Genomic DNA, 57,671 nt, shown 5'->3' with positions numbered 1-57,671 from the left:
TATTGATTCGACCTGCAATCGGATTGGCGCGGTTAGCCGTATCCTCAAACAAAATGTAGGGATAGCCAGATTCAAATTGAATTTCGGCGATAGTCTGGAAAAACTCTCGCGCATTAATTTTGAATTTCTTGATGGCTTTGTTATTTACCATTTCATGATACTTTTCTGTCACGCTGATTTCAGACATCGGTACCCCATAGACTTTTTGGATGTCATAGGGAGAAAACAGGTACATGTCTTCATTATTTTTAGCGAGTTGGAAGGTGATATCGGGGATCACAACCCCAAGTGAAAGCGTTTTAATCCGAATTTTTTCATCCGCATTTTCTCGTTTGGTATCTAAAAATCGCAGGATGTCAGGGTGATGAGCATGAAGATACACAGCGCCTGCACCTTGCCTTGCTCCTAGCTGATTGGCATAGGAAAAGGCATCCTCCAGCATTTTCATCACAGGAACCACGCCTGACGATTGGTTTTCTATCTGTTTAATCGGTGCGCCTTGTTCGCGCAAATTACTCATCAAGAAAGCGACACCACCTCCGCGTTTGGACAGTTGCAGGGCTGAGTTCACGGAGCGCCCGATGGACTCCATATTGTCTTCTATGCGCAGTAAAAAACAGGAAATAAGCTCGCCTCGTTGTTTTTTACCACCGTTCAGGAATGTGGGAGTGGCAGGTTGAAAACGTCCGCTAATGATTTCGTCCACTAAGAGAGTCGCAAGGGATTTTGAGCCCTGCGCCAAAGCCAGTGCAACCATACAAACCCGGTCTTCATAACGCTCAAGATAACGCTCACCATCGAAGGTTTTTAGGGTGTAACTGGTGTAATACTTAAAGGTGCCCAAAAAGGTTTGGAAGCGAAATTTGTGGGCGTAGGCTTGTTTAAAAAGCTGTTTAATAAATGGGAAATCGTATTGAGCGAGCACCTCTTCTTCGTAGTAATTTTCATTAACTAAGAAATCGAGTTTTTCTTTTAAATCGTGAAAAAAGACCGTGTTTTGATTCACATGCTGGCGGAAATAGAGATGAGCAGCTTGTTTGTCTTTATCCAGCTGTAAGCGACCTTCACTATCATAAAGGTTAAGCATCGCATTGAGCGCGTGGTAGTCCGCATTGCGATTGTTATTTAGGTGACTGTGCTGTGGGTTATCCATTGATCTGCTCCTTTGTGTGAGCCCAGAATGTTTTTAATCCATGTTTTACAGATTGCACATCGCGCTCTGTGCCTAATAATTCAAATCGGTAGAGGAAGGGAATTGCGCATTTTTGAGCGACAATGTTGCCGGCAATGGCATAAGCCTCACCAAAGTTGGTATTACCCGCAGCGATGACACCGCGAATTAACGCACGGTTTGCCTCGATATTGAGAAAGTGCACCACTTCTTTAGGCACAGCGCCATGAGCGGTTCCACCGCCATAGGTCGGCAGCAACAGCACATAGGGTTGTGAGGCGAAAAGTACATTTTCAGGTAGATGGCCAATGGGAATACGAGTGGCTGGCAGCTGTAATTTTTCGACGAATCGATGGCAATTACCTGAGTGACTCGAGAAATAAATTAGCGGTTGAGTGGTCATTTCAACCTCTCTTACTCAATCAGTGCATTGATTTTATCGGGGCGGAAGCCTGACCAATGCTGCTCTCCTACAATGACGACAGGAAGCTGCTGATAGCCTAGTTTTCTTATGAAATCAATGGCTTGGTTATCTTCAGAAAGGTCGATAATGGTGTACGGTAATTGCTTGCGCTCGAACGCTTGGTAGGTTGCATTACACTGGACGCAGTTGGGTTTACTATAAATGGTAATCTCAGTCATTTTTTTCACCTTAACATTTTCAGAACGTGGTAGTTACGTAATGGTGGTGTGTTGAAGATGAGTTGATCCTATATATAGATGTAAAATGTTTCAACCATACAATATATAGTGATTTCTTTATTTGAATGATAATCATTCGAATTATTGTCTATGCTGTTATTAACATTGGAAATAAAAAAATTCAGGGGGAGATGATTCAGTTAGCTACACTGAGAAAAAATATCATTGCAAAGTAGAAATAATTTACCTTATAACTGTATATACAATCAGGTAAATGAATCCTTTTGAGGAGATGTTATGTACCATCAATATTTAGTAGCCCCAGAAAACTTTCCGAAACCGTGGATCCATATTACGGCTGATGATGAAGGTGTGACGAGTATCTATTTTGTTGATGAAAAAACGGAGAAAGAGTCGAAAAACGAATTCTCAAAGCAGTGTGCGAAAGAACTAAAAGAGTATTTTAATCATAAGCGGAAAGTGTTTTCGGTTGCATTGAATCCGCAAGGTACTGAATTTCAGAAAAAAGTCTGGAAGCATTTGTGCGAAATTCCTTATGGTGAGCGCTGGAGTTATAAAGATCTCGCCTTAAAACTGGGCTCGGTTAACTACTGTCGAGCCGTCGGTATGGCCAATTCTCGTAACCCGATATCTTTGATTGTGCCTTGCCATCGTGTCTTAGGGCATGACGGAAAGCTGGTGGGTTATACAGGAGGATTGGATATTAAAGATTGGTTACTTATTCATGAGAAGTAAACGCTAAAAAATTAACCATGAGTAATACTTACCTTTGTATTAATTACTATTATTAAGAATTATCCCCGTATTCTGGACGAAATAGGTGGATAAATAATATTTTTTTATCATTTAAATCAATTTTCGTGATCTAGGTTGTAGACAAGTCAGTTATATATTTGATGTACTGAGCTTGATACAGATGGTGTGTCTATTTTATTTTAAAGGTAATATTTGATGTCTAAAGTTAAAGGTAACGTTAAGTGGTTCAATGAGTCCAAAGGTTTTGGTTTTATCACTCCAGAAGATGGTAGCAAAGATGTTTTTGTTCACTTCTCTGCGATTTCTGGCGACGGTTTCAAAACCTTAGCAGAAGGCCAAAAAGTTGAATTTGAAATCACTGAAGGCGCGAAAGGTCCATCAGCTGCTAACGTTGTCTCTTTGTAATTAAATACTTAGAAACGAACAGCACTGAACTCGCACTAGCTTTGCTAGCGCGAGTTTTTTTATCGCTAAAATTGACCTAATGATCATTCTTATTGGTGATAAATTAAGTCACTAATAAAAAAACCCAATGTGTAGTAATTCACAATTGGGGTTTCTTTTAATTACTATTTAGACGAAAAGATTAATATTATTTAACTTCTTCGCCTTTTGCTTGTAGGTCGGCATGATAGGAAGAGCGCACAAACGGTCCACAGGCTGCGTGAGTGAAGCCCATATCCATCGCTGCCTCTTTCATTTCATCGAACTCAGCAGGGCTCACATAGCGTTTAACGGGTAAGTGGTGGCGGCTTGGCTGCAAGTATTGCCCCAACGTTAACATGGTAACGCCATGACGACGCAGATCACGCATCACTTCAATGATCTCTTCGTTGGTTTCCCCTAAGCCTACCATTAAGCCTGATTTTGTTGGAATTTCAGGGTGAGCTTCTTTGAATTTTTCCAGTAATTTCAGTGACCATTCGTAGTTAGCACCAGGGCGAACTTGGCGGTAAATACGCGGTACGTTTTCAAGGTTGTGGTTAAACACATCCGGTGGCGTAGCGGTGAGAATTTCTAATGCGCGATCCATACGTCCACGGAAGTCAGGCACGAGAGTTTCAATTTTAATGGTCGGGCTTTTTTCACGGATGGCACTGATACAATCAGCAAAGTGCTGGGCACCACCATCACGCAAATCATCACGGTCAACGGAAGTAATAACCACATAACGCAGAGCCATATCTTTGATAGTTTGCGCTAATTTTTCTGGTTCATTCGCATCAGGAGCATTTGGTCGACCATGGGCAACATCACAGAATGGACAACGGCGAGTACAGATAGCACCTAAGATCATAAAGGTGGCAGTTCCGTGGTTAAAACATTCAGAGAGGTTAGGGCAGGAAGCTTCTTCGCAGACTGAGTGCAGGCCATTTTTACGCATTGCGGCTTTAATGCCTTGAATTCGCGTAGAATCAGCTGGCAATCTGATTTTCATCCAGTCAGGTTTACGTAGAATTTCTTCACGTTCCGTCACCACGTTTTTAACAGGGATCAGTGCCATTTTATCGGCGTCACGGTATTTAATTCCACGCTCGATCTGAATTGGTTTACTCATAATGTGCCGGTTCCAGTTATCTGTTTGCCATTAAAATTTTTTTGAAAAATGTTAAAAAATTATAGCATTATTATTGAACAATATGAAATCCAAGTGTGTCACAGAACTGACTAATAAGCACTGGCTGAACATCGTTTAATGTAATGTTTGGCGACAGCGCTCTCACTTGTGTCATTTTCAATTCACTATAACCACAAGGGTTAATGCGATTAAAAGGCTCGAGATCCATATCCACATTCAGAGCCAATCCATGGAATGAACAGCCTTTTCGAATACGTAAGCCAAGGGAGCAAATTTTGTCTCCGTTGACATAAACGCCGGGCGCATCAGGGCGCGGATACGCACTGATATTAAAATGGGCGAGGGTATTGACCACGCAAGTTTCTAGGGCGCTAACAAGCTCACGGACACCAATGTGACTGCGTTTTAGATCTATCATCACATACATGACTTGCTGGCCGGGACCATGGTAAGTCACTTGTCCGCCACGATCACTTTGGATCACGGGGATATTTCCCGGCGCGAGAAGGTGTTCGGCTTTGCCAGCTTGCCCTTGGGTAAACACAGAAGGGTGTTGCACCAGCCAAATTTCATCGCAGGTATCAGGAGTACGGGATTCAGTAAATTGGTGCATTGCCTCAGATGTGCTCTCGTAGGGAGCCAGACCTAAGTCGCGGATGATGATGCTATTCTTCGACAAAATTCGGTGTCCACAGGCTGTAAAGATGAATGGCAGTATAACGCTGTGAACGCGTTACCACCAGTTTGTCTTGTTATTAACTTGTTATTTTTCAGCTGATATTGCGGATAATAAAAAAAACGAGCCGGAGGCTCGGCCAGACCATTGACAAAACCATCAGGTTTGGAAATGGCTCTTTTGGGTTGTAAAACGAACAAGGAAAATCAATTTATTGATTTTCGCCTGATAACACAAAGAGGGAAAAACCACGTTTTTATCCCTCTTTGTCATCAACTTACCGAGCCGGAGGCTCGGTTTTCTTGTTGCTAATTACAGCACAACTTTGACTAATTCTAATGCACCTAACTCAGTGTAGAGCGTTTCAACTTGCTCAATGTGAGTGGCGTTAATAGTAATAGATACAGAATGGTAGTTGCCTTTGCTGCTCGGTTTAACATCTGGTGCATAATCACCTGGAGCATGGCGTTGAACCACTTCAATGACTTGGTCAACTAATTCTGGCTGCGCTAGGCCCATCACTTTGTAGGTTAATGGACATGGGAACTCAAGCAGTTCACCTAATTTCGTTTTCATGGGCACTCCTAAAATATTGATTAGCGCCTGCATAAAAATTGGCTGGAAGAAAATAGATTTCGCCAGCCAACTCACTATCCCATCAGGGTTTGTATTTCACTACAGGCTTTCAGATACAAACTATATGGGGCTAACTGATTTCAATTTCAAGTATTAACCAAACCAACGATGGAATAATAATTTGATGTAGTCGATTAAACGGCTGAAGAATCCGCCTTCTTCAACATCTTTTAATACCGCTAAAGGACGCTGTTCGATGGTTTTACCGTCTAATTGGAAGCTAATCGTACCCACTTGTTGGCCTTTTTTCAGCGGCGCTTCGATTTCAGTGGTGGTTAATTCGTAGCTTGCTTTTAAGTCTTTTAAACGACCACGAGGGATTGTGAGGTACAGGTCTTCAACCACGCCTAACTTAATTTCGCTGTCATCGCCAAACCAAACTGGGGCAGTGGCAAACTCAACGCCAGCTTGCAGAGGTTTCACTGTTTCATAGAAACGGAAGCCGTATGTCAGCAATTTTTTGCTTTCTGCATCACGCCCCTTACTGCTTTTTCCACCCATAACGACGGAAATAAGACGCATATCGCCATCTTTTGCGGAGGCAACTAAGTTATAACCTGCTGCATCAGTGTGACCAGTTTTGATCCCATCAACTGCAAGGCTTTTATCCCATAACAGACCATTACGGTTAGTTTGGCGGATATTGTTAAACGTGAATTCTTTTTCTTTATAAATTTCGTATTCTTCCGGTACATCACGGATCAGCGCTTGACCAATCAATGCCATATCACGAGCAGAGCTGTACTGACCCGCAGCATCGAGACCATGTACTGTTTGGAAGTGCGTATTTTGCAGACCCAGTTTATTCACGTAGGTGTTCATCAAGTTAACAAAGTTAGCTTGATCACCTGCGACATAGTCTGCCATAGCAACACAGGCATCATTACCTGATTGTAAGTTAATACCACGGGTTAGCTGAGAAACACTCACGCGATCTCCGGGTTTTAAGAACATTAATGAAGAGCCTTTGAAAATTGGGTTACCTGTCGCCCATGCATCTTCACCCACGGTGACCATGTCATTCGCGCCAATTTTGCCTGATTTAATGGCTTGACCGATGACATAGCTCGTCATCATTTTGGTCAAGCTAGCAGGGTCGCGGCGCTGATCTGCATTACTTTCGGCAAGCACTTTACCTGAATTGTAATCAATCAAGATATACGCTTCAGCATCGATAGCTGGAGCAGCAGGAACTGAAGTATTTGGAAAAGCTTCATTCGCATTTGCAAAAGTGACAGTAGAAACGATCAGTGCAGAAGCCAGCGCAGTCTGACGCACGATTTGTGGCAGAAAGACATTGCGTGATGAGGAGACATTTTTCATGGTTGTATCATTACATCCAACATTCGGTTAACACAAGAAAGCGCAGTTTAGCAAAAGTTCGAAGGCAGATAAAAGAAGCTCTTGCGCTGTGCAGGTAAATTTACGTTAGTTTATACCCGTTGTACTTTAAGTTGCAGGGGGAGCTATCAATAATTTCCCCCAGCAACGTAAATTATTCGGTTATTGAGTGATTAAGGGGCAACAACCATGGATTGTTGATTGCGCTCAGACTGTAAACGAGATTGTATCTCTACCGCTTGCTGTCTCGTTGCAAAAGGTCCTAATTGAACACGGTAGATGCCATTGTAAGGCTGTAGGCGACCCGGTACGTTAAACTGACTTTTTAAGTTATCCAACATACTTTGTGCGTTTGCTTTGCTACTGATAGCGCCAGCTTGAACTAAGAAACCACGTTCAGGAACGGATTCTGTTTCAGTGGCTTTCGGTGCAACTTGTGGTTCTGGCTGCTTGATGTTCATATCTGGCATCGTTGGTTGCATAGGTTCCGCAGGCTGTTTTACTGGTAATACGTTGCTTGGCGCTGGGGATTCTTGCATCACCGGTGTACCTAATGGACCTGAACCTAATTGTGGACGATCCGGCAGGGCATAACTTTGTTTAACAAAGTTTGAACCAACAGTTCCTGGCCCTGATAAGCTTCCATCTGGTGCAACTTGGATTGCATCAATTTTAATTTTTGTGGTCGTCATCAGATTTAAGCGATCAGCGACTGCTCGGGATACGGCAATACTTTTGCCAGGAGTATAAGGGCCACGGTCATTGATACGAACCACCATCATGCGCCCGTTCATCATGTTGGTAATACGAGCATAACTTGGAATAGGTAATGTAGGGTGAGCTGCAGTTAACTCTACTGGGTTAGCGCGTTCACCAATGGCAGTCAATTGACCGGAAGCTTCTTGACCATAAATTGACGCATAGCCAACTTGGGAGAACTGTGCGGGTTCACGGACAATTTGGTATTGCTTGCCATTACGCTGGTAATCATTATTTGCCGTTGGATGATAAGGCTCATAATGTGGCTCAGCACCCAACACATCTTGTGTAGGGACATTAGTTGGAACTGTTGGCTGCTGCTTAACGTCTTCGTTAATACACCCACTGAGTAATGTGGTTGCCATGGCGAGCATAATCCATTGTAAACGCATACTAAGCCTCATTTTATAAACTCTTAGATAAAAATTTTCTGTGGGTATGGATAGACATGATAATACCGAATCCAGCCATTAAAACAATTAAGGCGGAGCCCCCATAACTCACTAAGGGGAGGGGAACCCCCACAACAGGTAGAATACCACTCACCATACCAATATTAACAAACACATACACAAATAGGATTAGGATTAATCCGCCGACCATCACTCGCCCGAAGGTGTTTTGCGCATTTGCAGCAATGTATAGCCCACGAATAATCAATAGGATATAAAGACCCAATAAGATCAAGACACCAATCAATCCAAGTTCTTCAGCTAATACAGCGAAAATAAAGTCGGTGTGACGTTCAGGTAAGAATTCTAGTTGAGACTGAGTGCCTTCCAACCAGCCTTTACCCATTAAACCGCCAGAACCAATCGCAATTTTAGATTGGATGATGTGATAGCCTTTACCTAGAGGATCACTTTCTGGGTCAAGTAGCATCATGACTCGGGCTCTCTGGTAGTCATGCATTAAGAAGAACCAGAGCATCGGAATAAAGGCGGCAAGCGCGACGGCGGCAACGGCAATTAAACGCCAGCTCATTCCTGCTAAAAATAGGACAAATAGCCCTGATGCGGCGACGAGGATCGAGGTCCCCAAGTCTGGCTGAGCTGCGACCAGCAATGTTGGGACAAAAATAAATACGAGGGCAATACAGGTATTTTTAAATGACGGCGGGCATGAGTCACGGTTCATGAAACGAGCGACCATGAGCGGTACCGCGATTTTCGCAATTTCGGATGGCTGGAACCGTACAAAGCCCAAATCTAGCCAGCGCTGAGCCCCTTTACTGATTTGCCCAAAAACATCAACGAAGACTAAGAGAATAACGCAGAAAATAAACAGGTGTGGCGCGAGGCTTTCATACATGCGAGGTGGAATTTGCGCCATCACGATCATCACGATAAAACCAGAAAAAATTTGTCCTAGTTTTCGTTCCATCATCTCGGGATCTAACCCGCTAGCGCTCCACATAATAAAGGCGCTATAAGCGAGTAAGGCGATGATGATTAATAACATAGGCACATCAATGTGCAGACGTGTTGATAGTGATAATTTTCTCTTATCGTCAGTCATGATTAACGATCTTCCTCTGCACTGGCACCCGTACTTTCGACTTGGGTTTTGTTATCACCTAACAGGACATGGTCAAAGATTTGGCGAACAATATCACCAACTGCAGGGCCTGCTCCCCCGTTTTCTAAAATAATAGCAACGGAAATAGTGGGGTTATCATAAGGTGCATAAGCAATCATTAGTTTATGGTCACGTAAATGCTCGGCTAATTTGCTGGCGTTATAGGTTTCATAACTAAATACCTGCGCCGTTCCTGATTTTGCAGCCACTTTATAAGGTGTTCCTACGAAACTACGCTTACCGGTACCATTTGGCGCATTGGCTACGCCGTACATACCGGTTTTGGCCAGTTCCCAATATCCAGAATGGATATCGCCAATTTGTCGGGTTTCTTTATCTTCATAAGGTACCATGGCATCGCCAAGTTTGGTTCCATACAGTAAATGAGGCGTTTTGACTTTTCCGTCATTAATCAACGTCATCAAAGCCTTAGACATTTGAATTGGTGTTGATGTCCAATAACCTTGACCAATCCCGACAGGGATGGTGTCCCCTTGGTACCAAGGTTTTTTATAGCGTTTTTGTTTCCATTCGCGGGTTGGCATGATCCCTTGGCGCTCTTCGGAAAGGTCAATACCTGTATATTCACCGTAACCAAATCGGGTCATCCATTCGGAAAGACGGTCAATCCCCATGTCATAAGCGACTTGGTAGAAGAAGGTATCCGCAGATTCAATGATAGACTTGACCACATTCAGCTTACCGTGTCCCCAGCGTTTCCAGTCACGATAGCGTTTTTCTGAGCCAGGGAGTTGCCACCAGCCTGGATCGTAGATTGTGGTGTTTGGCGTAATGACTTTTTCGCTTAATGCTGCGACAGAGATAAAAGGTTTCACCGTCGATGCGGGTGGATATAAGCCCTGAGTAGCGCGGTTGATCAACGGCCTGTTAGGGTTATTTAACAGCTCTTGGTAATCTTTGTTGGAAATTCCGTTCACAAACAAGTTTGAATCGTAACTTGGTGTGGAAACCAAGGCGAGGATCTCACCATTACGCGGGTCTGTAACGACGACAGCAGCACGACTTGTCGTGAGGATTTTCTCAATATAAGTTTGTAATTCAAGGTCGATAGTTAAATAGACATCGCGACCTGCTTGCGGTGGCTGCTCGTGTAATTGGCGGATCACTCGACCACGGCTATTCACTTCAACTTCTTCGTAGCCCGTTTTACCATGTAAGACATCTTCATAGTAACGTTCAATACCTAATTTACCGATATCATGGCTGGCGGCGTAGTTAGGTAATAAACCTTCTTTATCAAGGCGTTCGACGTCTTTATCATTAATTTTTGCGACGTAGCCGATGACATGGGTTAATGCGGAGCCATAAGGGTATGAGCGACGCTGATAACTTTTCACTTCTAAGCCAGGAAAGCGATATTGATTAACGGCAAAGCGGGCAACTTGAACTTCATTTAGCTGGGTTTTCAGCGCGATAGACGTAAAGCGGCGAGAGCGTTTACGCTCTTTTTCAAAGTTGGTGATATCTTCGTCAGTAAGGTCAACAACATCCCGTAGCTTATCGAGTGTTTCCTGTAAGTTATCTACTTTTTCAGGAACAATTTCTAGCTGATAAAACGTGCTATTGAGAGCTAACTGGGTGCCTTTTCGGTCATAAATAATGCCGCGGCTAGGCGCAATAGGCACCAATTTAATGCGGTTATCATTTGAGCGTGTTTGGTAATCGTCATGACGAACAACTTGTAGATGATACAAATTGGTCACGAGGATTGAAGTAAGTATGACAATGACGCCGAAAGCAATTAATGCTCGGCGAATAAACAAAACTGATTCTGCGGTATGGTCGCGAAAAGGGGTGCGTTGTTGTTTCATCCCATTGCCATTGTGTACAAATTAATTCCTAACTATTCCCGATGATATGGGTGATTAGTCGTAATACTCCATGCCCGATAAAGACTTTCGGCAACAAGGACTCGAACTAGCGGATGGGGTAGTGTTAGTGGCGATAGAGACCAACTTTGTTCTGCGGCATCTTTACACGCCGGAGCAAGTCCTTCTGGTCCACCAATTAACAGACTGACATTACGACCATCTTGTTTCCACTTGTCTAACTGCACGGCTAATTTGGGTGTATCCCAACGATCTCCTGGAATATCCAGCGTGACGATACGGTTGCCTTTGCCGACAGCGGCAAGCATCAATTCACCTTCTTTTTCGAGAATGCGTTTGATGTCTGCATTTTTTCCACGTTTTCCTGCGGGGATTTCGGTTAATTCGAAAGGCATATCTTTGGGAAAACGGTGAAGGTAATCCATAAAGCCGGTCTGTACCCAGTCCGGCATTTTAGTTCCGACAGCGATGAGTTGTAATTTCAAACTCAGCTCCAGAGCTTTTCTAGTTCGTACATGCGGCGGCTTTCATCTTGCATGATATGGACGATGGCATCACCAAGGTCGACAACAATCCAGTCTGAAATGCCTTGACCTTCAACACCGAGAGGCATTAAACCGTTTTTACGGCACGCATCAATTAAACGATCAGCCACAGACATCAGGTGACGAGTTGACGTCCCTGTGCAGATGATCATTTGGTCAGTAACACTTGATTTCCCATGGACATCGATCGAAATGATATCTTCCGCTTTCGCATCTTCAAGTTGATCGATAATAAATTGTTGGAGTTCAGTTCCTTGCAAAAGGTTCACCTTTCATTCAAATTGAGAGAATCTCTTGTTAAACACTATTCTTGTTAAAGACTATTCATCATTGTGCTTTCTAGGGGATCCCCCTAGCAAAGTGCCGCCATTTTACCCCAGATTTTCACAAAAATCGGCTAAATTATTTTTTATTGGCGTAAGTGGGCAATTTATAGGGATATCTTATCCATTGGGCAAGATAATTATCGTAACTTTACAAATAAAATATCCCTATCTCTTACGTATCAATATTCTAGAATAAGCGCTGAGTTGTGCAATTAATTAAATCGAATTAAATCGAAATTAAGTGAATAAAAGAGAATAAATTATTTGCTGACATTCCTATTTGGTTAATAGAAATAAAATTGCTTATTTTTGATACAAATGTTGTTGTTGAATATAGTGATAAACTGCGCGAGGGAGTAAATCTTCACAAGCCTGACCTTCGCTGAGTTGTTCACGTATTTCAGTCGCTGAAATATTAACCAGTGGTGTATTGCCAATAAAAATCGAACCACAGGGCGTTTGGCTCAATACTTGCGGATCTTGTACTTGATGCCGTTGCAGCCACTGTTGCATATCAGGATCGGTAAAATGTGTGGCGTAACCGGGTCTCGCGCAGACTAGCAGATGGCATTTATCTAATAGCTGAGTCCAGCCATGCCATGTATTAATGGATAACAGGGAATCTTGACCAATAATGAACGCAAGAGGTTGTTCATGACCAAGTTCTTGGCGCAATTCACTGAGCGTTTCAATTGTAAAAGAGGGCGTATTTCGCTGGAGTTCTCGGGTATCAACAGTAAACAGTGGGTTATTTTGAATGGCCAATTTTACCATTTCTAATCGCTGGGTAGGGCTAGCTTCCGGCTGAGGTCGATGAGGTGGAACGTGGTTCGGCAGCAAAATCACTTTTTGCAGCCCCACCTGATTAGCTAATGCTTCAACAGGGCGTAGATGCCCATAATGAATAGGGTCAAAAGTCCCCCCAAATAGCGCTTGTAGACCTTGTGGTTTAGCGTTCATCATTCATTACCATTGATATTAGGTGATTAGCTATCAGTTATTATCGTGGCAGAATAAAATGTTCTGCATCGGTTTTACCACATAACACCATGGAAAGAGACTGCAAATCCGGCCATGAAGAGTGGGAAAAATCCTGCTTAGTGTGAATTTCAGCTTGGGTGAGTAGCATCAACGCCGATTGTAATTGATGTAAGCTCAAACGTTGTAGCGCCTCGCCTAGCAATCCTCGACGGTTTTGCCAAACTTTATGTTGGTCAAATAGCGTTTTTAATGAGGTGGTCGCAGATTGACGCTTTAACGTGATCAGCAACATTAATTCTCGTTGGATAGCCCGTAGTAAAATCACAGGTTCAACATCTTCTTGCTTGAGCTGCTCAAGGATATGCCATGAACGGCGAGGCTTACCCGCTAGGATCGCATCAACCCAATGGTAGGGAGTAAAATGGGCTGAATCATTCACCGCACTTTCGACACGAGGGTAAGTGAGCTTTCCATCCGGATAGAGCAAGGAAAGCCTTTCCAGCGCTTGCGCTAATCCCAATAAATTACCTTCATAGCAATAGCAAAGTAATTGGTTTGCTTCAGTTTCTAATGAAAGCCGCATTTGGCTAGCACGCTTAGAGACCCACTGGGGCAAACGTTGATATTCAGGCGTTAGGCAACTGACATAGATACCATCTTGGCTGATGGCTTTGAACCAAGCACTGTTTTCTTGCGCTTTAGTGAGTTTATGCCCGCGTAGAACTAATAGCAGGTCGGGGTGAAGTAAACCGGCTAGCTGTGTGAGCTTGTCTGCCATCGCGGCATTAGGGCCATTTTCAGGCAAAAATAAGGTGAGCATTTGGCGACTGGCAAATAGACTCAGCGCTTGGCAGAGACTAAAAATTTCATCCCAATCCGTATTTTGCTCTAAAGCGAAAGTAAAATGCTCTTCAAAACCTTGCTGACGTGCAACTTGGCGAATAGCATCTTGGCTTTCTTGAATAAGAAGGGGCTCGGAGCCCCAAATGAGATAGCGGCCTCTTAGAGACTCTTGTAACGAAGAGGCCAGCTGTTCAGGATAAATGCGTATCATTATTCGGCAACAGGTTTCTCAGCCGCTTGAGCTTTCGCCTTTTCTAACTCAGCACTGTGAACCAGAAGCAGTTTGCGCACGATGTTACGTGCCGCTTGTTGTTGCATCTCTTGCTTCACAATCTCGTTCTCAGCATCTTTTGCGAGCGCTTCTAACGGGTTATCAAAGAAAGTCCGCACAACTTTTGTTTCCAGCGGATAAATAGCGCCATCCGGCATTAACACTTGCGCCTTCATGACCAGTGTCAGTTGTTTCTCTGCAGCTTTACCATCTTGATAAATCGAAACGGTATCGGTGCTTTCTGTTGAACCTACAATTTTCAAAATAGGCACATCAGCGCGACCAGAATCTAGCAGAGTCACGTTATTGAGTCGCAGCTGTTCCCTGACCGCACGAGTTTGGTAACTGTACGGGTCGCCAGAACTTAACTGTAATGTTTTCAATTCTTCAGGAAGTTGCGTGGTTCCTTGAAGGCGAAAACCGCAACCTGCGGTGACGAGCACCGACAGGCTGAGAAATAGAGTTATCAGATAGCGCACTTGGGCTCCTTATCAGCCAACAACTAAGTTCAGTAATTTACCTGGTACGTAAATGACTTTACGGATGCTAACGCCTTCGAGGTATTTCGCGACGCTGCCTTCTTGTGATGCCATTTCCAGAACGAATTCTTGGTTAGCATCAGCAGGGACCGTAATACGACCGCGGACTTTACCGTTAACTTGAACAACAACCAATTTAGTATCATCGATCATGGCTTGTTCATCAGCCACCGGCCAGCTTGCAAAATCGATATCGTCATTGTGACCTAATGCTTTCCACATTTCGAAACAAGCGTGTGGAATGATTGGTGATAACATCAGCGTGATAGCATCTAAAGATTCTTGAACTAAAGCGCGGTCTTGCTCAGTTTCTTGCGGAGCGCGAACTAACTTGTTCATAAATTCCATGACTGCTGCGATAGCGGTGTTGAATGCGTAACGACGACCCACATCGTCAGTCACTTTCGCGATGGTTTTATGTAAGTCGCGACGTAAATCTTTTTGTTCTGCAGTTAATGCGCTGATATCTAATGGCTGAGTTGCGCCTTTTTGTGCGTGTTCGTGAACTAAACGCCATACACGGCGAACGAAACGGTTAGCTCCTTCAACGCTAGACTCTTGCCACTCCAGAGTTAATTCTGGTGGCGCAGCGAACATCATGAACAGACGGACGGTATCAGCACCGTATTTTTCGACCATTAATTGTGGGTCAATACCGTTGTTCTTAGATTTAGACATCTTGCTCATACCAGTATAAACCAGTTCATGACCTTCGCTGTCTACCGCTTTAGTAATACGGTTTTTGTCATCACGTTCAACAATTGCATCCGCAGGAGAAACCCATACACGCTGACCATCGCTACCGGTGTAGTAGAAGGCATCGGCCAGAACCATACCTTGGCACAGTAAACGTTTTGCTGGCTCATCAGAGTTCACCAGACCGGCATCACGCATTAATTTGTGGAAGAAACGGAAATACATTAAATGCATGATGGCGTGCTCAATACCACCGATGTATTGATCCACTGGCAGCCAGTAGTTTGCTGCTTCAGGGTTCAACATGCCATCGTCGTATTGTGGGCAAGTGTAACGAGCGTAGTACCAAGATGATTCCATAAAGGTATCGAAGGTATCGGTTTCACGCAGCGCTGGTTGACCATTAATGGTGGTTTTTGCCCACTCAGGATCCGCTTTAATTGGGCTTGTGATGCCATTCATGGTGACATCTTCCGGTAAAATAACCGGTAACTGGTCTTCAGGAACAGGAACCACGGTGCCATCTTCTAAGGTTGCCATTGGAATTGGCGCACCCCAGTAACGTTGACGGGAAACACCCCAGTCACGTAAGCGATAATTGACTTTGCGTTGACCTGCACCAAGGGAAACCAGTTTGTCAGCGATAGCGTTGAAGCCAGCCTCGTTGCTTAAACCAGTAAATTCACCTGAGTTGATCAGGGTGTTTTTCTCAGTCATCGCTTCTTGAGATAAGTCAGGCGTGTTGCCTTCAGCATCTGCAATCACCGCTTTGATTGGCAGATTGTATTTATGAGCAAATTCCCAGTCACGTTGGTCGTGAGCTGGAACTGCCATCACTGCACCTGTACCGTATTCCATCAGAACAAAGTTCGCGACCCAAATTGGTAATTTTTCTTGGGTTAATGGATGAACGACATACAGACCTGTTGCCAGACCTTTTTTCTCCATGGTTGCCATATCCGCTTCCGCAGTTTTGGTATTACGGCACTCATCGATAAAGTCGGCTAATTCGCTATTCGCTTTGGCAGCTTCTTGCGCTAATGGGTGACCTGCAGCAACCGCCACATATGTCGCACCCATAAAGGTATCTGGGCGGGTGGTGTAGACAGTTAATTTGTCTGCGCGATCAGCAACATCAAAAGTGATTTCCACACCTTCAGAGCGACCAATCCAGTTGCGCTGCATGGTTTTAACTTGTTCTGGCCAATCTTCCAGTTTGTCCAAGTCATTGAGCAGCTCTTCAGCGTAGTCGGTAATTTTGATAAACCACTGAGGGATCTCTTTACGCTCAACTTGGCTATCGCAGCGCCAGCAGCAGCCGTCGATGACTTGTTCGTTTGCTAGAACGGTTAAGTCGTGTGGACACCAGTTAACGGCGGAGGTTTTTTTGTAGACTAAGCCTTTTTCATACAGTTTAGTGAAGAACCACTGTTCCCAACGGTAATATTCTGGCGTACAGGTAGTCACTTCGCGGTTCCAATCGTAACCGAAGCCCAGCATTTTCAGCTGACCTTTCATGTAATCGATATTGGCGTAAGTCCATGGTGCAGGCGCAGTGTTATTTTTAACCGCGGCACCTTCAGCTGGCAGACCAAACGCATCCCAACCAATTGGTTGCAGAACGTTTTTGCCCAGCATACGCTGGTAGCGGGAGATCACGTCACCAATGGTGTAGTTACGAACGTGGCCCATGTGTAGTCGACCAGAAGGGTAAGGTAGCATGGACAGGCAGTAGTATTTCTCTTTGCTGTTGTCTTCTGTCACTTTGAACGTTTGTTGTTCATCCCAGTGACGCTGTACTTTAGGCTCTATATCTTCTGGACGATATTGTTCTTGCATGGCACCGATAATCCTATGGTGAATAATCGCTACAGTTTAGTCTGTAGCAGGTGAATGTCTTTTCTATAAAATGGATCCGCATAGCATAGCGGATCACACATGAAAACAACAATGCCGAAAGCCATTGTGTCTGTAAAAAACGATGAATCGTCGATTAGATGAATTTACAGGGACTTGGTCTTGCTGTTTCAGCTGTTTGTTATATTTTGTGCTACATAGTGGTTGGCGATACGTTGATATTGCCATACGTTGATGAAACTAAGAACGCGCACAAAATAATAAGCGTATCGCCTATCATAATTCAATTTACTACCTAAAACTTGAACTATTTCAGGGGGAATTTGCTTTGTTCGCAATTTTATTTGAACTTAGAACACGTTAGAGAATTTTTTAAGAGATTTCAAGCGCAGAAAAGTGACAATCAAGAAAACGAGGTGAATTTTGTGCGGGTAAGAAAAGTTGAGGGAAAAGTTGCAAAAAGCCCTGTCGGACTTTCTGCAACCTAAATCGAGATTAATGTAAGATTTTTGCCAGAAAATCTTTCGCGCGGTCTGACTTCGGATTAGCGAAGAAATCCTCTTTTTTACTGTCTTCGATAATTTTACCTTCATCCATGAAAATCACGCGGTTAGCCACTTTTTTCGCAAAGCCCATTTCGTGCGTTACCACCATCATGGTCATGCCTTCATTCGCTAACTCCACCATAACATCCAGCACTTCGTTGATCATTTCTGGGTCTAGGGCGGAAGTTGGCTCATCAAACAACATGGCAATCGGGTCCATACATAGCGCGCGGGCGATGGCGACACGTTGCTGTTGACCACCAGAGAGCTGCGCAGGGAATTTATTAGCATGGCTCGCCAATCCCACACGCTCCAGTAATTTTAAACCTTTAGCTTCAGCGGCTTTCTTGTCACGGTTTAAGACTTTAACTTGCGCTAATGTTAGGTTCTCAATAATGGAAAGGTGAGGGAACAGTTCAAAGTGTTGGAACACCATACCGACTTTTGAGCGCAGCTTCGCAAGGTCAGTTTTTTTGCTATTAACTTGGATATCGTTAACGAAAATTTCACCCTGTTGAATTGGCTCCAACCCATTTACTGTTTTTATTAATGTGGATTTACCAGAACCAGATGGCCCGCATACAACCACAACTTCGCCTTTTTTGACTTCAGTTGTGCAATCTGTGAGCACCTGAAATTGGCCATACCATTTCGATACATTTTTCAGGGTAATCATGAAACAGTCCTTTTCTTAAGATAATTCACCAGCATTGAAGCGCCGAAACTGAAAATAAAGTAGATGAGTCCCGCAAAGAGTATCATTTCGACTTGCGTACCGTCACGCTCACCAATATTGGTGGCGGTTCTGAAGAAGTCGGTTAACCCAAGAACATACACTAATGAAGTATCTTGGAATAATACAATACCTTGGGTCAGTAATAATGGCACCATCGCTCTAAACGCTTGCGGTAATACGACTAAACGCATGGTTTGCATTTGGGTCATACCTAAAGCGAGGGAGGCGCTTGCCTGACCTTTCGAGATGCTTTGAATACCTGCACGGATAATTTCAGAGTAGTAAGCCGCTTCAAAAAGACAGAAGGCTACCACTGCGGATATTAAACGAATATCATTTTTTGGTGATAAGCCTAGAACATTTTGTAATATGTTAGGCACAACTAAATAGAACCAAAACAGTACCATAACTAGCGGAACTGAGCGGAAGGTGTTGACGTAAAAGGCCGCCAGCCAGCGCAGTGGCTTAATGCTGGATAAACGCATAACGGCGAGTACGGTTCCCCATAAAATCCCAACCACAATGGCTGCTGCTGTAATTTTGGCGGTGATAATAAAACCATCCACTAAGAATGGGATGCTTGGCTCAATGGAGCTCCAATCAAATTGATAAGCCATCTTAGCGTCCTCCTAGTGTGCCGGGTAAGCGCACTTTGCGCTCAAGCAAGCTCATTAGTAGCATAATAATCAAGTTGATACCGACATATGCCAGTGTGATTGCTGTGAAAGATTCCCAAGCATGGGCGGAGTAATCGAGTAATTTTCCTGCTTGTGCCGCCATATCCACTAACCCGATAGTGGATGCGATAGCGGAGTTTTTCACTAAGTTCAGCATTTCCGAGGTCATTGGCGGTAAAATGACGCGATAAGCATTCGGTAGCAGTACATAGCGATAGGTTTGTGGCAGTGTTAGCCCCATCGCGAGCGCTGCATTACGTTGCCCTCTAGGCAGGGATTGAATAGCAGCACGAACTTGCTCAGTCATTCGCGCAGCAGTGAACAAGCCAAGGCATAACATGGAAGAGAGGAAAAACTGGTAGTTAGGATCTAACTCCATTTTAAACCAGTCGCCGATAGATTGTGGCAGCAGTTCAGGGATCACTAGATACCAAGTGAAGAACTGAACAATCAGCGGAACGTTACGGAATAATTCAACGTAAGCAGTCCCTAAAAAGGCTAAAAAGCGGTTAGGTACTGTGCGTAAAATACCGAAAAATGAGCCAACCAGAAAAGCGATGATCCAAGCGCAGATGGATAGCGTGACAGTGACTTCTAAGCCAGATATTAACCACCCTAAATAGGTGGTATTCCCAAATGGGGCATTCTCAAGGAATATCCCCCAGTTCCAATTAATTGACATAATATGACTTCCTGTGGGCAATTTGATTGTCCCGAATACCGCAATAAGAGAAAGCAAGGCGGGAACGACCGCCTTGCGACTCCTACTTCAGTAACACCCTGTTTGTCTTTTTTATTAGTTTAATGCTTTATCGTTTGGTGATTTGAACAGCGCCTTCATTTCATCAGATAACGTAAACTTCAGATTCAGGTTTTTCGGTGGGATAGGTTGATTAAACCAGCGGTCGAATGATTTTTCCGCTGCGCCAGATTTTTGTGCAGTTGAGATAGTTTCATCGACCAGAGCTTTGAATTGTGGATCATCTTTACGCAGCATACAGCCGTAAGCTTCTTCAGTTTGTGGTTTTGCTACGATTTCCCAGATATCCGGTTGTTTCGCTTTTGCGCGCTCACCAGCTAATAGGGCATCGTCCATCATAAAGGCAACAGCACGACCAGATTCTAAAGTACGGAATGAGTCCCCGTGGTCTTTAGCACTGATAATGCGCATCTTCATGTTTTTCTCATCATTTAACTTATTCAGGATCACTTCTGACGTGTCCCTGAAGTGACAACCACATTTTTGCCAGCTAAATCAGCAAAGTCTTTGATACCGGCGTCTTTTTTCGCCAGCAGTCGAGTACCAACCACGAAAATGGTATTAGAGAAGGCTGCTTGTTTTTGTCTCTCTAGGTTATTCGTTGTGGAGCCACATTCGAAATCAAATGTGCCGTTTTGCAGTAATGGAATACGGTTTTGCGAGGTGATAGGGATCAATTTCACCTGTAAATCAGGCATATTGAGTTTCTTTTTCACTGCATCAACAATGAGGTTGGAGTAGTCTTGTGAGTAGCCAACAACTTTCTGATTATTATCATAGTAAGAGAATGGCACTGATGATTCGCGGTGACCCACGACTATCACACCATTATCTTTGATTTTTTTCAGAGTACCGTTTAATTCTTCTGCTTGAACTGCGCAGGTTGCACCCAAAAGCATCATTGTTAAAACAAGCTTGCTAATACGCATAATTACAGCTCCTTTAGAACATCGGTGTCAATCCGCCATATTTCGAGGTTTGTGTTTTAACGATACATTACTCGATTTATTTTGGTTTTGTGGTGTTGTGTTTGCAGATGTTTCGTGAGGTTTTCATCATGACACGATCATCGGCTGTATGTTTTATTATTGTTAAAAAGTAATTAAAAAATATGAGTTTTGAAAACGAATTGTTTTAAATTCGGGAGCTGTCTCGCATATTATTTAGGCAGTTGTGAACTGCGACACCAATAAAGAGACAAACTGCCGAAACTCGACTATCGTGCACCGAAATCGTGCAAAATAGTTTCGTTTTGCCATTTATTAAGTAAGTAGCAAGTTCCGTGCCGCTTTTCGGATAAAGTGCAAAAAATAGTTAATTTTATAAATGAGAGTTGTTTGTAAAGTTAGATGATGGTGCTTGTGTTGCTTATTTGCCTGTGTAAGATGTAACCTGTTATTAACTTAATTAGCTAATTATTGTGAATTCAGGAAGATAATCTGAGACAGACATGACGAGGTCGATAAAGTTAGGTAAAGGATTAGTGCTGTTTGCCTGTCTGATGGTGTTGATTTGTATGAATCAAAGAGCCGTCGGGGAGCGTCTATTCGCCTCAATGTTTACATCAGCTTCAATACAGACTTCTGCGGTAGCGAATCAAATCCAGCTTTCTTCAGAGCATTATCTTTCTGATATAAATGAACAAAATAGCAAGCCCGTGAAGCTTTCAACGTGTGAATTAAGTTCCAAATCACTCCTTACTCTTGTTCCTGCTGTGATAGAACCTCTCTTTTTTATATTTCTTTCTTTAGCGGCATTCGCTATCTTTTGCACTAGGCTATTTATATATAGAGCAAACCGTGAAGAGAGCCATTCCCCACCTGGCGTTCGGCGTCATCTACAATTCTGTAATCTTCGGGATTAGAAAGCCGCGGCTTATTGTTCGTCGCTGTTATTTATTCTGGAGGGATCATGCGTTTTTTTATTAATGCGTTAATTGTTTTATTTACTGTATTTTCTAGCAGCTTACAGGCTGCGGATACAGGCTGGTTACAACCTGCAAACACGGGGTTTATGGCCGCAAACACACCGAGCCATGTACAGGTTCGCTTGCTGAGCTCTGCACAAAATGAGGGCAAGGTCGATATTTTACTGGATGTAAAACTCGATGATGGCTGGAAGACCTATTGGCGCTCACCGGGAGAAGGGGGCGTTGCACCGGAAATAAGTTGGTCTTCACCCGTCAAAACGGTGGAGTGGCTATGGCCAACGCCGGGGCGCTTTGATGTCGCTGGCGTGTCGACACAAGGTTATATGGGAGACGTGGTTTTCCCTATTACAGTCACCAGTAGTGAGCATCTCGATAAATTGTCAGGCACACTGACATTATCAACGTGCAGTAATGTTTGTATTTTAACTGACTACCCTTTTGAATTGGATCTCACTGAACCGGCTCCTGCGGATTTTAGCTGGGCATTTAATCAAGCAAAAGGCAGTGTGCCTGCGGCTAGTGGGCTTGTTGAACAGGCGCAATTTGGCTTTGCTGGCAATAAATTGACGGTAGAGTTACAAAAAGCCGCCGATAATACCTGGATTGACCCGCATCTGTTTACTGATGTTGTAGATGGCGCGAGCCTTGGTGTTCCATCCCTAAAATATTCTGGCAATAAGTTAACCGCTACCATTGATGTTAGCGATGACTGGGGCGGTGAAGCGCCTAATCTTGTGGGTAAAACAGTTTCATTTGTTGTGGCGGACGGTGAGTTATCTCAACAAATACATGGCAATGTCGTGCCTTATACTGGTTCCGTATCTGGGGATGACAGTGGACACGCGCTGGGTTTATGGCAGATAGTTCTATTTGCGCTACTTGGCGGTCTGATCCTGAACTTAATGCCGTGTGTTTTGCCTGTACTGGCAATGAAACTCGGCTCTGTCTTATTGGTTCCTCAAGGTGAACAAAATACCATTCGTCGGCAATTCTTGCTCTCTTCATCGGGGATTCTGGTCTCATTCTGGTTATTAGCCTTATTGATGACATTCTTGCGATGGGGACAGGAAGTTGTTGGTTGGGGTATTCAGTTCCAAAGCCCGTGGTTTATCGGCTTTATGGTGCTGATTACGGCGCTGTTTACTGCGAATTTATTTGGGTTGTTTGAAATTAACCTAGGCAGTAAAGCAAATACGCGTTTAGCCACCGCAGGTGGGCAGGGTAATAGCGGGCATTTCTGGCAAGGGGTTTTCGCGACACTCTTAGCGACACCTTGTTCTGCACCCTTTTTGGGCACGGCGGTCGCTTTCGCATTAGCGGCACCGATGTCGCAACTGTGGCTGATTTTCACTGCACTAGGTATCGGGGTGAGCCTTCCGTGGTTATTGATTGCGGCATTCCCTGTGATTGCGAAAGCGTTACCAAAGCCAGGAACATGGATGCTGAAATTGCGCGCAGTACTGGGCTTAATGATGTTGGTTTCCTGCTTATGGTTAATCAGCTTATTAATTCCCCATTTTGGTGCAATGACCGCTACCGTTATCGCCGTACTATTTTTATTAATCTTAGTGTTATTTATTCTTAAGAACCGAGGAGTTCGTGCGGCAATTTTCCCATTCCTATTATTCTCGGCACTGGGTGCTGGGTTTGCTTGGATGGCGATAGACCAACAACAAGGCCACCAAACGCTAGCTTCCGATAAGGTTCAATGGCAAACACTGTCTGAAGACGCAATCACGCGAGCGCTGGCAGATAATAAACGTGTGTTTATTGATGTGACTGCAGACTGGTGTGTGACGTGTAAGGCGAATAAATATAACGTCCTACTTAATGACGAAATTCAGCACTTACTGAGTGAACCGGATGTCGTCGCGCTACGGGGTGATTGGACAAAACCTTCACCTGAAATCTCGGCGTTTTTGCAACGTCGAGGGCAAGTGGCTGTGCCGTTTAACCAGATTTATGGCCCTAATCTGACAGAGGGGAAAATACTGTCAACAATACTTGATCGTGAATCTGTATTATCAATTATGACTGAGGCCAAAGGAGCCGAAAAATGAAAAAGACGATATTAGCTGTTTTATTTTCCTCACTAGTATTAGGGGCCACAGCACATGCAGCGCCACTGACTGCCGACCAAGAAGCACAAGTTCGTAAGCTGGTACGCGATACATTAGTTGAGAATCCAGAGATCCTTGAAGAAGCGATTGTGGCTTTACAAGCGAAACAAGGTGAAAAACAACAAGCGCAAATGAAACAGGTATTAAAAGATCAGCATGATGCCCTGTTTAATGACCCGACTAGCCCACGTATTGGCTCGAAAGACGCGAAATTAGTCTTGGTGAACTTTACTGACTTTAACTGCCCATACTGCAAACGCTTTGACCCACTGTTAGAAGATATTGTGAAGAAAAACCCAGATGTTGCAGTTGTTATCAAGTACCTGCCATTTAAAGGGGAAACCTCGCTGGAGTCTTCGCAATTAGCGATGACTTTATGGCAAGAAAATCCAAAAGCGTTCTTAGCTCTGCACCAAAAACTGATGGCGAAACAGGGGATGTTATCTGATTCAAACATCAAAGAAGCGCTGCAAGCAACCGGCAATGATAAGTTAAAAGCGAATGATAAGAGCCGTGCAGCTATTCGTAAAAACCTTGAGTTGGCTAATATGCTGGGCGTGAATGGTACGCCTGCAACGCTAGTGGGTGATGAAATGATCCCAGGCGCTGTTGATGCACAAGAATTTGAACGCATCGTGAAAGAACAGCTCAGCAAAGCGAAATAATGTCGTGATGGGGGGACTGAAAAAGTGGTCAAAAGAGCTTCTCGTATTGGCGATTATTTTGGTGATCGCTTTTACGGTGATGGACTTTTGGCGTAAACCGCAAAGCCTTGCCCCCGTGTTATTAGAGCCACTCACCATTGCAACGGGTGAGGTGGTTTCTATTGCTGAACTCAGCGAAAAACAGCCTGTATTAGTCTATTTCTGGGCAACATGGTGTGGTGTTTGCCGCTTCACATCGCCAACCGTTTCTGATTTAGCAAAATCAGGAGTTCCGGTGGTGACGGTAGCACTGCGTTCGGGGGAATCTTCTCGACTGTTAGCCGGAATGGAAAAAAAGGAATTAGATTTTCCTGTAGTGAATGATATCAACGGTCAACTGGCTGCGCAGGTTGGCGTGACAGCAACACCGACCTTTATGATTATCGATAAAGGCGAAATGGTGAGTTTTACTTCTGGCTGGACGAGTTATCTGGGGCTGAAAAGCCGTTTATGGCTCGCTTCGTTTTAATTAAATGCCCTTGGTATCAGCATCAAGGGCATTTTTCTTATCAAACTCTAATCTCAAACTCTTTCATCAAAATTCGAGATTGCGAATAAACCGATAGTCAGCCGATTGGGACTTTAAGCGATAAAGATTGGCTGGGCGTCCGCGCTCTTGGCGTTTCTCCCCTGTATCAATCAATAAATCAGCTTGATCTAAACGGCGACGGAAAGATTTATTCTGTATGGATTTTCCGATTAAAACCTCATGAACATGTTGCAGCTCGGCTAAGGTGAATACTTCCGGTAGCGCAAATCCCGGCACAATGGAATAAAGGGATTTCTGGCGTAAACGTTCACGGGCTTGTAAATAAAGCTGATAGTGATCGAAAGCCAGTGCCATGTCTTCAATCTCTTCGATGGAGACCCATTTAACAGAATGTACACTTTCAATGTGCGCTTCGCAGGCTTGGTGAGCAATGAGTGCGGTATAGCAGACTGTCACTGACCAGCCTCGAGGATCTCGCTCTGAATTTCCTACGGTACATAACTGCTCGATATAAGGAGGAACAACCCCCGTTTTCTCTTTTAACTTGCGATATACCGTATCGTCTAACGTGGCATCACAATTTTCATCAACGAACCCACCCGGTAATCCCCATTGCCCTTTCTGAGGGTAATTAGCACGTTCCACGAGCAGCACTTTTAAGGTGTTTTCATGATAAGTGAATAATACGGTATCCACTGTGAGCAAAGGAGTTAAATAATCTCGTCGATCATAATTAGATAAAAACTCTTTTTCTGTCATGTGATTAAGATCCTTTCCCCCATATTTAGTCTTGCGCTAAATCATACGCGAAAATTTATTTAGTGTCATTAAGACATTTAAGTGTTGACTTATTTGTGTCTGTAGGACAATAATTAATTAAGGTCATAAAGACACTAATTGATTTCACAAAGACACTAAGTGGGGTAGACCATGTTAAATTTTAAATATTTCAAATCAGATTCATCGACATTCATTATTCAATCCATTAATGGTGCAGTACGTAAGCAAGGTAAAGGGTTAAGTTTTTGGTATAACGCGGATAAAACGTCCATTGCGGCATTACCTTTGAACGCCCAAGAAGCGCCATTTATTTTTAATCTACAGACAGCGGATTTCCAAAGCTTGCGTATTCAAGGGCAAATTTCGTTTCAAGTGAAATACCCAGAAAAAACAGCGGATGTCTTGAATTTTAACCTTGCCCAAGATGGTAAATCTTATGCGTCAGAAGACCCGTTAAAGCTGAGTGATAGGGTGGTTCGTAGTGCCCAAACTGTCATCCAAGCAAAAACGCAAAGTACCGATTTGCGAGATGCATTACTCATGGGGCAACCATTGGTGCTGTTGGTTTCTCAGCAACTGTCTGAGCATCCTGCACTTGAATCGTTAGGCATAGAAATTTTGGATGTGGCAATTTCTGCTATTACACCGTCTCCTGAAACGCTCAAAGCGCTGGAAGCTCAAGCACGGGAATCAATTTTGAAAGAGGCTGACGATGCGATTTATGCGAGACGCAAATTCTCCGTTGAGCAGGAAAGAACTATAAAAGAGGCGGAATTAGAAACGGATTTATCAGTACAAGCCAAGCAGCAGCAAATTGAAGAAGCTCGGTTGGATAATGAACGTACATTGCTGCGTGAGCGTGCTGAAATTGAACAAGAAGAGTTAATAGCTCAGGTTAATTTGGAAGCTAAGCGTAATGAGCTGGTGGCGCTAAGTGTTGAAAACCAACGTACTCAATCAGAAGCGGATGCTTATGCCATCGAAGCTAAAATGAAAGCGTATAGCCAATTGCCAGTGGAGAATTTGAAGGCGATGGCATTGGCGAAAATGAACCCAGAGCAATTGATGGCGATGGCATTTGAATCCTTGGCTCAAAACGCAGGCAAAATTGGTGAAATTAATTTCTCACCAGATTTATTTGGTCAGCTAATGAAAAAAGGGGCTAAACAATGAGTCAGTATGATGATGTTCGCTTTGTGTTAGTGATGCGTAAAACTCGTATGCAGGAATTAATTGAGCGTTTCAATACCTGGTCGCAAGCAAAATTTTACCTTGAACATAATGATGTTGAAGTGAGTGATTACCTACTTGAACATGATGTGTATCAGCGGCAGTTAATCCAAGCTGAGTCGATTCTTAAAACGATGGGACGCTTTCAATTACTGGAAAGAAAACTGTTACCGAGCTACCAGTTTTCAGCGCGAGATATCGTGGTGGTCATAGGGCAAGATGGTTTAGTGGCAAATACCCTTAAATACCTTAATGGGCAGCCGGTGATTGCTATAAATCCGGAACCGACGCGTTGGGATGGTAAATTGCTGCCCTTTGAAATTGGGCAGCTATCGGATGTGGTGACGCGTACACTAACTGGAAAGGTAAATCAAAAATCCGTTACTTTTGCGCAAGCTACAACCAACGATGGACAAACGCTATTAGCCGTTAACGACCTATTTATAGGTCCTAAAAGCCATACATCTGCACGCTATCGAGTGAAATGGCAAGGGCAGCAAGAATTTCAATCATCATCAGGAATTATTGTCTCGACAGGGTTAGGGTCAACGGGATGGTTTCAATCTATTATTGCGGGGGCTCAGGCGATAGCAGGGACTCACTCCCATCCATTATCACAGGGGTTTGGCTGGGATGAAAAACGGTTACAGTTCAGCGTAAGGGAACCTTTTCGCAGCCGAATGACGGGAACGGAATTAGTGTTTGGCACCATTGAGCAAACCACGCCATTACAATTAGAGTCATTAATGCCTGAAAATGGCGTAATTTTTTCCGATGGTATTGAAGATGATTATTTGAATTTCAACGCAGGCTGTATTGCCTCAATTGGGATAGCAGAAACGCAGGGATTATTAATTGGTTAGGTTAAAAAAATCCCCGAATCATCAATCGAGATGTCGGGGATTATTAATCGGTTTAAAGCGTCAATTAGTGACGTTTTTGACGACGGTTAAGGGTAAATCCAACAATACCGAATATGGCGACCATACCCCACATCGGCCAGTTACTCCAACGAGCATAAGGGGTTAATCCCGTTGTTGGTGTGACTTTTTCAGCCAGTACCGCATCTTGGAACTGTGGCAGAATACCTTGAATGGAACCATCCGCACTGATGACCGCCGTTACGCCATTGTTGGTGGCGCGTAATAGCGGGCGACCAAGTTCTAATGAGCGCATTCTTGCCATCTGGAAATGCTGCCAAGGACCAATCGATTCACCAAACCAAGCATCATTTGAAATTGTCAGTAAGTAGTCACTGTCAGGTTTGAAGTTATCTCTAACTTGAGTACCCAGAATAATTTCATAGCAAATGGTTGCTGTTAGATGAATATTACCAATTGCTAATTGAGCCTGTTGATAATCTCCACGGCTAAAGCCCGACATTGGTAAATTAAAGAATGGCGCAAGCGGGCGAAGTAAATCTTCCAACGGGACGAACTCACCAAATGGGACTAAGTGATGCTTGTTATAACGATTCTTAGTCGGGTAGAGATAGGGTTTTCTATCACCTAGCACAATGATGGAGTTATAGAATACCGAATCACCATTGACCGGTTTGGCATCAACAGTTCCGGTAATTAACCGCGTTTTGGTTTCATTTAGCAACGTGTCCAGCGCTTTAAGCCACGGCTGATTTTCCAGTTCCACCACAGGAATAGCTGACTCAGGCCAAATAATCATATCGGCTTTGCCAATATAAGGGCTGGAAAGCTTGATATAGCGATCTTTGGTTTGCTGCAAAAAGCCTGCTTCCCATTTCATTGATTGAGGGATATTGCCCTGCACCAATGCCACTTCCATGGTTTTATCATTCAGAGGAGTGAACCACTGGACGTTTTTGGCTAACAGAGGAACCAGCAACAGCGCCGCCGCACATGCTAGAGGGATAAGATTGCGGCGAATGACTGTTAGGACGAGCAAGCCGCTGATGCTAAATAGCAGCAGGGTTATCATCTCAACGCCAAAAATTGGCGCTAATGATTTCATCGGCCCATCAATTTGGCTATAACCAAATTGCAGCCATGGGAAGCCAGTCAGTACCCAACCGCGCAGAAACTCAGTCACTTGCCACAGTGCGGGCGCCATCAAGACTAAGCGCCAAATATTGGCGTTGGGGGTGAGTTTATTGAGCAGTAGACCAAATAGACCGGGGTACAGAGACAGATAAGCAGCCAGCAAGATAACGATAAATATGTTAACGGCATCCGGCATCCCACCAAAATCGGCGATACTGACATACACCCAGTTGACGCCGCTGCCAAATAAGCCAAATCCCCATGCGAACGCGATAGCAAAAGCTTGCTTGGCGGTTCTGTGTAGGGTTAATAGCTCGAGAAAGAAAATAGAAAGGAGAGCGGCGGGCCAGAAGTCAAAAGGCGAAAAAGCCAGTGTACCACTGGCTCCGAATAGTAAAGCCAGCAGCAGGCGTAGCCACTGGCTTTGATAAGTAGAGGATAAGTTCATTAACTCTGTTCTTCATCCAAAGTAGGCACTGGGGCATCGTCAGGAATTTTTACTTGAAGCAGTATAATTCGACGGCTATCCGCCATGGAAACTTTAAACTGGTAGTTATCGATGGTAATGGTTTCACCACGGGATGGTAAGTGACCAAAGGCTTGCATCACTAAGCCCCCAACGGTATCTACCTCATCATCACTAAAATGCGTCCCAAAGGCGTCATTAAAGTCTTCGATTTGAGTCAAGGCGCGAACAGAGTATGAATGGCGGCTCAGCTGGCGGATATCCACATCATCTTGGTCGTCATACTCGTCTTCAATCTCACCGACGATCAGCTCTAAAATATCTTCAATAGTCACTAAACCAGAGACACCGCCGAACTCATCAATAACGATGGCCATATGGTAACGCTGGGAACGGAATTCTTTGAGTAAGCGGTCTACTCGTTTACTTTCAGGAACAACAACGGCCTGACGTAACACTTTATCAATACTGAATGGTTCTGCGTCGGTACGCATAAATGGCAGTAAATCTTTTGCCATTAATAGCCCTTCAATATGATCTTTATCTTCGCTGATAACAGGGAAGCGAGAGTGGGCAGAATCGATGATGACATCGAGGCACTCATCAAGGCTTTGGTTACGTTTTAAGGTAACAATTTGAGAGCGAGGGATCATGATGTCACGTACCCGCTGATCGGCAATATCCATGACGCCTTCCAGCATTTCACGGGTATCCGGGTCAATTAAATCGTTTTGTTCAGAATCACGAATTAATTCGACCAAATCATCACGGTTTTTAGGTTCACCATGGAAAAGTTGATTTAACAATGCAAAAAAACCTTTCTTAGGCCCAGGGGTGTCACTACTCGAAGAGTTATCGTCGCTCATGGCGTTTAATTTATTATTCCTCAGTTAATTAGAAAAATCGCTAACCCATAGAGTTAGGTATGAATTGTTTAGCTTAAAACATTTTGTTTAGCGAAACAATTTATGGGTTAGCGTCGAAGCATATTCTTTACGTTAACAGACATCGTTTTACGTCTAAAAATGCTTGTTAACGTTAAAAATTATAGTGAGCTCACTCTTTTTCCGCAAGATACGGATCGGCATAACCCATTTCTGCGAGGATCTCGGTTTCTAATCCTTCCATTTCTTCAGCTTCATCATCTTCAATATGATCATAACCGAGTAAATGCAGGCAACCGTGAACTACCATGTGTGCCCAATGCTCTTCTTCACTTTTTTGCTGCTCGACGGCTTCTTGCTCCACCACTTGGCGGCAAATAATTAAATCCCCTAACAGCGGAAGTTCCACTTCTGGTGGCGCTTCGAATGGAAATGACAGCACGTTAGTCGGCTTATCTTTTCCACGATAAGTTAGATTTAATTCATGGCTTTCGGCTTCATCAACAATACGAATAGTGACTTCACTTTCAGCTTGAAACTTGGGTAATACCGCATTGACCCAGCGCTGGAACATCGCTTCAGAGGGTAAACCGTCGGTATTTTCGCTCGCTATTTGTAAATCGAGAATAACATCGCTCATTTAGTGATTTTCCTGCTTTTCAAGCTCACGTTGTTGCTCTTTTTCTTCTTTCAATTGCTGGCGACGTTTGCTGTCTTGCTCTTCCCATGCTTCATAAGCCATGACAACTTTCGCCACGACAGGGTGACGCACCACGTCTTCGCTATGGAAGAAGTTAAAGCTTAAATCATCCACGTTCGACAACACTTCGATGGCGTGTCTTAAACCGGATTTGCTGCCTCTTGGTAAGTCGACCTGAGTGATATCCCCAGTGACAACAGCTTTAGAGTTAAAACCAATACGGGTTAAAAACATTTTCATCTGTTCGATGGTGGTGTTTTGGCTCTCATCTAAAATGATAAACGCATCGTTCAGTGTGCGACCGCGCATGTAAGCCAGCGGAGCCACTTCAATCACATTACGCTCAATCAGTTTTTCAACTTTTTCAAAACCAAGCATTTCAAACAGCGCGTCGTACAGAGGGCGTAAATAAGGATCTACTTTCTGGCTTAAATCACCCGGCAAGAAACCCAGTTTTTCGCCTGCTTCAACCGCAGGGCGGGTGAGCAGAATTCGGCGTACTTCTTGACGTTCTAATGCATCGACGGCTGCTGCAACAGCAAGGTAAGTTTTACCAGTTCCCGCAGGACCAATTCCAAATGTAATATCGTGATCTAAGATATTGGCAATGTATTGCGCCTGATTTGGGGTACGAGGTTTGATCACGCCGCGCTTGGTCTTGATATTCACGGCTTTACCATAGTCAGGCACGCTTTCTGCGGATTGCTCAAGCACTCGGCTATCGACAATCGCAAGGTGAATATTTTCAGGATCAATGTCAGGGATCACACCGCGGATTGGCGCGGTATCAACGTACAACTGGCGTAAAATCTTACTGGCCGCTTGGATATTAAGCGCTTTACCCGAGAGTTTAAAACGATTGTCTCGGCGATTGATTTCAATGCCAAGACGACGCTCTAATTGCTTAATATTGTCGTCAAATGGCCCGCAAAGGCTCATTAAACGCTGATTATCTGCGGGCTCTAAAAAAATCTCTTGTGTTGCGATTTGCAAAGGTTTGTTATCGGTCACTGAGTATCCTATCTTTAGGGTTGGAAGTTACCAACGCCAAGTTCATCTTCTTTACGGGTACGTGCAATCACGGATTCAGGGGATTCATGAACACGCAGATCCATTTGATCTTCGGTACGAATCACTTTACCGCGTAAAGAGTTGGTATAAACATCGACGATTTCGACATCAACAAATTTACCGATCATGTCCGGAGTGCCTTCAAAATTCACTACGCGGTTATTTTCGGTACGACCTGAAAGCTCCATCACATTTTTACGTGAGGTGCCTTCCACTAAAATACGTTGTACTGTTCCTAGCATGGCACGGCTGAAGCTCATTGCTTGCTGATTAATGCGCTGTTGCAGCAGATACAGACGTTGTTTTTTCTCGTCTTCGCTAACATCATCCGGTAAATCAGCGGCTGGCGTACCCGGACGAGCGGAGTAGACGAAGCTGTAGCTCATATCAAAATTCACATCAGCAATCAGCTTCATGGTTTTTTCGAAATCATCGGTGGTTTCCCCTGGGAAGCCAACAATAAAGTCGGAGCTGATCAGAATGCCAGGGCGAGCTTCGCGTAATTTACGAATAATCGCCTTATATTCCAATGCGGTATGCGCACGTTTCATCATGGTGAGTACGCGGTCAGAGCCACTTTGTACTGGTAAGTGTAGGAAACTCACTAGCTCAGGTGTATCGCGATACACTTCGATGATGTCATCGGTAAATTCGATTGGGTGGCTGGTGGTGAAGCGTACGCGGTCAATACCATCGATAGAGGCCACTAAACGTAATAATTCTGCGAATGAACAGATTTCACCGTCGAACGTCTCGCCACGGTAGGCGTTAACGTTTTGACCCAGCAAGTTAACTTCACGCACGCCCTGAGCGGCTAATTGTGCAATTTCAAACAGAATGTCATCACAAGGGCGGCTAACTTCTTCGCCGCGAGTGTACGGCACAACGCAGAACGTACAGTATTTGTTGCAGCCTTCCATGATAGAAACGAACGCGGTTGGGCCTTCAGCACGTGGCTCAGGTAAGCGGTCGAATTTTTCAATTTCAGGGAAGCTGATATCAATAATTGGGCTACGATTACCTTGAATTTGGTTAATCATTTCTGGTAAACGGTGCAGAGTTTGCGGGCCGAAAACGATATCAACGCAAGGTGCACGCTGGCGAATAAAATCACCTTCTTGTGATGCGACACAGCCACCGACACCAATGATGATGTCAGGATTTTTGTCTTTGAAGAATTTCCAACGACCAAGCTGGTGGAACACCTTTTCTTGGGCTTTTTCGCGGATCGAACAAGTGTTTAATAACAACAGATCTGCTTCTTCAGCAATTTCAGTCAGTTGATAGCCGTGGGTGCTTTCCAGTAAAGAGACCATTTTAGATGAATCGTATTCGTTCATCTGGCAGCCCCAAGTTTTCATATATAACTTTTTATTTGTTGACATGTCGTGTATCCGGTGTTTTCGAGGTCTAAAATAGGGACTTCGAAACGCGTTGTAAATCCAAAGTCCTACCCTATGATGATGGGGAATTCACCGCATTTTGATTAAGAACAGCGTTCTGTATTGGATTAAATGCAAAAATCACCCAGTAATAACATGCTAAAATAATATCATCACCAAATACTTAAGGGCAGGCTATTTGCCTATTGTTTTAAAGATTGACGAGTATTGTATTCATTTGAGGCATCAGTGACCAGAGCCCGAGCGTAGATATTGCCTGCGGGGGTAAGAATTTTTCGGTATACTAAATAAATCAAACAGTTAATAGTAGCTATCATGATGAATAAACTAACTGAATTTTATGATGTTGTTGTGGTTGGTGCGGGAATGACCGGCGCTGCAGCAGCATTAGGCTTCGCCCAAGAAGGGATGAAAGTGGCTTTACTTGAGAAAGCCCAGCCGACCGAGTTTGACGCGAGCAGTACGCCAGATGTGCGTATCTCTGCCATCAGCAGTGCCTCGATTGAATTATTAAAGCAATTAGGGGCATGGAAACATGTAGAAGCGATGCGCAGCGCGCCTTATCGTGAATTAGAAACCTGGGAAGAGCCGGGCAGCAATGTGATTTTTGATGCTAAAAGTTTAGGCTTACCAGAGCTTGGCTTTATGGTGGAAAACCGTGTTTTACAGTTGGCATTGTGGCGAGAGTGCGAACAGTACAGCAACCTAGAGTTAGTTTGCCCAGCCACGTTGGTGAATTTACATCAACCTCATGGGCAAAAACACTGGATGGTTGAGCTGGAAGATGGGCGCATTCTAGAAACTAAACTGGTGGTTGGCGCAGATGGTGCTAATTCTCAAGTGCGTAAAATGGCGGGTATTGGAAGCCGTGGCTGGCAATATCGCCAATCTTGTATGCTGATCACTATCCAAACGGATGCGCCGCAGCAAGACCGTACATGGCAACAGTTTTTCCCATCAGGCCCAAGGGCATTTTTACCGCTGTATGATAACTGGGCGTCCCTCGTGTGGTATGACAGCCCCGCCAAAATTCGCCGTTTGCAAAGCATGTCTATGGAGCAGCTCACAGGTGCTATCTCGGAAGCGTTCCCTGAGCGGCTTGGTGCAGTAAAAGCCATCGCATCGGGCGCCTTTCCTTTAACACGTCACCATGCAAGCCGCTATGTGATGGATGGCTTGGTGCTGATTGGTGATGCGGCGCATACTATCAATCCGTTAGCGGGTCAGGGGGTGAACCTCGGTTATCGCGATGTAGATGTGTTATTGAAGGTCATTTACCAAGCGCGTGAGTGTATTGAGACATGGGAGTCTTTGGATGTGCTTAAGCGCTATCAGCGCCGCCGTTTACCCGATAATCTTGTGATGCAGGCGGGGATGGATATTTTCTATATGGCCTTTAGCGAAAATTTACCGGGCTTGAAAATGCTAAGAAACTTTGGCTTGATGACCGCGCAACGTGCGGGCGAGGCGAAAAAATTAGCGCTAAAATATGCGCTGGGGCTGTAATCTACTGAACCTATTTATTGTTATTTGTTACCCAGATAAATTTCTGGGTAACTTCCTCATGATGACTCTTCTGTATTTGCATCTTGCTCTTGCATATTTAATAGCGGGATCCCGTATTTTTCCCCCCACTCTTGCAGAGCATTAATCACTGTACTTAAAGATTCACCCGCGGGGGTCATTGAGTACTCGACTTTAGGCGGTACTTCAGGATAGACATGTCGAGTAATTAGCCCATCGCTTTCGAGTTCTCGTAATTGCTTGGTCAGCATACGCGGCGTAATGAAAACTAGTTTCCTTTTTATTTCATTAAATCGCAGTGTTTTTCCCTGTAAATGATACAGGATCACGCCTTTCCCTTTTCCGCCCATTAGCTCTAATGAGGCTTCAACAGGGCATCCATCGTAGGTGTAGTTTGTATAACGTCTTTTTTTGATAGTATCCATTTGTATAGTATGTGCCATTAATGTGCGTACTTGTCTGTTTGTACTTTTAACATTAGGATGTTCAAAACTCAAGACAGTTTATTTAACTTAGAGGATCCAATGAACTTAATTAATGTTTTAAATACCCGTTATGCAACGAAAAGTTTTGACCCAAATAAAACGATTTCTGATGAAACGCTGAGTGAGATAAAAGCGTTACTTCAATTAAGTCCTTCGAGTGTCAATGTGCAACCTTGGCATTTCTTGATGGTAAGTAGCCCTGAAGCAAAACAAAAAATTATCAATGCGACGGCAGGTGGATACTCATTCAATGAGGAAAAAATTCGCAATGCATCCCATGTGGTAGTGATGTGCGCAAAAACAGAGTTGCCTGAGGATTATTTACTGCATCTTTTAGAGCTCGAAGATGAAGAAGGGCGATATCAGAAAAGCGAGTTTAAAGAGCAAAATCATATGGCTCGTTCATTTTTTGTGAATTTACATAAGAATGAATTGAAGGATTTACCGCATTGGATAGAAAAACAAGTTTACTTGAATATGGGGGCATTATTATTGGGCGCAGCGGTGTTAGGGGTTGATGCGTTGCCAATGGAAGGTCTCGATTTTTCAATTCTTAATGACGAATTCGATTTAAATGAGAAAGGGCTAAGTGCGGTGACGGTAGTTGCGCTGGGTTATAAAACTGAAGACGATTTTAATTCTGCCTTACCGAAAGTGCGTCTTCCATTGAATGAAGTCGTGACTGAACTTTAATTTGTTAGATAAAAAATAAGCCGCGATTGCGGCTTATTTTCGTTATGGCAGTAATAAATTATTTATTATTTGCGATATCGACAGAATTCGTTGGTTGTACTACATCTTCTTCGGTGATGATTGAATCTAAAGATTCACCTTTGGATGAGAATGCATGCGCCAGTTTTTCGGTATCTAACTCTTTTTCCCAACGCGCAACCACGATACATGCACAAGCGTTACCGACTAAGTTGGTCAGCGCACGGCACTCAGACATAAAGCGGTCGATACCCAGAATCAATGCCATACCTGCAACTGGAATGCTTGGTACTACCATCAGTGTTGCCGCTAAGGTAATGAAACCTGCACCCGTTACACCCGCCGCACCTTTAGAGCTGATCATCGCAACTAACAGCAGGGAAATTTGCTGCCAGAGCGTCAGTTCAATATTGGTCGCTTGAGCAATAAACAGCGCCGCCATCGTCATGTAGATATTGGTGCCATCGAGGTTAAATGAATAACCGGTAGGGATCACTAAGCCCACGACGGATTTTTCGCAACCAGCGTGCTCCATTTTTCTCATTAAGCTTGGTAATGCCGCTTCAGAGGAAGAGGTACCCAGCACTAACCATAATTCATCTTTGATGTATTTGATAAGCTCAATAATCGAGAAGCCGTTATATTTAGCCACTGCACCCAGTACGACCAGAACAAACAGCAGGGAGGTGATGTAGAACGTCATAATCAGCATCATTAAGTTGCCGATAGACGAAATACCGTATTTACCAATGGTAAATGCCATCGCACCAAATGCGCCGATAGGTGCTAGTTTCATCAACATCGCAACCATCTTGAACACTGGCTCAGAGAAGTTTTGCAGCAGTTTAACGATAGGCTCACCGTGTTTACCAGTTGCTGCCAGTGCTAAACCAAAAATTACCGAAATAAACAGGACTTGCAGAATGTTTCCGTTCACCAATGGGCTAATAACGGTGTCTGGAATAATATTCATGAAGAAGCCAACGATGGTAGATTCGTGTGCTTTTTCAACATAGCCCGCGACTTTGGCATTATCTAAGGTTGCAGGGTCAATATTCAGTCCAGAGCCTGGCTGAATGACGTTAGCGACGATTAAACCAATAATCAGTGCGATAGTTGAGAATGTGATGAAGTACAGCATTGCTTTACCTGCAACGCTACCAACGGCTCTCATGTTGGTCATGCCTGAAATACCGGTCACAACCGTTAAGAAAATGACTGGGGCAATAATCATTTTCACGATTTTAATAAACGCATCACCCAACGGTTTTAATGACTCTCCGATGTCTGGGAAAAAATGCCCAAGGGCAATACCAAGAGTGATGGCGACGATGACCTGCACATATAAAATTTTATATAGTGGTTGTTTTATTATGTTTCGCATAAGTTTTCTCTGTAAAAATATTGTGTTATAGCAATTATAATTATTGGTTTTTTTTACAACTGAGTTGAGATGGATTGGAAAGTTGGACTGATAATTTAAGACGAAAGGGGGCTTACGTATTACTAATCTAATCTAACTACAATTCGCCGCAAGATTACCACTTTATTTGGTTATGTGAAAATGACTGACATCACACTTCCGACACAAAGGTTGCATAAAGGTAAATGGGATGTGTTAAATGTTTTTTAAAAGGTTAAAAGAAAATTTAAAGGCAGAATGATAGTTTTAAAAAGCATTAAATAAATAACGCATTAAGTTTATTTACTTAAATTTTTAAATTGTTTTGAGAGTATTTTTTGATGATGGATACAAGAGAGGATGGCTGGGGTACCAGGATTCGAACCTGGGGATGCCAGGATCAAAACCTGGTGCCTTACCGCTTGGCGATACCCCAACAAAAAAGAAATGGTAGCTACGACGGGATTCGAACCTGTGACCCCAACATTATGAGTGTTGTGCTCTAACCAACTGAGCTACATAGCCATTGTATTTTCTTTACTGTGTGATTTTACTACTTGGTAGGATAATAGATGGCTGGGGTACCAGGATTCGAACCTGGGGATGCCAGGATCAAAACCTGGTGCCTTACCGCTTGGCGATACCCCATCCGAGAATATCTATTATTTATTTTCACTACGAAAATTAATTGCCTTTAAGATGGTTGGGGTACCAGGATTCGAACCTGGGAATGCCAGGATCAAAACCTGGTGCCTTACCGCTTGGCGATACCCCAATCTTAAATTCAATTTGTACCGAGAAGGAAAATGGTGCGGGAGACAAGACTTGAACTTGCACACCTTGCGGCGCCAGAACCTAAATCTGGTGCGTCTACCAATTTCGCCACTCCCGCAAAGAAATGGTGGCTATGACGGGATTCGAACCTGTGACCCCAACATTATGAGTGTTGTGCTCTAACCAGCTGAGCTACATAGCCATCTTTTTTTGCTTAACCTTCATCGGCGTTGCGGGGCGCATTATGCTAATTACAGGCAAGACAGTCAACAGCTTTTTGCACTATTTTTTAGAAAATGCGTCTGTTTGTTTGATGAATAATCATTTTGTCGATAAAGCCAGCAAAAAACAACCCCGAATTTGAAAAAATGTGATTTGTTATTATTAAGATGGTTAAAAATTACACTGGAATTTATTGCGCTATTTTGCTGTTTATCGATAAGAAAGAGCACAAAGCTAACTTTCTAATAATCTTTGGAGCAATTCCCCATTTAACATGGCGCGTTTTGTCAGCGCAAATGCACCAATTGCTGAATTATGAACCAGTTGTGAGGTAACAATCGGTAAGTTTTCACGGAAACCTTTTAATGCTTGGGTATCAATGCAGCTTTGAATGGCGGGTAATAGAACCTGCTCAGCTTCAGTAATGTCTCCGGCGATCACCACTTTTTCAGGATTAAACAAGTTAATAGTGATAGCGATGGCTTTACCAATTTGGCGTCCGACGTGTTGGATAACCTCGGTTGCCAGTGGGTCACCTTTATTGGCGGCTTGGCAAATATGGGTAATTGAACTGGTTTCAGGGGTTAATTGGCTCGCATAGCCCTGTTCTAAGCGCTGTTTCACGCGAGCTTCAATGGCTTGGTTGGAGGCGATGGTTTCTAAACATCCAAAATTACCGCAATGGCACAGGTCGCCTAGTGGGTCTACTTGGATGTGCCCAATCTCCCCAAGATTACCTCGATGATTAAGAAGGATCTCTTTATTAACGACTAAACCAGCTCCAGCGCCTCTATGAATGCGTACAAGAAGCGAGTCCTCACAATCTTGGGTAGCACCGAAATAACTCTCAGCGAGAGCTAGGCTGCGAATATCGTGCCCAACATAACAGGTGAGATTGAAATGCTGCTGTAGGTTATCAATCAGCTTCCAGTTATCCACTTTAATGTGTGGCATGTAGTGGACAATACCCGAATGCGGATTGACAAGTCCTGGCAATATCACCGAAATAGCAATCAGCTCACGGATGCGTCGCTGGTGCAGCGAGATAAAATCTTCAAGTGCCGCAATCAGTTTCTCTTCGACGATTTGCTGGGTGGGTTCTGTAATAGGGTAGTGACCGTCTGCCAGCATTTTGCCGCTAAGATCATACAGGGCGATTGTGGCATCGTAACGCCCCAAGCGTACGCCGATGGTGTGGAAATGTTTGTATTCGGAGACGATAGAGATAGCGCGACGGCCTCCGGTGGAGGCCTGCTGGTCTACTTCTTTGATTAAACCACGTTCGGGTAATTGGCGGGTGATCTTAGTGACACTCGCTGGCGCAAGCTGGCTCTGTTCCGCTATCTGAATTCTAGATATCGGTCCTTGTTGATCAATCAGGCTGTAAACGACAGCACTGTTGAGTTGTTTTACGAGATCAATATTACCAATTTGCTTTAGCGAGTGGCTTTGATTCATCAGCTAGTTACTCATTTTTATAGACTTCCTCTCCGTTTACATAAGTTGAAAGGACTTGGAAGTCTTGGTTAAAGGCAGTCAAGTTAGCCGTTTTGCCGGCTTCGATGGAACCTAATGTTGCCTCTACCCCAATGGCTCTTGCTGGGTAAAGGGTGGCCATTCTTAATGTTTCATCAAGAGGAATGCCAACATGTTCAACACTGTTTTTCACCGCATTAATCATGGTCAGGGAAGAGCCGCTCAGTGTGCCATTTTCATCGACACATAATCCATTGCGGTAGTATATGGTTTTACCTGCGAAGATAAAATGATCCATTTCACCTGTTTGGGGATCAATTCCCGCTGGTGCTGTCGCATCGGTGACTAAAACCAGCTTATCCCCTTTGAGTTGTTTACTATTGCGAATATTGGCCCATTGAACATGTAAACCATCCGCGATAATGCCTGCATAGACTTCAGGGGTATCGTAAATTGCGCCAACCAGACCAGGGCCACGACCAGAAATATATGGCATGGCGTTGAATAGGTGGGTTGATGCGCGAATACCTGAGCGGAAGCCTTGACGCGCTTCTTCATAGGTTGCATTGGAGTGACCTGCTGAAACCACAATGCCAGCTTCGGTGAGCTGGTGGATAAAGTGTTGCTCAACGACTTCAGGTGCGAGCGTGATCATGCTAATTGCGTCAGCATGTGCTGCTAAGTAATCCATCATTTCAATTGATGGCTTACGGATAAATTCTGGGTTATGAGTCCCTTTTTTAATCAAATTAATGTAAGGGCCTTCAATATGTAAACCAAGCGCTTGGTTCTTATTCTGTTTCAGATATTCAGTCATGACATCAACGCCATGCTTCATCAGTTCATCTGAACAGGTAATGAGAGTTGGCAGAAAGCTAGTACACCCCGCACACTCATTGGCTTTTTGCATGATTTCGAGGTTTTTCAATGTGACATTTTCTTCGTTGTCATTGAATTGCACGCCGCCACAGCCATTCACTTGGAGATCGATAAAGCCAGCCGATAGAATGGTACCTTTCAAATCTCTACGTTCGATATCGTGAGCGAGTTCGGATTCTGGGCACACCGCTTTGATGATTTCGCCATCAATAATGACTGCGTGGTTATCCAGTCTTTCGTGACCTGTAAAAATAATGCAATTAGTTAATGCGTACATAGCGTAAAACTCCTGACCGCGAGTAAAATGGGTCACCGACCCGCATCAGTATGGCGGGTCGGGTGTTCGATACTCTATCTATTTTAGTTACTTTTAGAGGCTCTAAAATAGAGTTGAGTATAAATTAATCAAATTGCTCGATATTCGAACATTCTAATTGTTTGAAATATTTGAGCGTTTTGACTTTCAATTCTAATGTTGCTGGCTCATCACAGACAATCAATGCTTTAGGATGTAGCTGCACACAGCTGATTGTCCATAAGTGGTTAACAGAACCTTCTACCGCAGCGTGAACGGCATCAGCTTTGTTTGCACCCGTCGCTAATACCATCAGTTCTTTCGCATCTAATAAAGTAGCAACACCCACAGTTAATGCATATTTAGGAACTTGATTGATATCATTATCAAAGAAACGGGAGTTAGCCTGGCGAGTTTCTGGCGTCAGCGTTTTGATACGTGTTCTCGAACTTAAAGAAGAACCTGGCTCATTAAACGCGATATGACCATCATTACCTACCCCACCCATAAACAGGTTGATTTGACCGTAGGATTTGATTTTGTCTTCATAACGTTGACATTCAGCGTCGACATCAGGTGCGTTACCATTGAGTAAATTGATGTTTTCAGCTTGGATATCAATATGATTAAAAAAGTTTTGGTGCATAAACGTGTGGTAACTTTGTGGATGATCTTTTGGAATACCAATGTATTCATCCATATTAAATGTCACGACATGCTTAAAGCTGACTTTACCTGCTTTATATAAGGCAATTAATTCTTTGTAGGTGGCAAGCGGTGTTCCGCCAGTCGGTAAGCCTAGAACGAAAGGGCGTTCAGCTGTCGGATTAAATGCGTTGATTTTATCAGCGATGTACTGTGCGGACCATACGCCAACATCATGAGCATTATTTAATGGGATAAGCCTCATGTACTTTTACCTCTAGTGTTTCTTTAAATTTATACTTGTAGGACCCCAAATCTCAATTGTGTTGAACATTTTCAACATTTTCTTATGACTGAGGTACTTGGGGTATATACAGCAAATCATATAAAAAACTTATTTTTAATAATAAAATAAGTTTTCGAGAATAGCTACTAATTTAGTCAATATTAGGTTTCTTTCGTTGACATTTATCACAGTTTCCAGCTATTTATTTTGTATCGCGAAAAAATTCATCTATTCTATGAATTGCTATAATTAAGCGACTTCGGATATATTTCCGATGCGTGAAAATAAGATCCTGAAATGGGACAAAAATAGAGCGATACAAAGGGGGAGTTTGTGAATATTCTTAGCTACTTACAGCGGATTGGTAGGGCGCTTATGGTGCCTGTCGCCGTATTACCAGCCGCCGCAATCCTTATGGGGATTGGTTATTGGATTGACCCAGATGGTTGGGGCGCCAATAGCGCAATCGCTGCGTTACTGATCAAATCCGGTGCAGCCATCATCGACAACATGTCCGTGTTGTTTGCGATTGGTGTTGCGTACGGAATGTCTAAAGATAAAGATGGTGCAGCTGCATTAACCGGTTTTGTCGGCTTCTTAGTGGTGACAACACTGTGTTCGCCTGCGTCCTACTCAATGATTATGAGTGTGCCAGTGGAATCCGTCCCTGCTGCATTCAATAAAATCAATAACCAGTTCGTGGGTATCCTTGTTGGGGTTCTCTCTGCTGAACTTTACAACCGCTACAGTGGCGTTGAGCTACCAAAAGCGTTGTCATTCTTCAGTGGTCGTCGCCTCGTCCCGATTTTAACCTCATTCCTGATGATCATCCTGGCATTCATTCTGATGTATGTTTGGCCGGTGGTGTATAACGGATTAGTGGCGTTCGGTGAAAGCATCAAAGACTTAGGTTCTGTTGGCGCGGGTATCTACGCTTTCTTTAACCGTCTATTAATTCCTGTTGGCTTACACCACGCACTGAACTCTGTATTCTGGTTCGATGTGGCGGGTATCAACGATATTCCTAACTTCTTAGGTGGCGCGAAGTCTATCGAAGCAGGTCTGGCAACAGTTGGGATTACGGGTCGCTACCAAGCGGGCTTCTTCCCTATCATGATGTTCGGTCTACCAGGTGCGGCTCTGGCTATCTATCACTGTGCACGTCCAGAAAATAAAGCCAAAGTGGCTGGTATCATGATTGCAGGTGCGTTTGCTGCATTCTTTACTGGTATTACTGAACCGCTTGAATTCTCATTTATGTTCGTTGCGCCAGTACTGTATGTGATCCACGCATTATTGACCGGTATTTCTGTCTATATCGCGGCAACAATGGAATGGATTTCAGGCTTCGGCTTCAGTGCGGGGCTGGTGGATATGTTCTTACAGACACGTAACCCACTCGCAACTCACTGGTATATGCTGATTGTTCAAGGCTTAGTCTTCTTCTGCATCTACTACGTGATTTTCCGATTCATGATCCGCAAATTCAACCTGTTAACGCCAGGTCGTGAAGTCAGCGCGGGTGATGAAACTGTTGATGGCTATGACGAAAACGTCAGCGATGCTCACAGCGATGAAAGCGAAATTCAAAAAGAAGCTCGTCAGTATATTGCAGCAGTAGGTGGTAGCGACAACATCGTTAACATCGACGCGTGTATCACGCGTTTACGTTTAGGCGTAAAAGATTCAGCGGTAGTCAACGACCCACTTGCTAAACGTATTGGTGCATCTGGCGTGATCCGCCTGAACAAGCAAAACGTGCAAGTGATTGTGGGAACTCGTGCTGAATTAATCGCTAAAGCGATGACAGAAGTGATGGCAAAAGGCCCTATTGCGGCATCTGCGCCAGCTGCGGCTCCAGAAAAAAGCCAGCAAACGACACCAGAAAAAGTAAAAGGTAACGCGGTACTATCGTTAATCGCACCAGTTAGTGGTGAAGTTTACTCACTGGATCAGGTTCCGGATGAAGCGTTCTCTAGCCGCATCGTCGGTGATGGTATTGCTATCAAACCAACCAGCAGTGAAGTGGTGGCGCCAGCCGCAGGGACAATTGTGAAAATTTTCCCAACTAACCATGCGTTCTGCCTCGAAACCGCGAATGGCGTTGAACTGATTGTGCATATGGGGATTGATACCGTTGCATTAAATGGTGAAGGCTGTGAGCGTTTAGTTGAAGAGGGTGCTGAAGTTGAAGCGGGCACACCGATTCTGAAACTCGACCTGCCATTCCTTGAAGCGAATGCAAAATCAATGATTAGCCCTGTTATCATCAGTAATATTGATGACTTCGCTGGCGTTGAAATTTTAGCGAAAGGTCAGGTTATTGCAGGTGAAACCGTTATTTATCACGTATTAAAATAATCTACGTATAGATAGAAAATAGCGAGCAGTACCTAGAAAATGCCAGCTTAATCAGCTGGCATTTTTTATCTAAATTATTCCGTAATTAATATCCAAAGCATTAATTCCTCAAGTATTAACTTTCGATGTATTAATTCCTATATTAATCAATCATGTATTCGGTATAACCGAATTTAATTTTTTGGCACTTATTACTATTTTATTTCTCTTATGGCTTATTTTCTTTGAGGTAAATTTCCCTTGTTGGCGAAGCGAAAAATCATTTAAGGAAATCGGTTGGTTAAAGGAAGCTGTTTTTAAAGGAATAAATAAGATGATGTCAAAAATAACGCTCGTGAGTGAAGCTAGCGAATATGTGTTTCAAAAAATGAACCATTTTTTTCAATGTTCAGGGAATCCGATTCGCATTCGTAGAATGAACAAAGAGAATTTAAAGTATTGCAATATCAGCTCGTTAGCAATGGAAGAGCCTTTAGATTGGCTTGAGTATCAAGAAATTGTTATGACCAAAGAGAGCTTTAGTTTCTGTTTTAAACTTATTAGCCGTAACCGAATTTTAGTCCGAATACCCGATAAAGCAGCGGGAGGTTGTGTCTGTAGCTATGACCCTCATTGCCGTCGAGCGACAATCGAAATACTGCAAAATTTTGAGAAAAACAATAAAGCATTAGATGGAAAAATGATGGTTTACTCATTGCTGAGTATTTTATTTTTTCTCATCAAGGTCGGGGGAGAGGGGGTCTATATTAATAACCCGGCTAACGAAGATCTTCTTGACTATTATATTGATGAATTGGGTTTTCAGGACGTCTTTAAAGATGGCAGCCTACTGTATAGCTCCAAGCAGCAACTGTTTAATCTCTTTGATGCGTTAAGGGAGCAGTGGAAACCCAAAGCAGGTCGAAACATAACAGACATACCTAATCAGAGTGAAGAGCGACTTGCGGATGAATTTATGCGTTTGATTATCAGTGTCGCTCAAGCGATTAAGCAGATGCCTAAGGCGCCGAAAGGGGAATCCGTTGGGAAATTTGCCGATGAATTTGATGTATGGCGAAAAAACTAATTGATTGAATTCACAGAGACTTGTAACTCAAAGGTTATATTTGTTAATTAATTTGGCGAAATCTCAAAGCGAGTTGTCAAATCTGCATAAGCACATGACGGTTCTCAAGGATAAGATAAAAACTCAACCATCTTTGAGGATCATCCTGTGGATTTACTACTTTGTTTATTTGGTTTTATTTCGGGGATCACAACAGCGCTATTCGGTTTTGGGGGCGGCTTTATTACGGTACCCCTGTTATATGCCTTAATTACCCTTGTTTGGGGACCCCGCCATGATGCCAGCGAAGTTGCGATGCAAATCGCCGTCGCCACATCTACATTTGTGATGATTTTCTCATCAAGCTTATCGAGCCGAGCACACTACCTGAAAGGGAATTTCAACTGGCAAATTATTAAACCTTTTATGCTGCCTATTTCAATTGGCGGCATTTTAGGTGCGCTCATCGCGCTATCGGTAGACAGTGAATGGATCCGCTGGATATTTATTGGTTATCTCATTATCACTATTCTCGATTGCTTTATTCGCCCCGGATTTATACAAACCCAATCAGAAGGTAATACGTTAATAAGAGGCAAATGCATTGAGGACACGCTCATCGGTACAGTGATCGGTACCGTCGCGGCATTTTTAGGCGTAGGGGGTAGTGTGATGACGGTACCTTTGATGCGTCGCCGTGGAGCGAGCATGTTGCAAGCGGCGGCATTTGCTAACCCGCTGACGTTACCGATGGCAATCACGGGCTCTTTGATTTACTTCTATTTTGCTATGGAAAAGCACCTTGAATTAGGCTCTGGTTTCTTAGGGATGATTTATATTAAAGGCGCCTTAATTTTGATTGCTACCTCGTGGCTAGGTATTCGGTTTGCTTCGTTTTTGATGCCCTACTTGAGTGATAAACGCCATGCTCAAAGCTATCCCATTTTACTGATGGTAGTTCTTGGGGTCATGCTATTCGTATAAATAGCCTATTTTTTGATAAAAATCCCCCTTTGCCATTGCTTTTGCTGACTAACCTTAATCAAACGGTTGTTTCTGGACGTATTATGGTAGAATATATTCGGTTACTATACGAATTTAGCGCGCTTTTGGCACTGAGGAACGATGACAATGAATGAGGCAGATGCTCGCCCAACTAACTTTATCCGTCAGATCATAGATGAAGATCTGGCGACTGGGAAACACACATCAGTACATACCCGTTTTCCACCTGAACCGAATGGCTACTTACACATTGGCCATGCGAAATCAATTTGCTTGAACTTTGGTATCGCGAAGGATTATCAAGGCCAGTGTAACTTACGCTTTGATGATACTAACCCGGTCAAAGAAGATGTTGAGTATGTGAACTCCATTCAAAATGACGTTCAATGGTTAGGTTTCCAGTGGAGCGGCAACATTTGCTACTCATCTGATTATTTTGATATTTTATATCAATACGCGATTGAGCTTATCAAAAAAGGCCTTGCCTACGTTGATGAATTAAGTGCGGATGAAATTCGTGAATACCGTGGCACATTAAAAGAGCCGGGTAAAAACAGCCCTTATCGTGAGCGCCTGATTGAAGACAACTTAGCGTTATTTGAAAAAATGCGCGAGGGTGGCTTCGAAGAAGGTAAAGCGTGTCTGCGTGCGAAAATCGACATGGCATCGCCATTTATGGTTATGCGTGACCCAGTGTTATACCGCATTAAATTTGCGGAACATCACCAATCCGGTAACAAGTGGTGCATCTATCCGATGTACGACTTCACTCACTGTATTTCTGATGCGCTGGAAGGCATTACACACTCACTGTGTACATTAGAATTCCAAGACAACCGCCGTCTGTATGATTGGGTGCTGGACAATATCACGATTGATTGCCACCCGCGTCAGTACGAGTTTTCTCGTCTGAATCTCGAATACACGGTGATGTCAAAACGTAAATTGAACCAATTAGTGACTGAAAAACACGTTGCTGGTTGGGATGACCCACGCATGCTGACCATCTCTGGTTTACGTCGTCGTGGCTATACTGCGGCATCAATTCGTGAATTCTGCCGTCGTATCGGTGTCACTAAGCAAGATAACAACGTGGAAATGGCGGCATTAGAATCTTGCATCCGTGATGACCTGAATGATTCAGCACCACGCGCAATGGCAGTTATCGACCCAGTTCGCTTAGTGATTGAAAATATGCCAGCAGGTGAAGAAATTCTGAAGGCACCAAATCACCCGAACAACCCAGAAATGGGAACTCGTGAAGTGCCATTTAGCAATGAGCTGTATATTGACCGTGCAGACTTCCGCGAAGAAGCTAACCGCCAATATAAGCGCTTGGTATTAGGTAAAGAAGTGCGTCTGCGTAATGCTTACATCATCAAAGCAGAGCGTGTAGAAAAAGATGCAGAAGGTAACATTACCACCATCTTCTGTACTTACGATGCAGGCACATTAAACAAAGATCCAGCTGACGGTCGTAAAGTCAAAGGTGTTATCCACTGGGTAAGTGCAGCACATGCACTGCCAGCGGAGATTCGTCTGTATGACCGCCTGTTTACTGTACCAAACCCAGCAGCCGAAGATGATTTCTTATCAGTGCTGAACCCAGAATCTCTGGTTATTCGCCAAGGTTTTGTTGAACCAAGCCTGCGCGATGCACCAGCAGAAAAAGCGTACCAGTTTGAGCGTGAAGGTTACTTCTGCGCAGATAACAAACTGAGCAGTGCGGATAAGCTGGTGTTTAACCGTACGGTTGGGTTGCGTGATACGTGGGCTAAGATTGAGTCTAACTAAATCCTCGTCATACTTCGCGCTGTAGCGGCGTTGGCTGCATTCGCTAACCCTAGTCACATACTTTTGTATTCTCCTAGGGATTAGCTCATTTGCCGCCTTGCTACAACGCGAATTATTTAGAGGATTGCTGAGATAGGTTTAAAAACAGCCTAAAAACAGCCTAAAAAAAGACCTCCAATTACTGGGGTTTTTTTGATGTGACTGATCACCCACAGAAGATTCAACGTTGGTTTGTGAAGTCTTTCAATCCATAGACCAATGCTTCTACCCAAGCTGCATAATCATGACCACTTGACCATGAATGGAAGCTGGTTTTGTAGTGTTTATCTCGCAAAACATGTTCAAGCTCTTGGCTATTAAGCCAAATGCCGCCATCAGCACCTTGGTTTTCAAATAACCCTGCTTGTATCCAGAAACTGATCGGATAATGCGGCGATTGCTGATATTGACGAGTTAACCATCCTGGCTTTTCACCTTCAGGCGCCCACCAGTATGAGCCTGATAGGCTCAGCACATGACGAAATTGGTTTGGATATCGCAATGCGACCCAGGATGATGCCAATCCTCCATAACTTGCGCCAGCCACAATCGTCTTTTCATTATTTATTTCAATACCATTTTTGCTCACCCAAGGTAGTAGTTCCAGTGCCATAAAATCAGCAAAAGCTTGATTTGGAGGGAGTTCCTTGGAGCGACGTTTACTATCCAAACTATCTATAAAGACAATATTAATCGGGGGTAATTGATGATTAGCAATCAAACCATCAATTACATTGGCGGTGTGATATTTATCCTGCCAAATTTGACCATCAAACAAAAATAATGTCCAACTAACAGGTGTTGTCGCTTTTGGGCGATAAAGAATGATTTCCCGACTATTTCCAAGGAAATTACTTTTTAATGTATGTCGAGTCAAAGGGCCATGGCGTATAGGCTGTTTCATTGTATCGCGGGTAAAATACCGTGAGGGTTTTAAATCAAGTAAAGATGAAGTGTTCCACTTATCATCATTTTCTATACTCATAGTCGTGGGATTTAAAGGATCGGCTTGTGCAGTGACCAAAATCGCACGGCGTTGTTCACGCGCATTGCCATCTACTTTAGGAACGTCAGGTGCCAATTGATATTGCATACGCGTATCAGCGGGTACCACATAGCTGCGAAACCAAACATCGGAGTCACCCAGTTTAAACATGGGATCATGATCGCCTGCCGGAGACCCTAAAATAAACACATTACCACGTGCTGCACGCCACAAAAAAGTGACTCGTTTATGAGATGTATCTACGGGTTCAATTAAAGGCGTACCGATGAGTTGCTGTTTTTTCCAAAATGCATCTGTCGTTCCTCCTGCTGCCAGCTCCTTTGCGAGTTGCTGTAAAGTAGGACTGACTGGATCAAGTTTTCGCATGCGATTGAGTGGCTGAGTTTCTATCATTTGCCAGCTAAACTGCCATTCGCTACCGCTATTTCCATATAACATTAATGATGAAACTTGCCCTGTCGGGGATGAAAAAAGTAGCGATTTTTCTCCATCAGCAGGTCCTGCTTCCAATAATGTGCGTAAATGATGGTTTTGCTGGTCGAGTAATTGTGCTCCTGTTGCCCCTTTTAGTGTGGCAGCAATATAGTTTTCATTAAGCGCTGGAAGCACAAAGCAAACCTTACCCTCGGTATCAAATATGCCTTCCTGAACCCCTTGGAGAGGTAGTTCTGTGCAAGGAGCGGCTATTGCGGGTACTGCACTCAAAGCGACCATTACGTAAAGCAAAACAGACTTCATGAGCCCTCACTTTCAAGTTAATCTTTATTATCAATGGGATAACAAAGGCTACATCTCAATTTGATATAGCCTTTATTCTTACTCTTTGTTTTACCAAGCGTAATCAAACGTGACAGTACCAGTACGGCCTATGCCATAAAAGCAGGCATCACTCATACCACAGGATGAAACATAATGTTTATCCATTAAGTTATTCACGTTTAACTGTATCGTTGCGCCTTTCAAAGAGGGCGAAATATTGGAAAGTTCATAGCCAATCATCGCATCGTAAAGCGTTACCCCAGGCACAGAAAAGCTATTATCCGCCCCTGCTTTGCTGGAACCGATATAGCGCACTCCCGCTCCCGCTTTCAGTCCATTCAGCATTCCTGAGTTCTCTTCATATTGCCCCCAGACAGAGGCCATATTTTTAGGAATACGAGGAAATTCTTTTCCTTTTTCCGCACTGTTTGATGTTTCAAGCACTTTGGTTTTGGTATATGAATATGCTGCTGTAACGGCAAATTTATCGGTAAGCTTACTGTTTATCTGGGCTTCCACACCTTTACTTTCCCCCTTGCCGATTAGCGTCATATAACCTAATTCAGAGTCGTATTTAGGAATGTTTTTTTGCTCAATATGATAGAGAGATAAGGTCGCCAGCGTTTTTTGGTCAGGAGTGAGGTACTTGATACCGATTTCTGTTTGTTTTGCTGTTTTAGGATCAAACGGCTTACTTTCTGGCTTTCTGTTGGTTGCAAGATTTGGCTCAAAAGAGGTGCTGTAGCTAATATAAGGGGAAATACCGTTATCAAATGAGTATAACAATCCAACTAAGCCTGTTAATTTGCCATCATTTTGTTGTGACCTGTCACTGATCGTTCTGTCTATCGTTTTGACTTCAATCCAGTCATACCGAGTGCTAGCTAATAAGTTCCAGTTATTCCATTCGATTTGGTCTTGAATATAAATACCGATTTGATCGCTTTTTTGCAGCTGGTCGGTGAATAGTGCCTGCTTGGATTCATCAATTTTCTGGTATTGGGGGTTACGCCAATCAATATCATAATTGCCGTTTCTGTCACGCCAAAACTGTTTGTCCTCTTTAGTCCATTTGTAATCGACGCCGACTAATAGTGTTTGATAAAGCCCCCCATTATCAATGTCGAAATTTAAATGGGTATCAACGCCAAATGTATTGAGTTTCGTTTTTTCGTGCTGAGCCATTCGTTTTAGTACATAAGGATAGTTTTTAGCTTCACTTGCTAAGGTGTTAAATACTAAGTAATTATATTTTTCATCAATTTCTGCGTAGCGTGCTTTTTGTACCAATGAAATTTTATCACTAAAATTGTGTTCAAATTCATACCCGATACTATGTTGTTTTTGTTTGGAAATATTATAGTCAGGATTGCTTATGTTGAAGTCTTGCGGAATTTTTCCTTCCGGGGTTGATTCAATCGTGCCAACTTTAGGAAGAAAATTTCGGTAACCATTTTTCGGTGAGTTTTGTAAGTAAGCCAGAAGAGTGAAAGTAGTGTCTTCATTTAGGAATGATATGGCGGGAGCGATGGCATATTTTTCTTCTTCATAGTCTCGAACCTGAGTGTCTTTCTTTTTTGCTAGGCCATTTAAACGGTAGAGGATATTTCCATCATCCGTTAGCTTGCCACCCAGATCAAAAAATCCTTCCGTTTTATTTCGATTACCGACCCGTAACTGAATTTTATTGATGCTCTGCGCGGTTGGTTTTTTGCTTGTCATGGCAATAACCCCACCAGGGCTTATTTGCCCATACTGCACAGATGCCGGTCCTTTAATCATCTCAATTCTGTCTAGAAACCAAGGCTCGGTTGTGCCCATGGACGAGGACGCATTTCCGCCAAAAGGAATGCCATCTAGAATTTTGTTCGCATAATCAAAACCGCGACTGAATACCTCATCATTACGATTTGAATCACCACGGTATTCGGTAACTACACCTGGTGTATACCTCAGTGCATCCACAACGGTTTCTGCCGCTCTGTTTTCTATTTGGGTTTTGGTCACCACATTCACCGTCTGTGGTATTTTCATTATCTGAGTTTCATTCTTCGTTGCAGAAGAAGTCGTTGTTGCAGTATATGAATCACTTGAGCTTGGTGTAGTCACAACCAGAACATCAGTTGCTGAAGCAGCGAATGGCGAAACTATTAACAGTGATAGCGCTGATAGCTTATTTTTATTTAACATAGCAATACCTGTTCATCCCTATTTTCAACGTGAAATTTAAGACGGTATGGAAACCTAGCAGTGCAAGTTTTCACACGATGGATATTTTTTGATTTGGTCAGGAGGGGATAAAAGTGAGTTTTTCTTTTACCGTTCATACTTACACCGATGTATTCTTCGACATCTCTGGCGTAAATATATCTGAATTAAATCAATGTGCTCTCAATGTGAAAATGTAAAGTTTTTAGATGAAAAACATATAGATGTGCAAGCTAATACATTAGCGTTCTATTATTTTCAAACTTTAACTCCGTATTCTATATGATAATAATAATCATTTAAATATTATATGATAATAATAATCATTAAGAATAACTTATGATAATTAATCAGTTTTTTATGTTTTAGAAAGTCAGCATTTCAATCAAATTGCTTTTTGAACAATGAGGCAACTATCAACTCATTTCATCAGCACATCTAATGCTTCGGCCTACATAGGGTTATAAGATTCGGATTGTGATTCTGATTGGCAGATATATTGGGTCAGGAAAATGGGGTTTCTCGATCGTGAAAAAGGCGCTTTCATTATCAGAGGTGTAAGGCGGGTCACGAAAGACAGCGACATAATGAAGCGCCCGCTAGCTATTGGGAGCGCTTTATTAATCGGGGGGATAGAGCGGGTTATTTGGCTGGTTTATCGACGTTATTTTTCAGTAAATCATGCAGATACTGATTGGCGCTGGTGACTTTACCTTGGGCATCGGTGACTCGGTACTCTTCTCCGGTGATAGAAGATTTTGATGCCACATTGTCAATAAACTGCTCTGTTGTCTGTAAGCGCTTTTCAGTTTTACCCAGCTTTAATCGTAAATGGGATTCAGCTTCTGGTGCAGAATGACCGGAACCATTACGCGTGAAGGTTAAATTCTGCTGCTTACCCAACTCCGTTAACAACGCTTCAGTACGCGTTTTCTCTTCAGGGCTTAGCGCAAGGGCTTTGGTGGTGACGAAAATAGTTAAAAAAATCACTAAGATGGAAGCAAAACGGCGAGAGGCTTGAGTCAGTAACGATTGCACAGGAAACGCTCCGATAAGTTAAGATTGGAGAGATTATAGGCAGCCGTGATGAATAAACTATCAGTAATAGTCTGAGAATCACGCTTTAAGACAAACTTAGGTTTTAAGGTATCAGTTAAGGCATAAAACGGTAGCCAATTCCCGTTTCAGTTAAAAGATGTACGGGGCGTGCAGGGTCATTTTCCAACTTCTGGCGTAAATGCCCCATATAAATGCGTAGATAATGATTATGTTCGACGTAACTCGGTCCCCAGACTTGTAGCAACAAATGGCGCTGAGTGAGCACTTTTCCGCTATTGGCAACGAGTTCACTGAGTAGGCGAAATTCAATCGGGGTGAGGTGCAACTCTTCACTGCCTTTAGTCACGATGCGGTTGATAAAATCCACCGTAACATCGCCAAATTGAAAAGTAGGGCTTTCTTGACCCGCTTTACCAAAACGGCGTAAAGCGACTCGGACACGGGCGAGCAACTCACTAATACCAAAAGGTTTCGTCAAATAATCATCGGCACCCGCATCGAGAGCGGCCACTTTCTGGGACTCTTCTTCACGAGCAGAAAGTACGATCAACGGAATACTGCTCCATTGGCGTAAATCACGGATCAAATCCAATCCATCACCATCAGGTAATCCGAGATCTAAAATCACTAAATCAGGCTGACGAGTGCCTGCTTCTATGAGCCCTCGCTGGTAATTTTCAGCTTCAAAAATTTTCCAGCCTTCACCCTCCAACGCTAATCGAACAAAGCGGCGGATCTCTTTTTCATCTTCAATGATCAGGATTTGATGGGAACTCACAGTTTGCTAGGTGCTCCTAAATTTCGTTTTCAATTTCAGGTAATGGCTTTAACGGCAAAATAAAATGGAAGCTGGCGCCACCTTTTTCATTATTTTCAGCCCAAATTTCCCCTTCATGGAGATGGATAATAGCACGACAGATAGCTAAACCTAAGCCAACTCCCGGAATTGCTGATTCTTTTTGTGCGCGGGAAAATTTATCGAAAATGGTTTTTTCTTGCCCATCGGGAATGGCATTGCTGGCATCCCACACTTCGATATGAGCTTTTTGTGATTCGATAGACGCTCTAATACCAATCGGAGTATCGCTATCACTGTATTTTATGGCATTTTCGAGCAAGTTAATGATGACGCGCTCAATCAAGTTACCGTCACAATACAAGAGTAAATCGGCTGGAATATCAATATCAAGTGGGTGACTATCTAAAGTGTAGTCCAAGATGCGAACTGCGCTGCTCGTAATTTCTTGCAGAGATTCCCATTCCAAATTGGGGTGGATCCCCCCAGATTGTAAGCGAGCCATATCCAATAAATTATTCACTAATCGCGAAGTGCTTAATACCTGTTGGCGCATCTGGCTGACTTGTGCGGTGAGCGGTGAATTTTCGGCTGATAACTCCAGCATCAAAATTTCGCTTTGACCAAATAAAACAGTCAGTGGCGTTTTGAGGTCATGGGATAGGGCTGCCAGCAGTGAATTTCGTAATTGCTCCCGTTCAACATCCAATTTGGCTCTTTCTGCTTGTTTGGTCAGTTGCAGGCGGGAAAGGCTACTGGCGATTAACCCGGTAAAGGTTTGCAGCATACGTTGCTGCTCGGGGATCAATAATTGGCGAATATTACGCGGCTCAATGGCGAGCACGGCAAGGGTTTCATCCGCCGTTGTGATAGGCTGTAATTGGTACGGCACGCTGGGAAGTGTGTCCGTCCCTGCACCAGCGGGCTGGCGCTTATCAAAGCTCCATTTTGCGATAGCTTTGTCGATTTGCAACTGGCTATAACCTTCGCACTGTAATGGCGTCAGTTGGTTATTTTCATCAGGGAGTAACAAACAGGTTTTTGCCTGAAATGCATTGTTTAAAAAGTGATAGCCTGTTTTGCCGATATCTTCCGTGCTGAGGGCTTGACCTAGCTCTTTGGTCATTTCATATAAATGGCGCGTGCGTTGTTCTCGATAACGCGCAATTCTTGCCTGGTAGCGCATACCCGCGGTGAGATTCCCGACAACCACCCCCACAATCAGCATCACAGTGAACGTAACCAGATACTGCATATCCATAATTGCTAATGAAAAATGGGGCTGAACGAAAAATAAATCGAAACTGATCACGTTGACTAACGCGGCGAAAACAGAAGGGCGACGACCGTAAAATAGCGCGACTAATACCACGCCCAATAAATAGAGAGTGACTAAGTTGGCTTTATCCAGTGCCAATAAGAAGGTTCGAGAGAATAGGGTGATGGCTGCACACATGGCGATCGCCATTAAATAGCCATTGACATCAGAGCGCCATTTTTCGGTAAACGGCTTTCTTTCTGGCTCTTTATCCCAATCGCTTTTTTCTTCAAGGGCGACAATGATCAAATCTAAATCAGGTCCGAGTTTACCGAGTCTATCGGCAAAACCTTGGTGTAAATTGAATTTATACCATTTGCGGTGTTTATCGCGTCGGCCGATCAAAATTTTACCGAGATTATGTTCCCGTGCGTAGCGCAAAATGGCTTTTTCTTCATTAGGATCAGAAAGCGTGGTGGTTTCTGCACCTAAATCTTGAGCTAACCTCAAGGCTTTTAAAATGGCACGGCGCTGATTTTCAGGAAGTTGGTGTAATGTTGGCGTCTCTACATACACCGCATGCCAAACACTGCCGAACTTAGCGGCAAGGCGAGCAGCAGCGCGAACCAGTTTTTCATTGCCCGTATTATGCCCGATACACAGGAGTAACCCATCGCGGGTATGCCAAACGGGGGCTTCACCTTTACCATCGCGAAATTCACGCATTTGATCATCAACGCGATCAGCCGTGCGGCGCAGGGCTAATTCCCGTAAAGCAATTAAGTTACCTTTACGGAAGAAATGCTCGATAGCACGTTCAGCTTGCCCCGGAATATACACTTTGCCTTCTTTTAAACGTTGGCGAAGGTCATCTGGAGGCAAATCCACTAAAACCACTTCATTGGCGGCATCAAAAATATGGTCAGGCACCGTTTCACGCACGCGGATACCGGTGATGCTGCCGACAATGTCATTTAAGCTTTCAATATGTTGAACGTTAACGGTGGTGAGAACGTCAATACCTGCATCCAGTAATTCTTCGACATCTTGCCAGCGTTTAGGGTGGCGGCTGCCATTTGGATTACTGAAGGCAAGTTCATCCATCAAGATAATGGCAGGATGCCTTGCCAATGCAGCATCAATATCGAAGGCGTGCAGACGACGCCCTCGATGGCTGATTTTTAATGGAGGAAGTTGAGGGAGCCCATCCAGTAGCGCGGCGGTTTCTTCTCGTTCATGAGTTTCGACCACGCCAATCAGCACATCTAACCCTTGTGCTCGAAGGCGTTGTGCTTCTTGCAACATGGCGTAAGTTTTCCCGACACCAGCACAAGCACCGAAGAAAATCTTAAGTTTGCCACGTCCACTTTCGTTTGCCTTTACCAACAGGTCATCTGGGTTTGGGCGGATAGGCTCCTGATTATTCATAACTGACCTCAGAGATTTTGGCTGTTAGCTTCCCGTTGATAGGTATCAAGGGCAAGGTTTAACTCTAATACGTTGACGACTGGCTCTCCTAAAAATCGAAACAGAGGAGATTGCGTATTGTCAGATATAAGCGATTTTACCTTGTCTATCGATAACTGTCTGTTTTTAGCAATACGCGGTGCTTGATATAACGCAGCGGCAACCGAAATATGGGGATCTAGCCCGCTGGAAGAGGCGGTCAGTAAATCCACAGGCAGAATATCACCACCATCGGGTTCATGCTGTTTCAATGCGACCGAGCGTTCAGTCAATTCTTTGGTTAACAGTGGATTACTGATAGCAAGGTTACTGCCACCGGAAGCCAGTGCGTTATAGGGCATTTCTGCGGTCACGGACGGGCGACCATAAAAGTAATTGTCATTTTGGTAAGACTGCCCAATCAACGATGAACCGATAATGCGATTATCTTGTAGGATCAGTGAACCCATCGATTGAGTTGGAAAAATGACATTAGCAAGCCCCGTCACGAGTAGCGGATAAGCAATCCCAGTTACCAGCGTTAACAGAACTAAAATCATCAATGAAGAACGAAACATGCTCATAATAGGCTCCTTAAATACCAAACAAGCTGATGAA

The 57,671-nt window shown here is 43.6% G+C and carries 51 protein-coding genes, 6 tRNA genes and 1 pseudogene (2 of these 58 cut by a window edge); 14 read left to right on the top strand and 44 right to left on the bottom strand.

Features of this window, described 5'->3' with window-relative positions; genetic code table 11:
- The 3 genes in view from nrdE to nrdH are tightly spaced (at most 11 nt apart) and all read right to left on the bottom strand, a layout consistent with a single transcriptional unit that may run on beyond the window.
- Positions 1-1,153: the 5' portion of a class 1b ribonucleoside-diphosphate reductase subunit alpha gene (nrdE, locus tag GKR61_RS16195; RefSeq protein WP_154639904.1), read on the bottom strand. The gene continues 995 nt to the left of window position 1, outside the view; the window shows 1,153 of its 2,148 coding nt (coding positions 1-1,153); its start codon is at positions 1,151-1,153; its stop codon lies off the left edge, out of view.
- Positions 1,146-1,574: a class Ib ribonucleoside-diphosphate reductase assembly flavoprotein NrdI gene (gene nrdI / locus GKR61_RS16190; RefSeq protein ID WP_154600172.1), complete on the bottom strand. Its 429-nt coding sequence runs from the start codon at positions 1,572-1,574 to the stop codon at positions 1,146-1,148. The genes nrdE and nrdI overlap by 8 nt, the downstream gene beginning before the upstream one ends.
- A gap of 11 nt (positions 1,575-1,585) precedes the next feature.
- Complete coding sequence (gene nrdH, locus GKR61_RS16185; RefSeq protein WP_154600173.1) at positions 1,586-1,813, bottom strand: glutaredoxin-like protein NrdH; 228 nt, start codon at positions 1,811-1,813, stop codon at positions 1,586-1,588.
- A 297-nt stretch (positions 1,814-2,110) separates the two neighbouring features.
- On the opposite strand from nrdH, the gene GKR61_RS16180 reads away from it, so the two are divergent.
- Both GKR61_RS16180 and cspE read left to right on the top strand, forming a co-directional pair.
- Positions 2,111-2,569 (top strand): methylated-DNA--[protein]-cysteine S-methyltransferase, encoded by a 459-nt coding sequence (locus tag GKR61_RS16180; protein ID WP_006660933.1) that lies wholly within the window; start codon positions 2,111-2,113, stop codon positions 2,567-2,569.
- Positions 2,570-2,785: 216 nt separating this feature from the next.
- Positions 2,786-2,995, top strand: a complete 210-nt coding sequence (gene cspE, locus GKR61_RS16175) for a transcription antiterminator/RNA stability regulator CspE (protein ID WP_006662336.1) — start codon at positions 2,786-2,788, stop codon at positions 2,993-2,995.
- A gap of 187 nt (positions 2,996-3,182) precedes the next feature.
- On the opposite strand, the gene lipA is transcribed toward cspE, so the two are convergent.
- From lipA to GKR61_RS16090, 17 genes and pseudogenes are all read right to left on the bottom strand, one after another.
- The gene (gene lipA / locus GKR61_RS16170) at positions 3,183-4,148 is read right to left on the bottom strand and encodes a lipoyl synthase (RefSeq protein ID WP_036947707.1); all 966 of its coding nucleotides are present in this window, start codon (positions 4,146-4,148) and stop codon (positions 3,183-3,185) included.
- Between the two features lie 70 nt (positions 4,149-4,218).
- Entirely contained in the window at positions 4,219-4,782 is a 564-nt protein-coding gene (gene lipB, locus GKR61_RS16165) for a lipoyl(octanoyl) transferase LipB (RefSeq protein ID WP_230082517.1), read from the bottom strand.
- A gap of 375 nt (positions 4,783-5,157) precedes the next feature.
- On the bottom strand, positions 5,158-5,421 hold the full coding sequence (gene ybeD, locus GKR61_RS16160) for a DUF493 family protein YbeD (RefSeq protein WP_006662335.1): 264 nt from the start codon (positions 5,419-5,421) through the stop codon (positions 5,158-5,160).
- Positions 5,422-5,574: 153 nt separating this feature from the next.
- Positions 5,575-6,804, bottom strand: coding sequence for a D-alanyl-D-alanine carboxypeptidase DacA (gene dacA / locus GKR61_RS16155; protein WP_036947697.1), 1,230 nt, complete (start codon positions 6,802-6,804; stop codon positions 5,575-5,577).
- A gap of 191 nt (positions 6,805-6,995) precedes the next feature.
- Positions 6,996-7,973 (bottom strand): endolytic peptidoglycan transglycosylase RlpA, encoded by a 978-nt coding sequence (gene rlpA, locus GKR61_RS16150; protein ID WP_036947694.1) that lies wholly within the window; start codon positions 7,971-7,973, stop codon positions 6,996-6,998.
- A 13-nt stretch (positions 7,974-7,986) separates the two neighbouring features.
- Entirely contained in the window at positions 7,987-9,099 is a 1,113-nt protein-coding gene (mrdB, locus tag GKR61_RS16145; protein WP_036947691.1) for a peptidoglycan glycosyltransferase MrdB, read from the bottom strand.
- Between the two features lie 2 nt (positions 9,100-9,101).
- Positions 9,102-10,991 carry a peptidoglycan DD-transpeptidase MrdA gene (mrdA, locus tag GKR61_RS16140; protein ID WP_036947689.1) on the bottom strand — a complete coding sequence of 630 codons (1,890 nt, stop codon included), beginning with the start codon at positions 10,989-10,991 and terminating at the stop codon, positions 9,102-9,104.
- Between the two features lie 32 nt (positions 10,992-11,023).
- Positions 11,024-11,494, bottom strand: coding sequence for a 23S rRNA (pseudouridine(1915)-N(3))-methyltransferase RlmH (gene rlmH / locus GKR61_RS16135; RefSeq protein WP_006660942.1), 471 nt, complete (start codon positions 11,492-11,494; stop codon positions 11,024-11,026).
- A gap of 2 nt (positions 11,495-11,496) precedes the next feature.
- Positions 11,497-11,823 carry a ribosome silencing factor gene (gene rsfS / locus GKR61_RS16130; protein WP_080675589.1) on the bottom strand — a complete coding sequence of 109 codons (327 nt, stop codon included), beginning with the start codon at positions 11,821-11,823 and terminating at the stop codon, positions 11,497-11,499.
- A gap of 360 nt (positions 11,824-12,183) precedes the next feature.
- The gene (gene nadD / locus GKR61_RS16125; protein ID WP_154600194.1) at positions 12,184-12,840 is read right to left on the bottom strand and encodes a nicotinate-nucleotide adenylyltransferase; all 657 of its coding nucleotides are present in this window, start codon (positions 12,838-12,840) and stop codon (positions 12,184-12,186) included.
- Between the two features lie 40 nt (positions 12,841-12,880).
- On the bottom strand, positions 12,881-13,915 hold the full coding sequence (holA, locus tag GKR61_RS16120) for a DNA polymerase III subunit delta (protein ID WP_036947680.1): 1,035 nt from the start codon (positions 13,913-13,915) through the stop codon (positions 12,881-12,883).
- Positions 13,915-14,454 carry an LPS assembly lipoprotein LptE gene (gene lptE, locus GKR61_RS16115; protein WP_036947677.1) on the bottom strand — a complete coding sequence of 180 codons (540 nt, stop codon included), beginning with the start codon at positions 14,452-14,454 and terminating at the stop codon, positions 13,915-13,917. Before lptE ends, holA begins: the two co-directional genes overlap by 1 nt.
- Before the next feature lie 12 nt (positions 14,455-14,466).
- The gene (leuS, locus tag GKR61_RS16110) at positions 14,467-17,049 is read right to left on the bottom strand and encodes a leucine--tRNA ligase (protein WP_036947673.1); all 2,583 of its coding nucleotides are present in this window, start codon (positions 17,047-17,049) and stop codon (positions 14,467-14,469) included.
- A 513-nt stretch (positions 17,050-17,562) separates the two neighbouring features.
- Positions 17,563-18,288: an amino acid ABC transporter ATP-binding protein gene (locus GKR61_RS16105; protein ID WP_036947670.1), complete on the bottom strand. Its 726-nt coding sequence runs from the start codon at positions 18,286-18,288 to the stop codon at positions 17,563-17,565.
- On the bottom strand, positions 18,285-18,965 hold the full coding sequence (gltK, locus tag GKR61_RS16100) for a glutamate/aspartate ABC transporter permease GltK (RefSeq protein ID WP_006660949.1): 681 nt from the start codon (positions 18,963-18,965) through the stop codon (positions 18,285-18,287). The genes GKR61_RS16105 and gltK overlap by 4 nt, the downstream gene beginning before the upstream one ends.
- A 1-nt stretch (position 18,966) precedes the next feature.
- Positions 18,967-19,707 (bottom strand): amino acid ABC transporter permease, encoded by a 741-nt coding sequence (locus GKR61_RS16095; protein ID WP_006662330.1) that lies wholly within the window; start codon positions 19,705-19,707, stop codon positions 18,967-18,969.
- A gap of 114 nt (positions 19,708-19,821) precedes the next feature.
- Positions 19,822-20,714: pseudogene (locus tag GKR61_RS16090) on the bottom strand (glutamate/aspartate ABC transporter substrate-binding protein).
- A 521-nt stretch (positions 20,715-21,235) separates the two neighbouring features.
- Between GKR61_RS16090 and GKR61_RS18055 the strand changes: the two are divergent.
- From GKR61_RS18055 to GKR61_RS16075, 4 genes are read left to right on the top strand one after another with little or no spacing between them, the layout of a single operon-like run.
- The gene (locus GKR61_RS18055) at positions 21,236-21,649 is read left to right on the top strand and encodes a hypothetical protein (RefSeq protein WP_036947662.1); all 414 of its coding nucleotides are present in this window, start codon (positions 21,236-21,238) and stop codon (positions 21,647-21,649) included.
- Positions 21,650-21,696: 47 nt separating this feature from the next.
- Positions 21,697-23,775, top strand: a complete 2,079-nt coding sequence (locus tag GKR61_RS16085) for a protein-disulfide reductase DsbD family protein (protein WP_154639903.1) — start codon at positions 21,697-21,699, stop codon at positions 23,773-23,775.
- Positions 23,772-24,500, top strand: coding sequence for a DsbA family protein (locus GKR61_RS16080; protein ID WP_036947659.1), 729 nt, complete (start codon positions 23,772-23,774; stop codon positions 24,498-24,500). Before GKR61_RS16085 ends, GKR61_RS16080 begins: the two co-directional genes overlap by 4 nt.
- 7 nt (positions 24,501-24,507) lie before the next feature.
- Positions 24,508-25,008 (top strand): redoxin domain-containing protein, encoded by a 501-nt coding sequence (locus GKR61_RS16075; RefSeq protein ID WP_154639902.1) that lies wholly within the window; start codon positions 24,508-24,510, stop codon positions 25,006-25,008.
- Between the two features lie 66 nt (positions 25,009-25,074).
- Here the strand turns inward: GKR61_RS16075 and GKR61_RS16070 are convergent, their stop codons facing one another.
- Complete coding sequence (locus GKR61_RS16070; protein ID WP_036947654.1) at positions 25,075-25,788, bottom strand: NUDIX hydrolase; 714 nt, start codon at positions 25,786-25,788, stop codon at positions 25,075-25,077.
- Between the two features lie 171 nt (positions 25,789-25,959).
- Between GKR61_RS16070 and GKR61_RS16065 the strand changes: the two genes are divergently transcribed.
- Positions 25,960-26,982, top strand: a complete 1,023-nt coding sequence (locus GKR61_RS16065; protein ID WP_036947650.1) for an SPFH domain-containing protein — start codon at positions 25,960-25,962, stop codon at positions 26,980-26,982.
- Positions 26,979-27,902 carry a sugar kinase gene (locus GKR61_RS16060; protein WP_154600175.1) on the top strand — a complete coding sequence of 308 codons (924 nt, stop codon included), beginning with the start codon at positions 26,979-26,981 and terminating at the stop codon, positions 27,900-27,902. Before GKR61_RS16065 ends, GKR61_RS16060 begins: the two co-directional genes overlap by 4 nt.
- A 64-nt stretch (positions 27,903-27,966) precedes the next feature.
- Here the strand turns inward: GKR61_RS16060 and lnt are convergent, their stop codons facing one another.
- The 5 genes from lnt to miaB form a co-directional block, all read right to left on the bottom strand.
- Entirely contained in the window at positions 27,967-29,502 is a 1,536-nt protein-coding gene (gene lnt, locus GKR61_RS16055) for an apolipoprotein N-acyltransferase (RefSeq protein WP_154639901.1), read from the bottom strand.
- Positions 29,502-30,386 (bottom strand): CNNM family magnesium/cobalt transport protein CorC, encoded by an 885-nt coding sequence (gene corC, locus GKR61_RS16050; protein ID WP_154600177.1) that lies wholly within the window; start codon positions 30,384-30,386, stop codon positions 29,502-29,504. The genes lnt and corC overlap by 1 nt, the downstream gene beginning before the upstream one ends.
- Before the next feature lie 190 nt (positions 30,387-30,576).
- The gene (gene ybeY, locus GKR61_RS16045; RefSeq protein WP_036947642.1) at positions 30,577-31,044 is read right to left on the bottom strand and encodes an rRNA maturation RNase YbeY; all 468 of its coding nucleotides are present in this window, start codon (positions 31,042-31,044) and stop codon (positions 30,577-30,579) included.
- Positions 31,045-32,043 carry a PhoH family protein gene (locus GKR61_RS16040; RefSeq protein ID WP_225577265.1) on the bottom strand — a complete coding sequence of 333 codons (999 nt, stop codon included), beginning with the start codon at positions 32,041-32,043 and terminating at the stop codon, positions 31,045-31,047. It lies immediately after the preceding gene.
- Positions 32,044-32,129: 86 nt separating this feature from the next.
- Positions 32,130-33,560, bottom strand: coding sequence for a tRNA (N6-isopentenyl adenosine(37)-C2)-methylthiotransferase MiaB (miaB, locus tag GKR61_RS16035; protein ID WP_036947639.1), 1,431 nt, complete (start codon positions 33,558-33,560; stop codon positions 32,130-32,132).
- A gap of 336 nt (positions 33,561-33,896) precedes the next feature.
- Here miaB and ubiF point away from each other — a divergent pair, with 336 nt between their 5' ends.
- On the top strand, positions 33,897-35,084 hold the full coding sequence (gene ubiF, locus GKR61_RS16030; RefSeq protein ID WP_036947739.1) for a 3-demethoxyubiquinol 3-hydroxylase: 1,188 nt from the start codon (positions 33,897-33,899) through the stop codon (positions 35,082-35,084).
- 56 nt (positions 35,085-35,140) lie between these two features.
- On the opposite strand, the gene GKR61_RS16025 is transcribed toward ubiF, so the two are convergent.
- Positions 35,141-35,527 (bottom strand): winged helix-turn-helix transcriptional regulator, encoded by a 387-nt coding sequence (locus tag GKR61_RS16025; protein WP_195848399.1) that lies wholly within the window; start codon positions 35,525-35,527, stop codon positions 35,141-35,143.
- A 99-nt stretch (positions 35,528-35,626) separates the two neighbouring features.
- Here GKR61_RS16025 and nfsB point away from each other — a divergent pair, with 99 nt between their 5' ends.
- The gene (nfsB, locus tag GKR61_RS16020) at positions 35,627-36,280 is read left to right on the top strand and encodes an oxygen-insensitive NAD(P)H nitroreductase (RefSeq protein ID WP_036947735.1); all 654 of its coding nucleotides are present in this window, start codon (positions 35,627-35,629) and stop codon (positions 36,278-36,280) included.
- A gap of 58 nt (positions 36,281-36,338) precedes the next feature.
- Here the strand turns inward: nfsB and GKR61_RS16015 are convergent, their stop codons facing one another.
- From GKR61_RS16015 to nagB, 10 genes are all read right to left on the bottom strand, one after another.
- Positions 36,339-37,682, bottom strand: a complete 1,344-nt coding sequence (locus tag GKR61_RS16015; protein WP_154600179.1) for a dicarboxylate/amino acid:cation symporter — start codon at positions 37,680-37,682, stop codon at positions 36,339-36,341.
- Between the two features lie 379 nt (positions 37,683-38,061).
- Positions 38,062-38,136, bottom strand: a tRNA-Gln gene (locus tag GKR61_RS16010).
- Between the two features lie 12 nt (positions 38,137-38,148).
- Positions 38,149-38,225 (bottom strand) — tRNA-Met (locus GKR61_RS16005).
- Between the two features lie 48 nt (positions 38,226-38,273).
- Positions 38,274-38,348 (bottom strand) — tRNA-Gln (locus tag GKR61_RS16000).
- A 52-nt stretch (positions 38,349-38,400) separates the two neighbouring features.
- Positions 38,401-38,475, bottom strand: a tRNA-Gln gene (locus GKR61_RS15995).
- A 32-nt stretch (positions 38,476-38,507) separates the two neighbouring features.
- Positions 38,508-38,592, bottom strand: a tRNA-Leu gene (locus GKR61_RS15990).
- Between the two features lie 7 nt (positions 38,593-38,599).
- Positions 38,600-38,676, bottom strand: a tRNA-Met gene (locus GKR61_RS15985).
- A gap of 254 nt (positions 38,677-38,930) precedes the next feature.
- Complete coding sequence (gene nagC, locus GKR61_RS15980; protein WP_154639900.1) at positions 38,931-40,154, bottom strand: DNA-binding transcriptional regulator NagC; 1,224 nt, start codon at positions 40,152-40,154, stop codon at positions 38,931-38,933.
- A gap of 7 nt (positions 40,155-40,161) precedes the next feature.
- On the bottom strand, positions 40,162-41,328 hold the full coding sequence (gene nagA, locus GKR61_RS15975) for an N-acetylglucosamine-6-phosphate deacetylase (protein WP_154639899.1): 1,167 nt from the start codon (positions 41,326-41,328) through the stop codon (positions 40,162-40,164).
- 124 nt (positions 41,329-41,452) lie between these two features.
- Positions 41,453-42,256, bottom strand: a complete 804-nt coding sequence (gene nagB, locus GKR61_RS15970) for a glucosamine-6-phosphate deaminase (protein WP_108479370.1) — start codon at positions 42,254-42,256, stop codon at positions 41,453-41,455.
- A gap of 354 nt (positions 42,257-42,610) precedes the next feature.
- Between nagB and nagE the strand changes: the two genes are divergently transcribed.
- The 4 genes from nagE (at position 42,611) to glnS (ending at position 48,482) form a co-directional block, all read left to right on the top strand.
- Entirely contained in the window at positions 42,611-44,638 is a 2,028-nt protein-coding gene (gene nagE, locus GKR61_RS15965; protein WP_036947622.1) for an N-acetylglucosamine-specific PTS transporter subunit IIBC, read from the top strand.
- A gap of 313 nt (positions 44,639-44,951) precedes the next feature.
- Positions 44,952-45,704, top strand: a complete 753-nt coding sequence (locus tag GKR61_RS15960) for a hypothetical protein (protein WP_154600181.1) — start codon at positions 44,952-44,954, stop codon at positions 45,702-45,704.
- A 147-nt stretch (positions 45,705-45,851) separates the two neighbouring features.
- Entirely contained in the window at positions 45,852-46,667 is an 816-nt protein-coding gene (locus tag GKR61_RS15955; RefSeq protein ID WP_036947618.1) for a sulfite exporter TauE/SafE family protein, read from the top strand.
- 147 nt (positions 46,668-46,814) lie between these two features.
- On the top strand, positions 46,815-48,482 hold the full coding sequence (gene glnS, locus GKR61_RS15950; protein ID WP_154639898.1) for a glutamine--tRNA ligase: 1,668 nt from the start codon (positions 46,815-46,817) through the stop codon (positions 48,480-48,482).
- Between the two features lie 220 nt (positions 48,483-48,702).
- Here glnS and GKR61_RS15945 read toward each other — a convergent pair whose 3' ends face one another.
- The 7 genes from GKR61_RS15945 to kdpB form a co-directional block, all read right to left on the bottom strand.
- Positions 48,703-50,265 (bottom strand): esterase family protein, encoded by a 1,563-nt coding sequence (locus GKR61_RS15945; RefSeq protein WP_154639897.1) that lies wholly within the window; start codon positions 50,263-50,265, stop codon positions 48,703-48,705.
- A 90-nt stretch (positions 50,266-50,355) separates the two neighbouring features.
- The gene (locus GKR61_RS15940) at positions 50,356-52,476 is read right to left on the bottom strand and encodes a TonB-dependent siderophore receptor (protein ID WP_154600183.1); all 2,121 of its coding nucleotides are present in this window, start codon (positions 52,474-52,476) and stop codon (positions 50,356-50,358) included.
- 660 nt (positions 52,477-53,136) lie between these two features.
- On the bottom strand, positions 53,137-53,532 hold the full coding sequence (locus GKR61_RS15935) for a DUF5329 family protein (protein ID WP_230085019.1): 396 nt from the start codon (positions 53,530-53,532) through the stop codon (positions 53,137-53,139).
- A gap of 115 nt (positions 53,533-53,647) precedes the next feature.
- A complete protein-coding gene (kdpE, locus tag GKR61_RS15930; RefSeq protein ID WP_036947840.1) occupies positions 53,648-54,331 on the bottom strand; it encodes a two-component system response regulator KdpE in 684 nt (227 codons plus the stop codon).
- Between the two features lie 16 nt (positions 54,332-54,347).
- Positions 54,348-57,035, bottom strand: coding sequence for a two-component system sensor histidine kinase KdpD (kdpD, locus tag GKR61_RS15925; RefSeq protein WP_036947837.1), 2,688 nt, complete (start codon positions 57,033-57,035; stop codon positions 54,348-54,350).
- A gap of 8 nt (positions 57,036-57,043) precedes the next feature.
- Positions 57,044-57,637: a potassium-transporting ATPase subunit KdpC gene (gene kdpC, locus GKR61_RS15920; RefSeq protein ID WP_036947836.1), complete on the bottom strand. Its 594-nt coding sequence runs from the start codon at positions 57,635-57,637 to the stop codon at positions 57,044-57,046.
- Between the two features lie 10 nt (positions 57,638-57,647).
- Positions 57,648-57,671, bottom strand: partial view of a potassium-transporting ATPase subunit KdpB gene (gene kdpB, locus GKR61_RS15915; RefSeq protein WP_036947835.1) — the 3' portion only. The gene runs 2,040 nt beyond the window's last position; the window shows 24 of its 2,064 coding nt (coding positions 2,041-2,064); the start codon falls outside the window, past its right edge; the stop codon is at positions 57,648-57,650.

This window comes from Providencia sp. wls1916 (assembly GCF_009706585.1).
Taxonomy (GTDB): domain Bacteria; phylum Pseudomonadota; class Gammaproteobacteria; order Enterobacterales; family Enterobacteriaceae; genus Providencia; species Providencia lanzhouensis.
This window is presented reverse-complemented; position numbering and strand designations above follow the sequence as displayed.

Excerpts from the sequence above, each read along its gene's own strand:
- nrdI (WP_154600172.1), bottom strand. The coding sequence starts at position 1,574 with ATGACCACTCAACCGCTAATTTATTTCTCGAGTCACTCAGGTAATTGC.
- nrdH (WP_154600173.1), bottom strand. The coding sequence starts at position 1,813 with ATGACTGAGATTACCATTTATAGTAAACCCAACTGCGTCCAGTGTAAT.
- GKR61_RS16180 (WP_006660933.1), top strand. The coding sequence starts at position 2,111 with ATGTACCATCAATATTTAGTAGCCCCAGAAAACTTTCCGAAACCGTGG.
- cspE (WP_006662336.1), top strand. The coding sequence starts at position 2,786 with ATGTCTAAAGTTAAAGGTAACGTTAAGTGGTTCAATGAGTCCAAAGGT.
- lipA (WP_036947707.1), bottom strand. The coding sequence starts at position 4,148 with ATGAGTAAACCAATTCAGATCGAGCGTGGAATTAAATACCGTGACGCC.
- lipB (WP_230082517.1), bottom strand. The coding sequence starts at position 4,782 with ATGCACCAATTTACTGAATCCCGTACTCCTGATACCTGCGATGAAATT.
- ybeD (WP_006662335.1), bottom strand. The coding sequence starts at position 5,421 with ATGAAAACGAAATTAGGTGAACTGCTTGAGTTCCCATGTCCATTAACC.
- dacA (WP_036947697.1), bottom strand. The coding sequence starts at position 6,804 with ATGAAAAATGTCTCCTCATCACGCAATGTCTTTCTGCCACAAATCGTG.
- rlpA (WP_036947694.1), bottom strand. The coding sequence starts at position 7,973 with ATGCGTTTACAATGGATTATGCTCGCCATGGCAACCACATTACTCAGT.
- mrdB (WP_036947691.1), bottom strand. The coding sequence starts at position 9,099 with ATGACTGACGATAAGAGAAAATTATCACTATCAACACGTCTGCACATT.
- mrdA (WP_036947689.1), bottom strand. The coding sequence starts at position 10,991 with ATGAAACAACAACGCACCCCTTTTCGCGACCATACCGCAGAATCAGTT.
- nadD (WP_154600194.1), bottom strand. The coding sequence starts at position 12,840 with ATGAACGCTAAACCACAAGGTCTACAAGCGCTATTTGGGGGGACTTTT.
- holA (WP_036947680.1), bottom strand. The coding sequence starts at position 13,915 with ATGATACGCATTTATCCTGAACAGCTGGCCTCTTCGTTACAAGAGTCT.
- leuS (WP_036947673.1), bottom strand. The coding sequence starts at position 17,049 with ATGCAAGAACAATATCGTCCAGAAGATATAGAGCCTAAAGTACAGCGT.
- GKR61_RS16105 (WP_036947670.1), bottom strand. The coding sequence starts at position 18,288 with ATGATTACCCTGAAAAATGTATCGAAATGGTATGGCCAATTTCAGGTG.
- gltK (WP_006660949.1), bottom strand. The coding sequence starts at position 18,965 with ATGGCTTATCAATTTGATTGGAGCTCCATTGAGCCAAGCATCCCATTC.
- GKR61_RS16095 (WP_006662330.1), bottom strand. The coding sequence starts at position 19,707 with ATGTCAATTAATTGGAACTGGGGGATATTCCTTGAGAATGCCCCATTT.
- GKR61_RS18055 (WP_036947662.1), top strand. The coding sequence starts at position 21,236 with ATGACGAGGTCGATAAAGTTAGGTAAAGGATTAGTGCTGTTTGCCTGT.
- GKR61_RS16085 (WP_154639903.1), top strand. The coding sequence starts at position 21,697 with ATGCGTTTTTTTATTAATGCGTTAATTGTTTTATTTACTGTATTTTCT.
- GKR61_RS16080 (WP_036947659.1), top strand. The coding sequence starts at position 23,772 with ATGAAAAAGACGATATTAGCTGTTTTATTTTCCTCACTAGTATTAGGG.
- GKR61_RS16075 (WP_154639902.1), top strand. The coding sequence starts at position 24,508 with ATGGGGGGACTGAAAAAGTGGTCAAAAGAGCTTCTCGTATTGGCGATT.
- GKR61_RS16070 (WP_036947654.1), bottom strand. The coding sequence starts at position 25,788 with ATGACAGAAAAAGAGTTTTTATCTAATTATGATCGACGAGATTATTTA.
- GKR61_RS16065 (WP_036947650.1), top strand. The coding sequence starts at position 25,960 with ATGTTAAATTTTAAATATTTCAAATCAGATTCATCGACATTCATTATT.
- GKR61_RS16060 (WP_154600175.1), top strand. The coding sequence starts at position 26,979 with ATGAGTCAGTATGATGATGTTCGCTTTGTGTTAGTGATGCGTAAAACT.
- lnt (WP_154639901.1), bottom strand. The coding sequence starts at position 29,502 with ATGAACTTATCCTCTACTTATCAAAGCCAGTGGCTACGCCTGCTGCTG.
- corC (WP_154600177.1), bottom strand. The coding sequence starts at position 30,386 with ATGAGCGACGATAACTCTTCGAGTAGTGACACCCCTGGGCCTAAGAAA.
- ybeY (WP_036947642.1), bottom strand. The coding sequence starts at position 31,044 with ATGAGCGATGTTATTCTCGATTTACAAATAGCGAGCGAAAATACCGAC.
- GKR61_RS16040 (WP_225577265.1), bottom strand. The coding sequence starts at position 32,043 with ATGAGCCTTTGCGGGCCATTTGACGACAATATTAAGCAATTAGAGCGT.
- miaB (WP_036947639.1), bottom strand. The coding sequence starts at position 33,560 with ATGTCAACAAATAAAAAGTTATATATGAAAACTTGGGGCTGCCAGATG.
- ubiF (WP_036947739.1), top strand. The coding sequence starts at position 33,897 with ATGAATAAACTAACTGAATTTTATGATGTTGTTGTGGTTGGTGCGGGA.
- GKR61_RS16025 (WP_195848399.1), bottom strand. The coding sequence starts at position 35,527 with ATGGATACTATCAAAAAAAGACGTTATACAAACTACACCTACGATGGA.
- nfsB (WP_036947735.1), top strand. The coding sequence starts at position 35,627 with ATGAACTTAATTAATGTTTTAAATACCCGTTATGCAACGAAAAGTTTT.
- GKR61_RS16015 (WP_154600179.1), bottom strand. The coding sequence starts at position 37,682 with ATGCGAAACATAATAAAACAACCACTATATAAAATTTTATATGTGCAG.
- nagC (WP_154639900.1), bottom strand. The coding sequence starts at position 40,154 with ATGAATCAAAGCCACTCGCTAAAGCAAATTGGTAATATTGATCTCGTA.
- nagA (WP_154639899.1), bottom strand. The coding sequence starts at position 41,328 with ATGTACGCATTAACTAATTGCATTATTTTTACAGGTCACGAAAGACTG.
- nagB (WP_108479370.1), bottom strand. The coding sequence starts at position 42,256 with ATGAGGCTTATCCCATTAAATAATGCTCATGATGTTGGCGTATGGTCC.
- GKR61_RS15960 (WP_154600181.1), top strand. The coding sequence starts at position 44,952 with ATGATGTCAAAAATAACGCTCGTGAGTGAAGCTAGCGAATATGTGTTT.
- glnS (WP_154639898.1), top strand. The coding sequence starts at position 46,815 with ATGAATGAGGCAGATGCTCGCCCAACTAACTTTATCCGTCAGATCATA.
- GKR61_RS15945 (WP_154639897.1), bottom strand. The coding sequence starts at position 50,265 with ATGAAGTCTGTTTTGCTTTACGTAATGGTCGCTTTGAGTGCAGTACCC.
- GKR61_RS15940 (WP_154600183.1), bottom strand. The coding sequence starts at position 52,476 with ATGTTAAATAAAAATAAGCTATCAGCGCTATCACTGTTAATAGTTTCG.
- kdpD (WP_036947837.1), bottom strand. The coding sequence starts at position 57,035 with ATGAATAATCAGGAGCCTATCCGCCCAAACCCAGATGACCTGTTGGTA.
- kdpC (WP_036947836.1), bottom strand. The coding sequence starts at position 57,637 with ATGAGCATGTTTCGTTCTTCATTGATGATTTTAGTTCTGTTAACGCTG.